Source organism: Pseudomonas sp. R45(2017), assembly GCF_002112305.1.
GTDB lineage: Bacteria > Pseudomonadota > Gammaproteobacteria > Pseudomonadales > Pseudomonadaceae > Aquipseudomonas > Aquipseudomonas paraglycinae.
Genome location: NZ_NEHH01000001.1, coordinates 683638 through 741308, shown reverse-complemented (window position 1 = coordinate 741308; position 57671 = coordinate 683638). Strand labels below are relative to the sequence as shown.

Here is a 57671-nt window from a genome sequence, read left to right as displayed (position 1 = left end):
CCGACGACGCCTTCCAGCTCGCTGACACCGGCAACGCCTTCGAACGTGTTCGAGTGGGAGTTCCCCATCAGTGCCACCCAGTTATGCGGCCCGCGAGCCGCCTGGTCAGCCTCGATCACGGTGTGAGCGTAGTAGTTCATCATTCTCTGGCGTGCCGACGGATCCGCCGTTCTCATTCCTTCAACCCGATAACTGGCCAGGCAGTCGATGGCCTGAACGCGTATCCCGTTGCGATTGGCTTCCTTGACCAGATCGAGAAAGGTGTAGCGTTGCAGCGGATCGGTCACGTGACCACTGTCGAGCTGAATCAGATAGTTCTCCAGATCCCGCGGCATGACCGATGTCCTGGCGTAATTATCCAGCGCGGCCTGATGGAAGTCCGTGAGCAGGTGCTCGGAGTAAAGCGTCTTCACACCCTTGTTGGCCAGGGTTTGCATATTGTCCATCAGCCATTGCTTGCTGCCGATTTCGGCATGGCTTTCGCCAATGACCAGACCGCGAAACTCTGTGAATACCCGCTCGATGAATGCTTGTCCCGACAGTCCTGCTGTCAGCGAATCCATTGATGGGCGTACGGGAAGATGCAGCTCGGCATAGAAACGTATTGCTGCTTCATGCAGTTGTTTTCGCAGCGTCTTGAATGTATCGAGGGGTGAATTGCCGCCCCATGAAGCGACGGAGTCGTTCAGCAGAGAGGCGTCATTGCCCCGCGCCACGTTTTTCAGTTCGGCCCGGGCCTGCACCGCAATCTCATACGGCGAGGTGAAACGGGGTGGATCCTTGATCATCAAATCCGGGGCGGGTGGCGCTTCAATCGCCGGGATGGACGGCTGAATGTCTGGCAGTTGACCGGGCGTAGCGGTGGGATCAATGCGCACGTGTACCTGCGTGAGACCTTCATGTTCTATGGCTTCCAATAGTTCATGCAGGCTGTCGAAGTGGCGCCCGCTGATGGCTGACCATTTCGGCCGGAGGATGGAGAAACCGGCGCTGTCCTGCTGAATCGGTGTACGCACCAGACTGCCATCGCCACTGCGGTGAACAAGGGTGGAGGGCTCCTGCACCATGAACATGCCGCGCCTGGGCAGCGCCTCTTCAAGCGAGCGAGCTGTTGCCGTCGCGGGCGGTGCGCTCAGTTGCAGGCGAAGATCGCTTTTCAATTCGTCGAAGGGACGTCCCAGGATGTCTTTGACTTTTTTGCCCGGGTCAGCTGTAAGCCCCTGAGCCTGACCCACTGCACTTTCATCAACGCGCAATGCCACCGCCCCTTCCAGCTCACTCAGCCCTGCAACGTTGTCGAAGCTGCTGGCGCGGGCCTCATCAACCAGTGCGATCCAGCGATGAGCACCTCGTGCGGCCTGGTCGGCCTGAATCACGGTGTCCGAGTAGTAATTCATCATTTTTCGGCTGCTGGCTTCGGTAGTACCTTCCATCCGTGGAAAGCGCCGGGTCGCCATGCTGTCGATCGCTTGTACGCGGATGTGATTCTTCTGTGCGCCTTTTACCAGCTCGGTGTAGGAATACGGTCCGGCAGGGTCGGTCTTGAACCGCGCATCCAAAGCCTTCAGGTACCGCTCGAGAGCCGGCGGCATCTTGCCGCTCTGGTGAAAAACATCCAGATCCGCTTGATGGAAATCCGTGAGCAAGTGATCCAGGTAAAGGGTCCTGACCTTCTGTTTGTTCAGCACTTTGAGATTGTCGACAAGGGTCTGTCTAGCACCGATGGCAGAACTGTCCTGACCGATTACGAGGCCGGTGCCGTCCTTGAACAGGCGCTTGGTCATTTCGGCAAACGGCGTCGTGGGTTTGAAGAGTGGGACGGCCGGACGCGGGGGAAATTCGGTGGCGGCATAGGCGTTGATGGCATCGTCGTAGAGCCCGCGACGCAGGGTTTTGAAGTCTTGATAGAAACGGTCGCTGCTGTCCTGTGGATCCAGCGGGAAATCATCGACCTGAGCTTCGGCAACGGGTTGCAGCGCCGATCGCGATGCTTGCGGCACATCGTACGTCAGTGGTTGCATCTCCACTTCCGGCAGTGGGTCGGCCGTGTGTCCGAAGGGCCACTTGCCGAAAATTTTCATGCCACCCTTGAGTCCGGGACGGGCCACCGGTTCCCACCTGAGCGCTTCGTTCAAGCGAACCGGGACGTTGCGGTAAAACGAGAAAGGATTGGCCGGATCAATAATGACCCAGCCGCGTAACTGCTCGACATAACGCACCTGATAAAAACCGTCGCTTCCTGCGCGGCGCATGTAAATGTAACGCTTGCCCGACGCGGCCAGGATGATCTCCTGCAGTTTGGAATCACCGGTTTCAACGCCGGTGCCTTCGGTGATTTCAGTCTTGAATGAAGCAAGGAAGTCCTCGGGCTGCGCGGGCAGGACGCGCGTCGGGGCGATTTCCTCCAATGCAGGCAACGGGGGGCGGGCAATCGCCGCTTCGACAAGTTTTTCTTCCGGTGCGAAGACCGTGCTGGCCTCGGCTATTTCCGGGAGACGGCCACTGCCCTTGAGGAAGGTGGCGTTGAAAAGGGTATCGATGGTCGCGAAGATGGCGCCCGTCACTGCAGACTTGCGTTCACCGGGTGTTTTGCCATTGACCGCCTGATCAATCTGCAACCCGACATTGGCGATGCCGGCACCCACGACGGCCAGTGCCACGGGCCAGCCGACAGCGGCCATCGGACCGAACATGCGACCGAAAGCGTTGAGATAGCCGATCCACAGCTTTTTCCGCAGATCGCCATTGGTGTGCATCATGAACGTGGCGTCGCTGATCATCCTGGCGTGAGTGGCGCTGGCGAGGAAGGTGAAGGCGTCGCTCTTGAACGTCTCGCTGGTGTGTTCGATCAGGGAGTGATCGGCGCAGTCCCAGGCGCTGACCAGCAGATCCAGGACATGATTGAGCCCGACATTTTCGACATGCGGCGGGCGGAATATCTCAGTGAGCAGATATGTCCCGGGACTCAACAGGGGGAGCCACCCCGGTTTCGCAGCGTCGCGCCATGAGGTGTCTTCCATGATGTCGTGATCGGCCACTTGAAAATGCGCGAGGAAACGTTGGCGGTCAGCCGGTTTACGGGTTTGCGACAACACCCACCAATGCAGGTCCTCCGCTGTCTCGAAGGCATGCAGGCCCCAGACTTCCCCAGGGGTGTAGAGGATCTTTCGGCCATTGACGTCGGTGATGCACAGAATATCGGTCGCTACATAACCCCCCACCTTCAGCAGGCTCAGATGCATTCCCTTGGCGGGCGCCGCATCCTCCTCCAGCATCTGCAACGTGACGGGCCAGCTCACATTGCCGGCGACAGCCTTGACCACGGTTCGGAAGTTTTCGTCCGACAACCGGCCACCTTCGCGATCCTCCATGGCCTGGGCAATAAAGGTGCACTTGGCCAGGCTGCGAAATGTCCTGGTGTGTTTTTTCCAGAACGAGGCGACCTTTTGATTGAACCGATCGGCGAAATTGATCGCCCAGAAGTCCTTCAGTACCTCGTTTCCATGCAACCGCACTTCATTGGTCTCGTCGAAGTCCTCGGCATCCGGTCCGGTCGTGTAAAAGCCCCCATCGACATCGAGCATGTCCGAGTTGTCCTGATCACCGACGCGGAACCGCTGGATCACCAGTTGCGGCAAGGTCATGGACTCGGTTGGCCGGGCACCATGATGTTCCCAGCCCGTGAAGGCTTTCCAGCTGCTGCTGGAGAACTTGAAGCGGTGCCAGTAAACCTGTTCAGGATCCAGATGATCCACGCCATGTTTGCGCAGGATATCCCTGGCGATATCACTGGCCATTTCGTACATGTCGGGGCAGGCCTGAACCAGTGCGGGTACCAGATTTTTCAGGGCCAGTTTGTCGGCAACATTGGGTAGTGCAGTGTTTTCGGATGTGTCCACGGTCTTTCCTTGAGGTGGTACGGATGGGACCGGATCATTTCAGGCGGGCGTAGGAAGGGTCTGTCGGCTGCTGTGTGTAACGGGTGTCGGAGCAATAGGTATGACGTATGGGAAAAGGATCAGGATCCAGTACGAAAACCCGGCAATTTGCAGCAGTTGAGTCCTGCTTTTCGCTCTGAGGAACTGCGGCCAGTCGCCGCGCTGCCCTTACTGTTTCTCATCTGCGGGTGTATCGTATTCGCCCTTTCGGGCCTGCGGGCCCGCCGCAGATACGTGAGGTAGTTGAGTTCATGTCCTTTACCCGTCGCCAAATCCTCGGTGGCCTGGCCGGTCTTGTTGTCGTTGGCGTAGGAGCGGGGGGCGCGTCGCGTTACTGGCTGGGCAAGATGGCCGATGCCGATGCGGGGCATGACTACGAGCTGATCGCCGCGCCACTGGACGTCGAGCTGGTGCCAGGGCACAAGACCGAAGCCTGGGCGTTTGGCCCATCGGCGCCGGGCACCGAATTACGCGTGCGTCAGGGCGAGTGGTTGCGGGTGCGCTTCATCAACCATCTGCCGGTGGCGACCACCATTCACTGGCACGGCATCCGCCTGCCGCTGGAGATGGACGGCGTGCCGTACGTTTCGCAATTGCCGGTGCTGCCGGGCGAATACTTCGATTACAAATTCCGTGTGCCGGACGCCGGCAGCTACTGGTATCACCCGCACGTCAGCAGCAGTGAGGAACTCGGTCGCGGGCTGGTCGGGCCGTTGATTGTCGAGGAGCGCGAGCCGACCGGGTTCAAGTACGAAAAGACCCTGAGCCTGAAGAACTGGCACATCGACGACGAAGGCAACTTCGTCGAGTTCAGCATTCCGCGCGAAGCGGCCCGTGGCGGTACGGCGGGGCGGCTGTCGACCATCAACGGCGTGCCTACGCCGGTGATCGAGTTGCCGGCCGGGCAGATCACCCGGGTTCGTCTGCTCAACCTCGACAACACCCTGACCTATCGCATCAACATTCCTGGTGTCGAAGCGCAGATCTATGCGCTGGACGGCAACCCGGTCGAGCCGCGCCCGTTGGGCAAGGAATACTGGCTGGGTCCGGGCATGCGCATCTGCCTGGCGATCAAGGCACCACCGGCCGGGGAGGAACTGTCGCTGCGCAACGGCCCGGTTCGCCTGGGCACCCTGCGGTCGGTGGCCAACAATGACGCGCCGACCGACTGGCCGAAAGCACTGCCGGCCAACCCGGTGGCCGAGCCGGACCTGGCCAATGCCGAGAAACTCAACTTCAATTTCGAATGGGTCGGTTCGGTGTCGGTGAATGTTGACAACGGCAAGCCGCCGAGCCTGTGGCAGATCAACGGCAAGGCCTGGGACATCACCGACAAGACCTGCGCCGACCGGCCGATCGCCAGCCTGAAACTGGGCCAGAGCTATATTTTCGAACTGAAGAACATGACCCAGTACCAGCACCCGATCCACCTGCACGGCATGAGCTTCAAGGTGATTGCGTCGAACCGGCACAAGATCGTGCCGTATTTCACCGACACGTATCTGCTGGGCAAGAACGAGCGCGCGCAAGTGGCGCTGGTGGCGGATAACCCGGGGGTGTGGATGTTCCACTGCCACGTGATCGACCACATGGAAACCGGCCTGATGGCCGCCATCGAGGTGAAGTGATGCGCCAGATTCGCCCCGCGGCGATCATCGACCGCAGCCGTGATCGCGATTTCATGCGTGAGGCGCTGGAGTTGGCAGCACAAGGCGCGGCCCTCGGCGAAGTGCCGGTGGGCGCGGTGCTGGTGCAGGATGGCGAGATCATCGGGCGCGGTTTCAACTGTCCGATCAGTACCAGCGACCCGAGTGCGCATGCGGAAATGGTCGCGATTCGCGCCGCTGCACAGGCTGTGAGCAACTATCGTCTGCCGGGCAGCACGCTCTACGTGACGCTGGAACCGTGCAGCATGTGCGCAGGGCTGATCGTGCATTCGCGGGTTGCGCGGGTGGTGTATGGCGCGCTGGAGCCCAAGGCCGGGATTGTGCAGAGTCAGGGACAGTTCTTCACTCAGGGCTTTCTCAACCATCGAGTGTTGTATGAAGGCGGGGTGTTGGCGGAGGAGTGTGGGGCGGTGTTGACCGAGTTCTTCCGAGCTCGCCGAACCAAAAGCCCCTCACTCTAACCCTCCCGAAACGTCGGACCGCCCGGAGGGAGAGGGGACTGACCGGGTGACAGATGACGTTACGCCGTCCTGAGATTTTTGAGTCGAACTCAAGTTTTGAAAAGCTCCAGGATCGGCTCCCTCTCCTAGGGGAGAGGGCTGGGGTGAGGGGGGGGGCTCACCGCGGAGTTTGGGAGAGCGGGTTATTTCTTCGCGACAATTACGGCCCGCATCGGCGCCGGCAACCCTTCAATCGTCTTGCTGTGATCTTCCGGATCAAGGAAATCACTCAACGACTGATACTTCATCCACTCTGTCCCGCGCTGCTCTTCAACAGTGGTGGTGCTCACATCCACACATTTCACGTCAGTAAACCCGGCACGACGCAGCCACAATTCCAGCGCCGGCACCGACGGCAGGAACCACACATTACGCATCTGCGCATAACGATCTTCCGGCACCAGCACCTGATGCTTGTCGCCTTCGACCACCAGCGTCTCCAGCACCAGTTCACCACCTTTCACCAGGCAATCCTTCAGCGCCAGCAAATGTTCGATCGGCGAGCGACGGTGATAGAACACACCCATCGAGAACACGGTATCGAAGCCTTCCAGATTCGGCGGCAGGTCTTCGAAAGGGAACGGCAGGTGCCAGGCATTCGGTTCTGACAGATAACGCTGCACCGCCTGGAACTGGCAGAAGAACAGCCAGTTCGGATCGACACCGATCACGCTGTCGGCGCCGGCACCGAGCATGCGCCACATGTAGTAGCCGTTACCGCAACCGACATCGAGGATGCGTTTGCCCTTCAGATCCAGATGCGGAGCGACCCGCGACCACTTCCAGTCCGAGCGCCATTCGGTGTCGACGTGCACGCCGAACAGATCGAACGGCCCTTTGCGCCACGGCGACAGGCCCATCAGTGCGGTGCGCATTTGTGCGCGGGTTTCGTCGTCGCAATCGGTGTCGAGTTTCAGGCCGTCGAGCAGGTCGACTTCGGTCGGCTGGATCTTCGGCAAGGCGTCCAGCGCACTTTGCCAGCGCTCCAGATCGCCGTGACCTTTCTCCATTTTCTTGTCGAGCTGCACTTGCAGGGTGTTGGCCCATTCGGCCAGCGGCGTGCCGGCCAGACGGCGGGCGAGGGGAGACAGATCAATCATGGCAAGGCAATCAACGAGGCAAAGTTAAGACACTGGAACCACGGCACGACTTTCGAGAACCCGGCAGCCAGCAGGCGCTCACGGTGTTCTTCGAGGCTGTCGGGCTTCATGACATTTTCGATGGCGCTGCGCTTCTGGGCGATTTCCAGTTCGCTGTAGCCGTTGGCGCGCTTGAACGCGACGTGCAGGTCGGTCAGCAGCGCGTGTTCTTCGGCATCGTTGAAACGCAGCTTCTCCGACAGAATCAGCGCGCCGCCTGGCAGCAACGATTGGCGGATGCGTGACAGCAACGCCGTACGCTGATCCGGGGCAATGAATTGCAGGGTGAAGTTCAACGCCACCACCGAGGCCGGTTTGAAGTCGAGGGCGAGGATGTCGCCTTCGATCACTTCGACCGGCAGCAACTCCTGGAACATCGAATCCTGACCGTTGAGGTACTCGCGGCAGCGCTCGACCATGGCAGCCGAGTTATCCACCGCGATCACACGGCAACCGTCGGTGCGTACGTGGCGGCGAAGGGCTTGGGTCACCGCACCGAGCGAAGCTCCGAGGTCGTAGAGCACGCTGTTCGGCTGGGCGAACTGCGCCGCGAGCACGCCGAGGTTCTCGACGATGGTCGGGTAACCCGGCACCGAACGCTTGATCATGTCCGGGAACACCCGCACCACGTCTTCGTTGAAGGCGAAGTCAGGCACCTGGGCCATCGGCTGGGCGAAAATGCGATCGGGTTCTTTGCTCACGGCGGTTCCGGCGGTGTCGATGAAAAGGCCGGCATTTTAGCCAAACTGGCGCGCAGATGCGCGGGTTGTCTGATAAACCGTGTGTGGGGCGTGGGAGGGAGGCCTTGTGTGAATCGGGTTCATTCTGCTGTTTCAGGACATCACACGTCGTCAGACTCAGGCTCTTGCAACCGCAGGGCTTGCGGCCTGAGTCTGACGTTTATATCAGGGAGAGTTTTTTGATTATCGACTGCGCGAATTGGTGGTGCTCCACTCCACGTCGAACAGCCCATTTACTCTGATACCGGGGTTGTTGCCACCTGCGTAATCCTCTTTCGTCTGAATGTCGTACACACCGTAAATGTGCTGGGACGAATGATCGACCGTGAGGTTCAGGGTCATGGATATTGGGGTGTAACGGATATTGGCCCAGCCAGTAAGTACTCCGACTTGAACTCCAGGGCTACCGAGCGAGTATTGTCCGCTCTTGATAGCGGGATTAAATTTAAAGATGATTTGCTCAAGTTGATGCTCGAAGTCGTTCCGTGCCCCATAGATTTCGAGATCCCTCCCCGAGTAACCATTCGCATAGAAAAACTTGTCTGCCTCACCGCTATCAATTTGGTAAGTGAACGAATTGGCTGCCGCATTGGATGAAGCGCTCTGAGTGCCCATATTCAATTCCTCTGATGTGCGACAGAAGGAAGTACAGTCGCTGACGCAGTTTAGGAATGGAAAAGATCGGCTGGTAACTGTCAGAACTTACAGTTTTTAATTCTATTTAGTTATTGATGGCGGATTTTTAGTTCATTCTCTCAATTTTTATTTGGAAAGTGGAGGCGGTAATACCCCATTGCCCTAACCAGTAACTGAGGATGATGACGTATGGCGCACCGTGGAATGGTGAGACGAAACGGTCGATACCGATTACGCTGTCGGAAAACACGAACGCCACCGCGCCGCCCGCCGCCAGTAATGCCGAACGTTGTGGTACGCCGCTGCCGAGTCGGGCGAGAGCGCGCCAGAGCATGGCGCTGATGGCCGTTCCGTAGACGATCACTGGCACGGTCAACGGGCCGAGTCCGCTGCTGATCAATATGCCCATCAACACGGCACCCACGCTGAGGGCCAGGATCAGCGGCAGCAGGGCCAGGCGTCGGCAATCGCTGAGGTAAGCCTTGAGATACGCCAGATGCGCGACCAGAAACGCGCCGAGACCGAAGACGAACAAATCCCCCGGCCACGCCAGCAACACATCGCCGATCAACGAGAAAATCAGACCGAGGCTGATCCAGCGCCGATAGTCGCTCGGTGGCGCATCGTGCAGCCAGCCGAGCAACGCCAATACCGGCAACGGTTTGACCAGCAGGCAAAGCAGCGCCGCGTGGGTGCTGACGCCATAGAGAAAGGTCACGGCGCCCATCAGCGCGAGGATCAGCCAGCCCACGGTCAGTTCACCGAAATGGCGCAATCAAAGGTTTCCACCGGCAACACTTCCGGCGCCCAAGGCTGTTGCGAAGTCAGGCGCAGACGGCCGGTGCCGGGGGCGAACGCCTGGAAGCGCCAGGTCGAGAGACCGGCCGCGCCGACCACGCCGGCATCTTCCGGATTGCTGTAGACCTCGGGGCTGAGGGCGCGCAATACGCCGCCGGCGGAATCCTGGATGGCCCAGCGGTAACCGGTGGTGGGGTTGCTCGGGAGCATGACGATCAGGTTTTGCCCGTTGGTGAGGCGCACCGGGCATTCGCTCTGTTTTTCCACGGTCACGTTGGTTTTCGGTTGCGTGGCGCAGGCGGCCAGCAGGACGAGGGACAGGGGGACAAACAGGCGAAGGGGGGACATGGATTCAGTGGCTCCGGCGTGGGCGACGAACGGCGAGCATAACTGAAGATGAGACAAAGTGTGACAACGCCACCCCTCACCCTAACCCTCTCCCAGAGGGAGAGGGGACCGACCGAGGTGTCTTTTGGGATACATCGACCTGAAAGATCGAGTTGATTACGGATTCAGTGAAGAGCTTTCAGGTCGGCGTATCTCTTAAATATCCCCCACTCGGCTCCCTCTCCCTCCGGGCGGTCCGACGTTTCGGGAGGGCCGGGGTGAGGGGCTGCGATGCCAGCCCCCCTCAATACCTCAAGACGAAATCAAAAAAGCACCTTCGCTACATCCGCAAACTTCTTGGCGAAATGCACGGTAATGCCTTCCTTCAGGTAGTCCGGCAACTCTTCAAAGTTTCCGCGATTCGGCTCCGGCAGAATCAACTCGAAGATCTTCTGCCGCCGCGCCGCAATCACCTTCTCGCGCACTCCGCCAATCGGCAGTACATGCCCGGTCAGCGTCAATTCACCGGTCATCGCCACGCCTTTTTTCGGCGCCTGATTACGGGCGAGGGAGAGCAGGGCGCTGGCCATGGTCACGCCGGCGCTCGGGCCGTCTTTCGGTGTCGCGCCTTCCGGCACGTGCAGGTGGACGAAGGCTTCGTCGAAGAACTTCGGATCGCCACCAAAAGATTTGAGGTGCGAACTGACGTAGCTGTAGGCGATCTCCGCCGACTCCTTCATCACATCGCCCAGTTGCCCGGTCAGTTTGAAACCACGATTGAACGTGTGAATCCGCGTGGCCTCGATCGGCAAGGTCGCGCCGCCCATGCTGGTCCAGGCCAGACCGGTGATCACGCCGGTGCCGGACAGCACTTGCTCGTTGCGGAACACCGGATGACCAAGGGACGCTTCAAGGTCTTTCGGCCCGATCTTGATCACCGCTTTCGGATCGTCGATCAGCTTCATCACCGCTTTGCGCACCAGTTTGCCCATCTGTTTTTCCAGCTGGCGCACGCCGGCTTCACGGGCGTAGCCGTCGATCAAGGCTTTGAGCGCCGTGTCGCTGATGCTCAGGCTGCCCTTGGACACGCCGGCCTTTTCCAGCAGTTTCGGCCACAGGTGGCGTTTGGCGATGGCGACTTTTTCTTCGGTGATGTAGCCCGACAGGCGAATCACTTCCATCCGGTCCAGCAGCGGGCCGGGGATCGAATCCAGGGTGTTGGCGGTGCAGACGAACAGGACTTTCGACAGGTCCATCCGCAGGTCCAGATAGTGGTCGAGGAATTCGACGTTCTGTTCCGGGTCGAGGGTTTCCAGCAGCGCCGAGGCCGGGTCGCCCTGGTAGCTCTGACCCATCTTGTCGATCTCGTCGAGCATGATCACCGGGTTCATCACTTCGACGTCTTTCAACGCCTGCACGAGTTTGCCCGGCTGCGCGCCGATGTAGGTGCGGCGGTGGCCCTTGATCTCGGCTTCGTCGCGCATGCCGCCGAGGCTAAAGCGGTAGAACGGCCGACCAAGGGATTCGGCGATCGATTTGCCGACGCTGGTTTTACCCACGCCCGGCGGGCCGACCAGCAGCACGATGGAGCCGCTGATCTCGCCTTTATAGGCACCGACCGCGAGGAATTCGAGGATCCGGTCCTTGATGTCGTCGAGGCCGGCGTGGTGTTTGTCGAGCACCTTGCGCGCGTGCTTGAGGTCGAGTTTGTCCTCGCCGTACACGCCCCACGGCACCGAGGTTGCCCAGTCGAGGTAGTTGCGGGTGACCGCGTATTCCGGCGATCCGGTTTCGAGGATCGACAGCTTGTTCATCTCTTCTTCGAGGCGCTTCTGCACCTGCGTCGGCAGCACTTTGCCTTCCAGGCGCTGCTCGAACTGTTCGAGGTCGGCGCTGCGGTCGTCCTTGGTCAGGCCGAGTTCCTGCTGGATGACCTTGAGCTGTTCTTTAAGGAAGAACTCGCGCTGGTGCTCGCCGATCTTGCGGTTCACTTCGGCGGAGATTTCTTTTTGCAGGCGCGCGACTTCGACTTCCTTGCGCAGCATCGGCAGGACTTTTTCCATGCGCTTGAGCATCGGCACGCAGTCGAGCACTTCTTGCAGCTCATTGCCAGTCGCCGATGTGAGGGCGGCGGCAAAGTCGGTCAGCGGCGACGGATCGTTGGGGCTGAAGCGGTTGAGGTAGTTCTTCAGCTCTTCGCTGTACAGCGGGTTGAGCGGCAGCAGTTCCTTGATCGCGTTGATCAGCGCCATGCCGTAGGCCTTGACCTCGTCGGTCGGCTCGGTGGGCTGGTGCGGGTATTCGACTTCCACCAGATACGGCGGGCGATGGTGTTTGAGCCAGGTCTTGATGCGCACGCGACTCAGGCCCTGGGCGACGAATTGCAGTTTGCCGTTTTCGCGACTGGCGTGGTGCACCTTGACCAGGGTGCCGTATTGCGGCAACGCCTTGGTGTCGAAGTGGCGCGGGTCTTCCTGGGGTGTGTCCATGAAGAACAGGGCCAGGGAGTGGTGTTCGGATTTGCTGACCAGTTCGAGGGTTTCGGCCCAGGGTTCTTCGTTGACGATGACCGGCAGGACCTGGGCCGGGAAGAACGGGCGGTTGTGGATCGGGATGATGTAGACCTTGTCCGGCAGGTTCTGGCCGGGCAGGGCCAGGCCTTTGCCGGGGACGTGGTGTTCGATGTGTTCGGCGTCGGTTTCGGTGATGTCGTCGGGGTTCTCGGGGAATTCTTGCTGGTCGCTCATGGGGCACCTGCGCAATTGGGTATGGCTGTTAGATGGGGCAGGGTTTGGGTGGTTTCAATGGGGGTGGGTGTTTCTGCTTGTGTGTTCAGGGTTTTGACAGGGTTTTGGGGTTGGGCTTGGCGGCCTTTGGGCCGGCCATGCTGGGGATTTATCGAGTACATATCCGTTTCTTCGGGTGCGCCCGCTGGCGGTTTCGCCCTTACGGCGAGGCACTTTTTTCAAACGCCAAAAAAGTACCCAGAAAGGCTCGTCCCGGCGTTCGGCCCTCGCAGGCTCGGGTTCCTTCGCTCCGGCGTCCCTCCGGGGGCATCGACTTCGTCGATGAGTTCGGCTTCGCCAAACGGCGCTGCGCGCCAATCCCCGGATGAACACCTCCACTCAGCCTTCCGAAGGGACGGGTGGATCAAGATCAAGAGCTTTGTCGAGCTAACGCTCATCCTTGAGAGGTGTGGTTTGTGGGCTTTGCAAACTTGAGGTCGACTCGGACTTTCAGGTCGATGTACATCGATTGATCAACTCGGTCAGTCCCCTCTCCCTCCGGGAGAGGGCTAGGGTGAGGGCAGCGTCATGACTGACTCACCACAAGCCTGACTCCCGCAGAGACCTCATCAGCATTTATGCCGGATATCGACTGACCTCAACGTTATCCAGCACCCGATTCACCGCCAGTTCCGCCAGCATGATCACCTGCTGAATGCCCAGGATCCGGTGCCGCTGCGGCGTATCGACAAAAGCCGCTACATCACTGGCCATGACACTGGCGGTAGCCAGGGACTCACAGGCATGGGCCAACAGGCTTTCATCGTCCATGTCTGGCGAGACCTGGAACATCTGGCTCGGTCGGCGACCGGGGCATTTTTTGGGGATGGGATTGAAATGGTGGTCGAGCGCGCGTTCGGCGGCGTCGTGGAGTTTCTTTGAATCGGCGGATTCGTAGGGCGAGGTGTCGTTTGATTCGGGGGGATTGGGTGTTGGCTTTTTCATTTTTTACTCCTCAGGAATGGGTCCATTCCTCTAATTGCCGCGACGCAAAAAGAGGGGTGGCAGCTGTACGCGGGTTCGCGGACCGACCTGAGGCATTCGGCATACCCGAAGGTATCCCGCGCACAGCCACCATATACAAGCACTTGAGGTGCTGCTGTTAAGCGGCGGCAATTATGCCTCAGAAGTTGGGCCGCGACGCCCGTTCGCTGAATTTGCAGCGACCCCCAAAGCCTATCCACCCCATTTCCGACCCACAACCGACGCGACATGTCAGAAACATCCCCCGCAAACACCCCTTCTGTAGGACATAAACACCTCGTTTAATAAAACCGCAGCCCACAAAAAAAGGCGACACCCCTCACAGGGCATCGCCTTTTTCCTTACCGCCGCTAAAACTTATTCCGGCAGTTTGTACGCAATCACATAATCACCCATCTTGGTGCCCAGCGAGCCGTGACCGCCCACCACGAGCAGGACGTATTGCTTGCCGTCCTTGCCGGTATAGGTCATCGGAGTCGCTTGACCACCCGCGGGCAGACGCGATTTCCACAGTTCTTTACCGGTGTTCACGTCGTAGGCGCGCAGGTACTGGTCGAGGGTGCCGCTGAGGAAGCCGACGCCGCCGGCGGTGACGATCGAGCCGCCCATGCTTGGCACGCCCAGGGTGAAGCCGATCGGGATGGGCGAGCTGTCGCGGCTGGTGCCGTTTTTGCGTTTCCAGACGACTTTGCCGGTGGTCAGGTCGATACCGGCGACGTAGCCCCAGGCCGGGGCCTGGCACGGTACGCCCAGTGGCGACATGAACGGGTGCATGATCACCGCGTATGGCGCGCCGGTGTTCGGTTGCACGCCAGCGGTTTCGCTCTCGCGTTTGCTGCCGGCCGCGACTTTTTCGCGTGGCACCATTTTCGAGACGAAGGCCATGTAGTTCGGGCTGGTGAACAGCATCTGGCGAACCGGGTCGACCGAGACGCCGCCCCAGTTGAACACGCCGACGTTACCCGGATAGATCAGGCTGCCCTGTTCCGACGGAGGCGTGTATTGGCCTTCGTAGCGCAGTTCCTTGAACTGGATGCGGCACAGCATCTGGTCGAACGGGCTGGCGCCCCACATGGCTTTTTCGGTCAGTTCCGGGGCCAGCAGGTTCAGGTCCGAACGGGCCTGGGTCGGGGCTGTGTGGTCGCCTTTCACGGCGCCTTGCGGAACCGGGATCTCGCGGATCGGGATGATCGGCGTGCCGTCGCGACGGTCGAGGACGTACAGGCTGCCCTGCTTGGTCGGGGCGATCAGCGCAGGTTTGATGCCATCGGCGGTTTTCATGTCCAGCAGGGTTGGCTGGCTGCCGACGTCCATGTCCCACAGGTCATGGTGGGTGAACTGGTAGTTCCAGCGGACTTTACCGGTGGCCAGGTCCAGAGCCACGACGCCGGCGCTGAATTTCTCGGCGCCCGGGGTGCGGTCGGCGCCCCATTGGTCCGGGGTCTGGTTGCCCAGTGGCAGGTAAACCATGCCGAGTTTTTCATCGACGCTGGCCAGCGACCACATGTTGGCCGAGTTGCGGCTGTAGGTCTGGCCCGGGGCCAACGGTTCGGTGGCGTCAGGGTTGTTGCTGTCCCAGTTCCATACCAGATGACCGTCGCGCACGTCGTAGGCGCGGATCACGCCGGACGGTTCGTTGGTCGACTCGTTGTCGGTGACGTGACCGCCCATGATTACCAGATCACGGGTGATAGCGGCAGGCGAAGTCGAGTAGTAACCACCGGCGGTGAACGGGCCGATACCCTGGGTCAGGTCAACCACACCGTTGGTGCCGAAGCCTTCGCAGATCTTGCCGGTGTCGGCGTTCAGTGCGATCAGGCGAGCGTCGGCGGTCGGCAGGTACAGGCGACGCGGGCAGGCCTGGGCGACGGCTTTGCCAGCCTCGGAGATGACGGCGGACGCAGCGTTTTCAGACTTGGCGTAGGCGGCTTCGTCGTAGTACGACACGCCACGGCAGGTCATGTGGGCGAAGCCCTTGAAGCCGACCGGGCTTTTGATCTGTGGGTCGAAGCGCCACAGTTCCTTGCCGGTGTCCGGGTCCAGTGCCAGCACTTTGCTGTGGGCGGTGCAGGCGTAGAGCATGCCGTTGGCTTTCAGCGGGGTGTTTTCGTTGGTCAGCTCCACCGGGTCATCGGCAGTCGGCAGGTCGCCGGTCTGGATGCGCCAGGCTTCCTGCAGCTTGCCGACGTTGGCCGGGGTGATCTGCTTGAGTGGCGAGTAGCGGTCACCGAACTCGGTACGGCCGTAGGCCTGCCAGTCGCCGTCCGGCATTTGCGGGGCGGTGCTGGTGGTGTCGGCGGTGTCGCGACCCAGTTCGCCAAAGATTTCGCCCGGATGGGTGAACAGGCTGGCCAGGGCGGTGACGCCGGCCAGAATCACGGCCACGGTCAGGCCGCCGGTGCCCATCGGCGCCGGGCCTGCGAGCAGCAGCGGGCGACGGAACCACGGCAGCAGCATCACGAAACCGAGGACAAACCACAGTGCCAGGCGCGGCACCAGTTGCCACCAGTCCAGGCCGACTTCCCACAGCGCCCAGACGGTGCTGGCGAACAGCACGATGGCGTACAGGCCCAATGCTGCGCGACGGCGCATCAGCATCAGAATGCCGGTCAGCGTGATGCCGATACCGGCCAGCAGGTAATACAGCGAGCCGCCGAGCGTACTCAGCTTGATTCCCCCGGCCAGCATGGCCAGGCCCATCAGCAGAAGCAGAATGCCGAGCAGGTTCGGCAGAAGACGGCTTCGACTCGAAGCACCTTCAGTGCTCATAGTGTGGTTCTCCGTGACGTTTCAAGTAGTCCCGCGCTGTAGTCACTGTAGATGACGATCGGGCGCGGGCATGGTTCAGATAAAAACTTGTCTAGCTATCGAATTTCATCTGCAGGCCTGAGCGGCCTGCATTGGGTCAGAACGACGACTGGATCTTGATCCCGCCGATCAGCGCGTCATCGACCTTGTCCACACCGCCCGGATGGCGGATGTATTGCAGGTTCGGGCGCACGGTCAGCCAGTTGGTGACGTGCACGCCGTAATAGAGTTCGGCGCTGTATTCGGTGTCCTGCGGCGGCAGGAAGGACGGATCGTCATAGTCGTAGACGGCGCGGGCCTGGTTGGTCGCCTCGGCGTTCTTGCGGTAGGCCGGGTTGACGTGGACGCGGGCCAGGGCGAAACCGATGTCGTCCTTGGCGCGGGCGTCGAACAGGCCTTTGTAGACCACGCCGGCCTGGACGTAGTTGTCGATGGCGTTGGTCTTCTTGTCGTGCATCGTGCCGTTGGCGAACACGCTCAGACCACGGGAATTGTCGCTGGCGACGCTGGTGATCTGCTGCTGCACGCCGAGCCACACGCCGTGTTTGCTCGAAGCGCTGCGATAGGCTTCGCCGCTCAGGGCAGCCGGCTGGCCGTTGCTGTCTTTATAGGCGTCAGTGGCTTTGGCGTTGCTGTAGTAGTAACCGGCGCGGTATTCGCCCGGCAGGCCGTTGAGCTTGGGCTTCCACACCAGTTCGATCGGCAGGATCGCGCCCTGGGTGCCGCTGCCGCTGAGCTTGAAGCCGTTGCCGCGATCAAGGTTCGACGGGTTCTGCTCGTAGGCGCCGACTTGCGCGTACAGCTCCGGCGTCAGGTGATATTTGACGCGCAGCGCCCATTGGCTGACCGGCCAGTTGTACCAGATGCCGCCGACCCAGTTGCCGACCTGCGAGCCGCAGAACGCCAGGTTCTGGAAGTCGCACGGGAAGGTGTTGAAGTCTTCGCCTTCGCCGAAGCGGCCGACCTTGATATCGAGCTTCTGGTCGAAGAATTTCTGCTGGTACCACATCTGCGTCAGGCGGGTGGTCTGGCCACGGCCCCAGACTTCCTGGGCCGAGGTGAAGCCACCGACGCGCGGGTCGTTGATGCGGTCGTTGCTGATGTTGTTGCCGCTGCGCTTGGTCACGGTCAGCTGGAATTCAGCGTCGTTCCAGCCCAGCAGTTTTTGCAGGTCCAGATGAGTGCCGAGGCCCCATTGGTCGCTGTAGCGCGCGGTGCGATCGTGGTCGTAGCCGCCGTGCAGGTTGCTGCCCATTTCGCCGGTGTAGTCGAGCTTGAAGTCGATACCTTTTGCCGCGAGTTCGTTGCGGGTGCCGTTCCAGTCACCGAGCATCCACGGTGATTCACTGTCGAAGGCCGGGGCGGCCTGGGTGCAGGTGGCGAGGCCAAGGGCGGTGCAGCCGCCGATCAGGCGCAGGGTGGAGATAGCGCTGTCTCGGGAGAACGGAAAATCGGGCATGAATAGGGTCTTTCTTGATCTTTTTGGGGGATAAGCTGGCCGCTACGATTTGACGCAGGCAGTGAAGCGATTCAGCAGAAGGGCGGCAGGATAATGTCCTGTTACAAAAACACAAAGTGCTTTTGCAGACATGAACCCTTTCGGATTCGGTAACAGTGCGGCAATACGGCGCATTGCGGGCGTTGGCGCAGGCTGCGATCTTCTCCGGTTGGCCTACATTTAACCCAAGGCCTTCCACCCGCCCATGCCCTCGGCTAAGGTGCGCGGCTTCTGCATTTTCACTTCGCCCAAAGGCCCGGCATGAACGACCACAATCCCGATCCGCTGCACGGCGTGACCCTCGAACAGATCCTCAATGCACTGGTGACCCACTACGAATGGTCGGGCTTGGCCGAGCGCATCGACATCCGTTGCTTCAAGAGCGATCCGACCATCAAGTCGAGCCTGACCTTTTTGCGCAAGACGCCATGGGCGCGGGAGAAGGTCGAACGTCTGTACGTGAAACTGATGCGCACCAAGCGACCGCTCTGAGATGGACGCCGTATGGCGGCGACGCCTGATTACTTCGGCCGCGGTGCTGGGCTGGGCCGGGCTGGGGATTCAGCTGTACCTGATTTTCTTCGCCCGGCTGAGCGTCGGCGCCAGTCTGCTGGGCGGGCTGGTGAGTTTCTTCAGTTACTTCACCGTGCTCACCAATACCCTGGTGGCGGTGGTGCTGACCTGCGCGGTGACCGATCATGAATCCGCTGCACGACGCTGGTTTCTGCAGCCCTGGGTCAGTAGCGGGATTGCCGTGAGCATTGCGGTGGTGGGCCTGGCCTACAGCATTCTGCTGCGACATCTGTGGCACCCGCAGGGCTGGCAGTTTATCGCTGACGAATTGCTCCACGACGTGATGCCGCTGCTGTTTCTGGCTTATTGGTGGCTGTGTGTGCCGAAGGGCACCTTGCGTCTGAAGCACCTGCCGCTGTGGCTGATCTATCCGCTGGTGTACTTCGCCTATGCGCTGCTGCGCGGGCATTTGCTGGGGGCTTACGCCTATCCGTTCATTGACGTGGCGCTGCTGGGTTATCCACAGGTGTTCATCAATGCCGGGGGGATTCTGCTGGGGTTTGTGCTGATTGCGTTGCTGGTGATCGGGATTGATCGCTGGCAGGGGCGGCGCCTTTAGCAGCGCCGCCGCTCGTATTCACTCTTCTTCGGAGCCTTCGGCGCGCCAGTAACCGACCGCTTTGACGAACTTCTCGTCGAGTCCGTGCTCATCGAGCAGCACCCGACGGATCTGCCGCGAAACCTTGGTCTCGGTCGCCACCCACGCATACAGATTGCCCTTGGGCACCTGCAATTGTTTGACGGTCGTCAGCAGGTTGTCCTTGCCGCCCTCGCGCAGTACCCAGATCACATTGACCTGCGCCGCGCTTTCCAGGGTTTGCTGCTCCTTGCCGTTTTCCACTTCGATCACTACCAGCGCCTTGCGATTGGCCGCCAGGCCTTCGAGGCGGCGGGCGATGGCGGGCAGGGCGGTTTCGTCGCCGATCAGCAGGTAGCTGTCGAAAATGTCCGGCACGATCATCGAGCCACGCGGGCCGCCGATGTGCAGGAACTGCCCCGGTTTGGCCTGCTCGGCCCAGGTCGAGGCAGGGCCGTCGCCGTGCAGGACGAAATCGATGTCCAGCTCTAGCTTGTCGAGGTCATAACGACGCGGGGTGTAGTCGCGCATCTCGGGCATCGGTACGTCGCTCTTGCCGGCACCCAGCACCAAAGTTTCCAGCGCGGCGGCCTGTTCGGCGTTCTGCGGGAACAGCAGTTTGACGTGATCGTCGGTACCGAGGCTGATGAAGCCTGCAAGCTCCGGCCCGCCGAGGGTGATGCGGCGCATGCGCGGAGTCAGGTCGACCACTCGCAGCACTTCCAGGCGGCGACGTTTGATTTCATGCATGACGCGGTGAATGGTTTGGGTATCGACTGCGGTCATTCGGCTTTCTCCGGGGCAGATTGAACGGCGGGGCCGTCGACGATGGCTTTGGCGGTGTCATTGAGCAGGTCGCGTACGCGCAGGATTTCTTCCGGGCTCCAGCGTCCGTGGTGCATTTGCAGGGCATGACGCAGGTTGTGCACCGCTTCATGAATTTCCGGCGGCCGGTCGTGGCCGCGCAGCGAGCGCTTGCTGACGTCGATGCGCATGCGCACGCCGTCCAGCGCCACCGCTTGTTCGCTGAGGGATTGGCGGCCCGCATCGGTCACCGCGTAGCGCTTTTTGCCGCCCTCGGCATCGCCGGTGATCATTTCGCTTTCTTCGAGAAATGTCAGGGTCGGGTAGATCACGCCGGGGCTGGGGCTGTAGGCGCCGTCGAACATGGTTTCGATCTGGCGGATCAGGTCGTAGCCGTGGCACGGCTGTTCGGCGATCAGCGCCAGCAACAGCAATTTCAGATCGCCCGGGGCGAATACCCGCGGGCCGCGACCGCCGCGCTCGCGGCCGTGGCGTTTTTCGAAGCCGTCACGGCTGTCGCCGTGGTCGCGGTGGGGGGAATGATGGTCTCTCATTTCAGTCTTCTCTCGTCGTGTTTAGATACAACTTAAGATATATCTTTACGGCTGGGCAAGAGCTTTTTGCCGCAGAGCTGACGAGTGGTCAGCGGTGAGCAAGACGCGCTGACGGAGGAACCGCCCTACCTGGTTGATCGAGACAGGAATAACCGGAAAGTTAAAGCTATCACTCTATTAATACTTGAGCGTATATTCTAAAAAGATTAGAAAGTGCTGGCTGGTATTGTCGAAACTGCTGTAACGGTTTTTGTAAATAACTGTAGGTAGGGAATGCCTTACAGTCACTTTTGTATATTCTGATTTTTTGATGTTTTTTCTTTCATGTTGCGAGGTTGTTTAACTACAAGTTCGTGGGAAGTTGCCTGCTTACATTCTTGAGACAAGGGTTGATCATGCCCCGGCATTGAACTTCCATGTTTTCGGTACTTATCGACCGGTATGACATGAACTTCAATGTTTCGATTCCCTTAAAAAGAAAACAGGTACTGACCGATGTTCAAGAAAATCGCAATCACCGCTTCTCTCGCTGCCCTGGCCCTGAGCTCGTCCGCGGTCTTTGCCGCCGGTGAAGCCCGTCACTCCATCAGCCTGATCGCCCACGTACCGACCAACGGTTTCTACGTGGTGCCGACCGACTCCGATCTGGTCAACAAGGATCAGGACATGAGCTTCCAGCCAAGCACCGGCAAGATGCGTGAAGTCAATGGTTTCTTCGACGTGCGCAATAACAACGGCTCGGTTCATGCCAGCCTGGAAAGCCAGCCAAAACTGATCGCCGGCAACACCGCCATCGACCTGCAAGTGCTGTTCAACAACAAGGAACTGACCCTGACTCCGCAAATGGTTGTGGGCGAGTCGGAATCCGACGTCAACTTCCGCGCCCCCCTGAAGATCAGTGCCAAGGGCAACAACTTCCAGCCGGGTGATTACACCGGTGTTGTCGCCATGACCTTCGACGCCGTGCCGCCGATCGGTGGTGGCAAGTAATCGGTTGATCCGCACTCAACGCAGCTTGCCAGAGTCGCGTTCCCCGGCGGGATAAACAGCCTTGTCTGTCCCGCCGGACTTCAACTTTTGTAAATCAGAGTACGAGTTCATGTTCCCGATGACACCCATCGCGGCTGCGCTTGCGCTGTTGTTTTGTGCCAGCGCAGCGGCCGCTTCCGAACCCGCCGGCACGACTCCGCGCAGTCTGTTGGCGCAGGCCAAAGGTTTGCCGGCGGATTTCGAAGAGCACTTTTTCGATGTGCCGCTGGCGGTGCGGGTCGAGCTCGATCAGCAACCGCTGGGGGAGGCCATGGTGGTGTTGTCCCGTGATGATCGCGTGACCTTGCTGGAATTCACCGACACCAGCGAAAACCGCTACACCCCCGCCGAACGCGAAAAGTGGGCGGCCTATCTCAAGCCCGGCGTGCCGCTGGGCGCGTGTACCGGCTCCTGCCCTGATCAGGTGCTGGCGGTGCATTACAACCTGGAAAATTCGTTGCTCTCGATTCTCACCGAGAACGCCGAGCGTGACCTGGAAACCAAGCGTTTTCACGATCAACCCGAAGGCGGCAGCAGCGGCCTGATGGTGCGTAACCAGCTCAACCTCAATGGCGGCCAGGATCAGGATCTGGGCGGGCGTTTTGGCCTTGAAGCCAGCGGCAGCCTGGGCAACTGGAGCCAGACCGTCAACATGCAAATGGCTCGCCTCGGCGGCCCGGACGACAAGCTCTATCACGCCGTCCACGAGCTCTACACCCAGCGCGAACTGCAAGGCAATTTCTTTCGCCTGGGCTACTTCACCCCCAATTCCGAAGGGCTGACCCGCCAACCGCGCACGTTTGGCACCAGCCCTGATACCGCCGTCGGCGTGATGTACGGCAGCTCCGACAGCCTGGCTATCAACAACGCCGCGCCCAGCGTCTACCCGATCTACGTCACCGCCAATCGCCAGGGCTCGGTGGAGATCTGGCGCGATGGCCTGCTGATCAACACCCAATCGATACCCGCCGGTTTGCAGACCCTCGACACCCGGCCGCTGCCCGGCGGTATTTACGAGGTGGAAGTGCGGCTGATCGAAGACGGCCAGATCACGTCCAGCACCCAGGAGTTGGTGTACAAGCCCAGCAACTGGCGCAACCTCGACGAGCGCTGGCGCTACAACCTGTTTGCCGGCGAAGAAAAGAAACTGCTGAGCAACTGGGATCAACAATCCAGCGGCAGTCCTACCGCCGGTGCCTCGCTCAACTATCTGTTGCACCCGCGAGTCATCCTTGGCCTGTCGGCACGGCAGATCCGCGAAAAGCTGCAATACGGCACGTCCATCGACTGGACCCTGGCCAATCACATCAGCCTGTATGCCAACGTCTACAAGACCGAGGATCACGGCACCGGTCTGGATTTGCAGAGCCTGTACAACTACGGTTCCGGCAGCCTGGTGATCAGCCACAACCGCAGCTGGCTCGACACCACCGACCAGTACGAAACCCTGCCGGACGGCACCCGGGTGCGCCAGCGCAATGTGTTCATCGGCGAAACCAGCAACTCGTCGCTGGCGCTCAACCACCGGCTCAACAGTCGCAATTCGCTGAATGCACGGGTCTCCCACAGCGAAGGCAACGTCGAAGGCGTCGGCGTGGATCTGGGTTGGACCCGGCGCAGCGAGCTGTTCGGCAATGACGCCAACTGGCGTCTGTCGTTGTTCGACCGGCCGGGCAGTTTCAGTAGCGGCGACGCGCGTAACCGCGGGGTCGATTTGAGCCTCAACATGGCACTGGGCGCCCCCGGCGAGCAGATCACCGGCAGCATCGGTTCGCGCACCGACCGCGATGGCGGCCGCGACAATAACGCCTCCATCGGCTGGCGCAAGGACCTCAAAGGCCACGTGCTGCAGAACGTCTCGGTCACCGCGCTGACCGACACCTACGGCATCGGAGCTTCGGGCCTGGCCAACTTTCGAACCGATACGGTCAACGGCGACGGCTTCATCCAGCGCTCGTCCTACAACGGCAATTTCACCGGCGGTCTTAACCTCGACAGCACACTGGTGGTCGGTGGTCAGCAGATGCTCATGACCAGCGAGTACGAAATGCGCGGGGCGGGGATGATCGTCGATGTCGAGTCGGATATCGAAGGTATTGCCTTGCGCGCCGACGACTTCAGCGGTGGCAGCGCCGCGCTGAAACCGGGGCGCAACTTCATCCCGATCACTGCCTATCAGAACAGCTCGGTGAGCTTCGACTTCGAGGGCAATAACGTGCCCGCCGCTACCATCGAACCGGCGCGCACCCGTTACCACCTGAACAAGGGCGGCGTGGACTACCGCAAGATCCGCGTGATGAAAACCCTGACCGTGCTCGGACGGCTGGTCAACGAACAGGGCCAGCCGCTCAAGGGGCATCACGTGATCAACCACGCCAGTCGTGGGGTCACCGAAGTCGACGGCTTCTTCTCGATGGAAATGAACGCCGGTTCGCCAACCCTCGAGGTGCGCCAGGATAACCGCCTGCTGTGCCAGTTCCGCCTCGACGCCGATCAGCATCGCAGCGAAAACAACGTGTTGATGATCGGGGACCTGCGCTGCACGCCGGACACCCTGGCCGATGCAACCATTACCGATCAAAAGGCGGGCTGAGCGTGAAAAAGCTGACCAGATATTTGAGCTTGTTCGCCGCGCTGAGCCTGCCGCCGGCCGAAGCGGCAAATCAGGAAATCCGCGCGCTGTTTCAGCCGGATCCGACACAGCCAAGCAAGAACGTCTTCATCAACAAAACGCCGAACAGCGGTTATTGCGCAGATTACCCGGACGAGTGCGCCCATCAGGGCATGTTCAGTCTCCGGGTACCGATCCGCTTCTCGACGTTCACGCCTATGTTTTCGACCAATGGCGTGTGGGTGAAGGTGCCCGCGGATTGGCGAGTCGTAAATGTCATCAATCAGCAGACTCAGCAGACTCATCCGGTGGAGGTTCGGATCAGCGGGATCGGTTCGCGATATCGCTTGAGCAAGCCTGTCACCGAACTCACGGGCGAGCCAAACGAAGCGGAGGCGCATCGTAAATTGTGGGTGGGCAGTTCGTGGGTTTATGCCGCGCCTCCATGCGAATACAGCGGAGTCGGCTTTCCGGGCGCCACCACTTACCAGTTTTTCTGGAAGACCCCCGTGCTGGGCAGCTGTAACAAGGTGGCACTCTTCGACATCGGGCATATGGAATTCGAGTATCTGGATATCGCCTACGAATTGCGTACTCCCAATCCGCTGAGCATGGCGACCGGTGTGTACACCGGTTCACTGCCCTACAGCGTCGGCCCCGGCAGCGCGGATTTCAACATGGGTCCTTTCTTTCGGGCGGATGACGCCAACCTGACTCTGGATTTTGTGCTTGATGTGCAGCACGAACTGAAAGTCAGCCTGCCACCGGGCGGCGACAAGGTCACCATGGAGCCGCCCGGCGGCTGGCGCAGCTGGATCGAAACGGGGCGTATGCCCACCGATATCTATCGCGATCAACTGTTTCACATATCGGCCTCGTCGCGCTTCAAGGTGATGATGATCTGCAACTCACTGGGTGGGTCTGAATGCGGCATTGGCAACAATGAAGTGGGCTTCTCCAAGTTTGAGGTCAGGCTCACGCTACCCGCAGGCATCGTCGGTCCGGGTAACAGTGACGGCTGGTCCGGAACGTTGATGCACAACACTTGGCTCGGTCCGTTCGAGCCCACCCGCTACGTCGATCGCAAACCCGGCAACCTGCGCTTTCAGATTCCGCGGCGTTGGATCGAATCCCTGCTCAAACCCGGCATGAACGGCACGCTTTGGGGCAACGTCACCGTCATTTTCGACTCGGAAGTATGAAACTCCGGGGCAGGTCATTTTTCATTTTCATGAGGTTGAGCTCCATGACTCGAATGTTTTTGCTGTTGCTGTCCGGGATGTTCTGCATGACGGCCCATGGCGGGCCACAGATCAATGTCGGCACGGTGTACGACTATCTCGACGGCGACAAAAGTACCTATCTCAAACGGGTCTTCAACAGCGGTGACAGCACCGCGTTCGTCAAGATCAACGTGCTGGAAATCGTTTATGACGCCGATGGCAAGCCGCAGGAAATTCCCGTCGCCAATGCGGATGACGGCGCTTCGCGCAATGGCGTGATGGCCAGCCCGGCGCGTTTGATCGTACCGGCGCAGGGCGTTCAGGGCACGCGCTTGCTGTACATGGGAGAGCGGGATCGCGAGCGCTATTTCCGGGTGCGCTTCGTGCCGGTGGTGCCGGAAAAGGAAGATGAGTTCGTGGTGTCCCAGGATGAACGCGAAGACTACAAAAAGTCGCTGTCGGCCGGGGTCAACGTCATGACGGGCTTCGGCATCGTGTTCTTCGTGCGGCCCAAAGATGCGCGTTTCGCCACGGTGATCAACGACAGCCCGGAGCGTTACGAGATCCGCAACGACGGCAACACGGTGATGGTCATCGACGAGTTCAAGAACTGTTCGCTGAGCGATGAAAGCGATTGCGGCGCGACTACCAAACATCACGTCATGGCTGGCAAGAGCTTCGCTTTCGACAAGGAAGCCGGTCGCGAATACCGCTTCAAACTGGTTGAAGGCGATAACAAGAAAGACCTCAGGGTGGCACGCCGCTAAGGCCTGCACCAATGACGCGCCAGGTATCGATCATGAACAAGCAATGCGCCATTGCCGCGCTGATGGCTTTAACCGCACTGACAAGTGTCCCGGGCTGGGCGGCTCGGGAGGAGTTGAACTTCGAGGTGTTTCTGACCATTCCCAGTCGCACCTTTTACGTCATTCCGGCAGAGTCCGACTGGATTCACCGCCCGCAGCGGTTGCTCTGGGACTACAACACATCGACCTTGCGTGGCTTGCGCAAGTCGTTCGACGTGCGCCACGACAGCAGTGCCATCGAAGCGCGTCTGGAACGTACGGGCTCGATGTCCAACGGCCGGACGGGCGAGGAGATTCTGTTGCATGTGAAATTCAACGGTGTGGTGTTGAGTCAGGACACCCGCCCGCGTGAAGTGCTGTCACAGGCCGAGGCGGCAGCGGGCAAGCGGGTTTTGCTGGAAATCGACCCGATCAAACCGCTCGGCGGATTCAAACCGGGGGAGTACGACGGCACGGTGATGTTGTTGTTCAACGCCCGGGCACCGGGAAGTTGATCGCGCACCGTCATCCACGCAGAGGTTCCTGAGATGATCAAGCAAGTCGCTATCGCGCTGTGCCTGGGCCTGCCGGCGTCGGTTCATCCGGCAGTGTTCGCCGCCCAGGAAAAACATACTTTCGAGGTGTCGGTAGACATCCCGACCCTGGGTTTCTACGTGATTCCCAGCGAAGCCGACTGGATTCATCGCGAGCAGACCCTGCCATGGGATATCCACAGCTCGACGTTGCTCGGGTTGCGCAAGAGCTTCGATGTGAAAACCGACGGCAGTGCCATTGAAGCGCGGCTCGAGAGCTTCCCTTACCTGACCGCCGGTGGCGATTCACGCGACAACATCGTGTTGCATGTCAGTTTCAACGGCAAGGAACTCACTCAGGACCCGACGCCCCGGCAGGTGGTGTCGGCCGAGGAAGCAATGGCGGGCAGTCGCGTGCAACTGGAAATCGTCCCCCGCGAGCAACCGGGCGGCTACAAGCCGGGTGAATACAACGGCACCGTCAATATCGTGTTCAACGTGGCGGCGCCGACAGGATGAACAGCGCACGCCGGACAAGGACAACCGACCTGACAGGCAAGGAAACAGCCAATGGTTTCAGCTGTACGCAAGTGCTCAAGGATCAGTGCGTTTTGCTTTTGCGGAAGTATTTTTTCCGCGCCAGCGCTGGCAATTACTCAGGAGATTCGCGCCACCTACGTTCCCGATCCCGCCAACCCGCAGAGCAACACATTCATCAACCAGACGCCGCAGAGCGGCTACTGCGGCCAATACCCCAATGATTGCCGACGCTACAACCTGATGGGGGTCTCGCTGCCGCTGCGCTTCACCTCGGTGCAGGCCATTCGGCCGGAAAGCGCCGAGCGCGATGGCGCGATGTTCAGGATGCCGGCGCAGTGGCGTGGCCTGACGGTGCGCAATATCGTCACCGGTGAAGCCGAGACGGTAGAGGTGCGGATCGGCGGATTTGGCTCGCGTTATGTCCTTAGCGATACGGCAAGTAACCTGACCGGTGTCTCGGGCGAATATGAGTCACATAACGCGCTTTGGGTCGGGAGGGGGTGGGGCTGGGCGCCCAGACCTTGTGAAGACGGGGCAATGGCCTCATACGGACCGGAGTTTTACCGGTTTTTCTGGTTCACGCCGTCCGACGTCGTGTGCAGCAAACCGTCCGCGTTCGAAATCCCGTGGATGACTTACGATTATCTCGACGTGGCCTATGAACTTCGCACACCGAACCCGCTGGGCATGTCGGCGGGAATTTTCGCCGGTGAGCTCACCTATGGTGTGGGTCCAGGTCAGGACATCGATGCCGGCAACAACCTGTTGCCTGATACCTCCAGCCTGACTTTCCGGATTCTTCTCGACGTGCAACATGTGCTGAAGGTCGATATCCCGCCCGGCGGCAACAGAATTGCGCTGGTACCCCAGGGCGGCTGGCAAGCCTGGCTGCAGCAGGGCAGTAAACCGACCCGGTTGTTTCGCGACCAGACCTTCAATATTTCGGCGTCCTCACGCTTCAAGATGTACTTCGAATGCGAGTACGCCGCCGTCGCCTCCTGCGCATTGCGCGACACGGTCAGCGGAGCGACCGACGCGCAGGTTTTCCTGAGCGTCAGCCTGCCCGACAGCATTGCCGACATGGCGGACCACCCGGTCAAACGCCGTCCATTGAGCAACAGTCCCGATGCCATGGCGTTCCAGCCGACCCGTTTCATGCAACGCGCGCCGGCCACGTTGCACTTCGAGATTCCGGGTGCCCATGTCGAACAGATGCTCCAGCCCGGGAAAGGCAAACGCTACGTCGGCAACGTCACGGTGATCTGGGATTCGGAGGTCTAGAACGTTGCAATGCCCTGAAGGTTTACCTTCAGGGCACCGTACTCAGATCCCGGCCCGGCTCATGGCTTCGCGGGTGAGCTGTCGGCTCAACTGTTTTTCCTGGTAGCCGATGTCACGCAGCAATCGCTCATAGGTGGCATCGCTCATGGCTTGCCCGGTGAGCACTTCCTTGTGTGGCACCGACAGTCTGTCGGCCAGATCCGTGAGGTTCTTTTTGAGAACTGCACGTTGTGCCGACGGCAGGTCAGCCGCTTGCACCCACTGTGTCTGGGCTGTTCGCAAGTCATCCAGCCAGTCGAATTTTTCCAGGTGCATGCGCTTGTTGGATTCGATTTCGCCCGGCCAGTTGTCGCGCAGATAGCGTTCCCAGAACGGCTGTTCAATCATCTGGTTGACCAGTCCGTCGCCTGCCTCGCGTTCGAGCACGGTATCGCGAGCGGTGGTGATCGTCTGGTTATCGACGCCGGCGGTGGGGCGAAACATCATGTCTTCAGACTGCCAGGGCAAGTCGAGACTTTTCGCCAGTCCGGTTTCATAGGCCAGGTGCACTTCGACCTCATCGGGATTGCCTCCGCGAGTGCGAATGTCGGCGCGGGCGATTTCGCCTACCTGATCAAGTCGCGATGCGCTTTTGGCCAGCGTCACCAGTTTGCGTTCAAGCTCTGCCCGGTTGGTCGAGTATGAGTAGGCTTCAGAGGCCAGTGTCTTGACCCCCATGTTGTTGAACAGCTGTGCGCCGGCGTCAGCGCAGCCTTCGGGATCGGTCGACATCAGGAACAGCTCTTCGCGCAATGGCGTGTCGATGTCCATGGCGCCGATCATCCGCCACACGCGGTCGGTCAGTTGATCATTGGCTTTGCCACCCGCTGTGTAGTCGGCCGAGTGGGTAAGATCTTCGATGATCGTGAAGAAACCGTCGGAATTCGGCTCCTCGGCGAGCTCGTGCCAGGCTTCGGGCCGATAGGTGCCAACGCCGGCCGTTTCATTGCGCAACGAGGTATCGACGAAAACGGGCCAGCGTTCCAGCAGATCTTCCGCCGCCCGGGAATAAGTCATGCGCGAAGGGATGCCGACAGATGTCCTGTATTGCTCGTACCTGACACGCACCGCGTCAGAGAGTCTGTCGGCATAGACGCGGCTGCGGGCAATCAACCGTGCGCTGTCGGAGCCCAGCGGTACATTCGGGATGCGCTTGAGCGAGTTGGCGCCCAGATCAAGAAAAAAGCCGCGTGGCCGGGGCTTGTCGAACAAGCCCGATGGCCAGCCTTCGAGGCCGGTGTCGATCAGGCTCAGCACCTTGAGTCGGGGCATGCGCTCGACATTCGGCGCAATGCCCAGTGGATTGTGATCGAGCCTGAGGGTTTCCATGCGCGTCATGTTGCGCAGTTGTTCGGCGGTGCTCGGGGTCAGTTGAATCTGGTTGTCGTTAAGGCGCAGGGTCTCCAGTTGCTGCATATGGCCGATGGTGTCCGGCAGAGAACTCAGCCCACAGTTTCTGGCACTTAATTGGCGGATATGCCGCAAGTCCTTCAGCAGACCATTCGGTCTGGTGGAGAACGTCGAGCCGTCCAGATTCACGGTCGTGATCTGTTCGAACCAGGATTTGAGTTCTTCCGGCAGTTGTCGCCACCAACGCTCGATATCCTTGGGCAGCCATTCGCTGGACAGGTCCAGCCGATAACCTTCCTGCATGCTGAGACTGCGCTCGCCGAATACTTCGGACTTGCGTTCGAAACACTCCAGCAGACGATCGGCGAGAAACTGTCCGCCGTTGCGTTGATAGTCCCAGTAAGTGCGCGGGATAGTGCTGTCCGGACTTTCAGGATCCCACTCGGTCAGATAGCGCTGACGCCAGGTTTCCAGTGTCTGCCTGAGCCGTTGAAGCTGCTGTTCCAGCAGTTTGATCTGTGAGTGGGGATCACCGTTCGCTTGCAGGGAACGGGTGAAGGCGAGTGCTTCGGCCTGATCGAAATGCGGATAGAGGTTTGCGACTTTCTCCTCTACGCTCAGTGCCGTTTTCGAGTGCCCCGGCCCGCGCAGCAGCAGCTCGGTTTGCAGAGGAACCCGAGGGCGGATGGGCGGCCGTGCGAGCAATGTCCTTCGTTCGGCAGGACGTTCGCTCATGACTTGCACCCACTGTTTGAGCGATTGCCCCTGGCCGAGGCGGTAGCCCAACGCGGCCCGCTTGTCGGCGGGCACGGCCAGCAGAATGGCTTCATACAGATCTGCAGGCGGATGCAGACTGTTGTCCCGGTCATCGCGCACTTCATAGCGGCCACGCTGATCCCTGATCAGTACACGCACGGTACTGGCCTTTTCGTTGCCGACACTGCAGCGAAGCGCGCCGTCATGAAAAAGCTCACGTACTTCAATGCGCAGATCAGCGAAGGCATCGGTGCGTTGCCTCAGGGCGCCAAGAATCAATCGCTCGGTATCGGGCAATCGTAATGCCGGCTCATACAATCCTTCAGTGGCACGCGCCGCGCTGACTTCAAAAGCACTTTCCCGGGCCTGGTCTTTCAGGCGCAGCGGGATACGTCGTTCTTCGCGGATGATGGTCTGCTCGGCCGGTGTCGCGTCCTTCAGCAGCGCCTCGGCAACCCGGGAGGGCAGCTGTGGAAACTGTTGTTGCAGCAAGTGAACCTGGGCATCGCCAAGGTGATCATTGACTTGATATTGATAGTTGAAAATTTCCGGGGTGCGCGTCTCCACTGCATCCGCCAGTTGGTTGCGCAGTGTCTGAGCCCGTTGCGCTCTGGGGTAGCTGCCGCCGAGCAACGACTGCATCTCGGCGTCGTCGAGAAAATCCGTCAGCCGCTCCGGCAGCCTGCCAGCCAACAGGTCAGGCATGCCAATGCTCAGCGTCTGTCCGGCTGTCGCTTGCGGGTTGCCGTACAGGTGAAAATTTCCGTTCAAGTCAGCGCTTTCAAAAAACTTCAGCGCTTTGTCGGCAGGCCAGCCTGGCATGTCCGGGACCATTCGGCTGAACCAATAGGCGGTCGGGGCCAGTGGTTGTCCGGAGCGAATCAACTGGCCGACGTTGCGGGTTTCGTCCCACGTCCGAAAACGAGTCAGGGTATCGGCCAGCAGTGCCGGTGGCGGCGCGTTGTCCATATACATCCGGCGCAGTGATTCTGGCGAGGTGCCGCTGATGCTGCGCAGGTGTTCCAGTTCGGTGTCGCTGTAGCCGTCCACGCTGTGACCCAACCGGCGCATCAGAATCGAACCGTCCCAGTCCTGTGGTTTTTCCCCCTCGTGTACCCACGCGCCCTGTTCGTTGTGGCGCAATTGTGGCGCGTACGCCTGCGGGCGAGTGGGATGCTGGACGCGATGGCGGCCGTTGCTGCGATCGAATTTCACTGCGTAATGCCGACCGTCGAGAGGCAGCAAGGTTTTGCCCGCAAATCGATACAGCCCGGAGGCAGAAGGTTTCGCTGCCGGCGGTGGAACAGTGTCTGTTTGCGCGTATGGCGTGAGGTCGGTGTGCCACAAGCGGATTTTTTCGTCGTGTCCCGTCACCGGTTTCATGCCTTCGACCAGTGGCGAGAGTTTCAGAATTTTTTTGGCGGCCAGGCCCCCGACGACAAATGCCGCCAGTTGCACCACATCGATGACGATACCTACGACATGCTCCGCCGCTTCGACCCAGTTTCTGTAACCAAGATCCACTGCGCTTTCGATGACTTCATTGGTCAACTGGAACGCCGTGTAGACCAGCATCGCAACGCCCAGATACGGCACGAACGGCATCAAGACGAACAACGACACGTTGAGAATGTCGCCGGCAATCTTCAGGACATTCTCCCACCAGGCCCAGCGTGCCTTGTCGTCGGCGTCGGCGGTCGCCACTGCAATCACGCGTGCGTCGTTGAGAATCTTGTTGAGTCGCTGCTCGAAGAGGTACTTCCACAGCGGCGAGCGGATCGGCGGTGCGCTGAATTGCAGTTGCGGTTTCTCCACCGGTGTTTCCCGCCATGATGGACGCGAATCGCCCGCTTCTTGCGGATACCATTTTACGTAGCTCAGACGTTGTTCGAGCCCGGCAAAAAAATGCCCACGCTGTTCATGATCGACAAACTGGCTGAAAAACTGCCGGTAGCTGAGCCCGGAGGAGGGTGATGTCGCATTGGCCCGAAGTTGCCGGGTCAGCTCTTGCATGAAGTCCAGGGTCGAGGCGTATTCCTTGAGCGGGTGATCCGGGTCGTGGGGAACATAGGCAATCATTTTCGGTGAGTGAGGCGCCTGTTCCGGATCCGGCCGAATGATCAGGATGCCGGTGAAAGTCAGATCCATCATGCCCAGGTCGCAAACCAGCATCGGCTGGCCGTCCAGTGTGAGAGTCTGACGGCCAAGCAACACTTCGCGGATCAGCGCATGGGCACTGTGACCGATGTCCTTTTTGAGCCGCGCCATCTGCGCAGCGGCCTTTAGCGTCGCTTTTTGGCTTTGCTCGACCCGTGTGCGCAGGTACGTTTCTGCTACCGGTTCCTTGTCCAGCAGGACTGTTTCGAGATGGCGCCTGTAGCGCGCACCAAGGTCCAGTTCCCGGCACAACGTCTGAAACTGACTCACGCTGATTGTCCGGTTGATCGGCGAGGAGTCGAACAAGTCGCGTGCGACGTCGGTTTTGGTAATGAAAGTCGAATAGTTTTGATAGTGCTCGTCGTGTGCGAAGTTATGCAATGCCGCATCAAGCATCGAAACCGTTCTGGCTTTGGAGGCTTTGTTGAAGTTATGGACGTACCAGGGCGTCTGAGCCGAAGCGTATAGCCTCAGATAGGTATTCTTGACGTCGACATCGATCTGGAACTGTTCGAGCAGCCTGGCCTTGAGCAAGGGCTCGGCGAAAGCGTAGATATCCTGAAGACGCCCGAGCAGGCGGTCGATTCGGTTCTGTGCACCCCACGCCCGACGGTTATCAGCCGACATGCGTTCCAGCTCGCCGGCCGACGCATCGGTCATCCAGGATTCAAGCTGGAGGGGCGTATTGCCTAGCGCATGGGCACGGTGTAACTGCATATCGCTGAAGACCGGATCGATACGCGATTTAATTAAGTCGTAATGTTGCCCTTTATATGTGGATGTTGCAGTCATTGTGCAGGCCTTGAATAAGTAAAGAATTCTCAGCCTAACGTCCAATGAGCGGATTAATTAGTTTAAAAGCCTGTTGCCGAAGTGTCGGGTTAATGTCTGATTTATTGAATATTGGAATGCATAAAACACATAACTATTACCCTTCACAGGTTCAGTTAGTGGTCGATGCCACAGTCGCTGTTTGCGGCGCCAGACACTGCGAATCACTGCCCGGTTGCAGATATGGCATCAGAATCGGTGCCATCCCCTTGAGAACCTGCACCGGCAGGGCAGAAGTGAACTTGAAGTTCTCCGCCGAGCGCCCCGGCACGAACGCGGTGAGCGTGCCGAAATGGTGGTCACCGATGTAAAACACGAAGGTGGCCGTACGGTTGATCGATTTCGAGCTGAGAATCCGCCCGCCGGAGCCGATCGCTTCGATCCGGTTGTCACCGGTGCCAGTCTTGCCACCCATGACCAACGGTGTTCCATCGTTCAATTTGAAACTGCCGGAAACACGTTTGGCGGTCCCCGAGTCCACCACTTGCGACAACGCTTCGCGCATCGCCGTGGCGACTTCGGACGGCATCACCCGTTTGCCGACGTGAGGGTCATTGACCAGTTTCGTTTCGTAAGGCGTGCCGGCGGCAAAGTGCAGGCTGTCGATGCGCAGGGTCGGCATACGCACGCCGTCGTTGAGAATGGTGCCGATCAGCTCGGCCAGCGCAGCGGGGCGGTCGCCGGAGCTGCCGATGGCGGTGGCCAGCGACGGCACCAGGTGATCGAACGGATAGCCGACTTTCTGCCAGCGCTGATGGATCTCGAGGAACGCTTCGATCTCCAGCATCGTGCGGATCCGGCTGTCACGGGCGCCCTTGTGCTTGCTCTTGAACAGCCAGCTGTAGACTTCCTGACGCTCGAACTGGCTGGCCTTGACGATGTCCTTGAAGGTCGCGTCGGGATGGTTGAGCAGGTAGCCGATCATCCACAGGTCCAATGGGTGAACCTTGGCGATGAAACCCTGATCCGGCAGGTCGTAGGTACCGGGACCGTAGGCCAGGTAGAGCCGTTCCAGGCGTTCGTCGGTGAGTTTTTCGGTGATCTTCACGCCCTTGAGGTGCGAGCGCACAAAGGTGTTGAAGTCTTCCTGGCTGGCGTTGGGCAGCAGGTAACGGTGCACGGCGGCCATGCGGATCGGCGTCGGGCGCATGCTGTCGAGGAAGGTGTCGAGCCGGGCCTGGGTGTCCTTGTTGCGGTACTTCTTCCAGAACTTGAGCAGGAACGAAGTACCTTCGCGGTCGGCGAACGAGGCGAGGTATTCCTGACGGCGCGGGTCGCGATCGTCCTTGAGCAGCTCGGCGCTGTTGTTGGGACCGGAGTAGGTGGTGTAGCGCACCAGATCGCGCATCAGGCGAATGAACGGCAGGTTGATCGATTCACGCAGGGCATCGCGCAGGGTCGGCAGGCGGCCGTTGTCTTCCTTGCGAAAGTTATGGAACACGTGCAGGCCGCCACCGGTGAAAAACGCTTCACCTGGGCTGGCCGAGTATTTGCGGTCGAGGGCGGCGCCGAGCATTTTCGACAGGTCGTGATCCTTGTTCTGAATCAGGTAATCGATCACCCACTGGCTCAGGCGATCCTGATCCGGCACCTCGACTTTCTTCAGTTCCGGCACGGTCATGGCGCCGTATTTGTCATGCAGCTCCGCGATGATTTGCAGGTAGGTGGTCAGCACTCGCATCTTGGCCGTGGAGCCCAGTTCCAGCTTGCTGCCTTCGTTGATGTCGAACGGCTGGTCGGTGCTGTCGGTCTGCACCCGCACACGTGAACCGTCCGGGGTCAGTTCGAACAGGGTGAAGCTGTAGCGCACCTGGGTGGTGCTGGTGGGCGTCAGCAGGCGTTCGCCCATCAGGCCGACTTCGGTGGCGTAGGCCGGGTCGGCGAGTTTTTTCAGGTAGGCGGTGGCCTGGGTTTGCAGCTCGCCCTGCAGGGTGCTGGTGGCCGACAGGTCGAGACGGTCGAGGTCGTACAGCGGACGGTTGAGCATCGACGCCAACCGGCTGCGGGCGACGCTGATGCCCTTGTTGGTTTCGATCGGCTGGATCGTCGGCTGGGTCTGCCAATCGCGATAGCTGATGGTGCTGGCCAGCGCGGCATCGGCCAGGGCAGCGTCGATCACGCCGTTCTGCTTGAGCAGGCGCAAGTGGCTGTTGGTCAGTTCGACCAGTTCTTCACGGCCCTTGGTCAGGTAATGCGAAGGACGGCGCTGGGCGATCATCAGCGAGAGCATTTCGCGCAGGGCCAGACCTTTGTCCGCCATGGACTGCGGATCGGTCGCTGAGCTGGATAGTTTGCGGTTGGCCTCGTTGAAATCGGCGCCGTACCAGACCCGCAGGCCCTCGGCCATGCCGTGCACTTCGCCATGCCCCGGCACCGCCGACAGCGGCACGCTGTTGAGGTAGTCACGAATGATGTTCTGCCGCGCCGGCAAGGTGTCCGGGCCGCCCTGATAGGCGCGCACGCTGGCGGAAATCATCTGGCGGATCTTCTCCGCGCCGGACACCGTCAGGCCATCGGGTGAATGGCGGTATTTCTCAAGCTGGGTGGCCAGGGTACTGCCGCCGGCCGACTGCCCTGGCAAGTGCAGCAACTTGGCAACCTGCGACCACGCGGCCATGCCGAAGCGCGGCCAGTCCACCGCCGGGTTGGCCAGCGGTTGCCTGGGGTCGAGCAGGAAGCGGTTTTCGATGAACAGCAGGCTGTTGACCACCACCGGCGGGATCGAGTCGAAGCTTGCGTACAGCTGCTGCGGATAGTTGTACTGATACAGCGGCGCGGCGCGGCAATCGGTGATCGACAGCCCGGCCTGGATCTTTTCGGAGTAGGGCACGAACAGGCCCTTGTCGGTGTAGTTGAGCAGGGCCGGGGAGAAGCGCGTCTGCTCGGTGATGACGTAGTTGCGCTTGATCAGCCGCGGCAGGAATTCGTCCAGCGAGCTGTAGCCCAGACGCAGGTCGAATGGCCCGTTGCCCGGATAGCGGATCGCTTCGCTGGGCCCCGGTTGCAATTCGTACTTGAGTTTGGCGGCGTACTGGCTGACCTCCCGGGACTGAAAACGCGAGGTGCGCATTTCCTTCATCGCAGCCAGGCCCACGACAATCGCAATGATCACCAACAGGAGCCAGAAAGCCTTCCACCCATGCCGGTTACGACGGGGTTTTTCAGGTACAGGCGCTTCATCCACACGTTCAGTCGGAACCACTTTTTCACTCGAATCGGTTTGCCACAAAGCGCCCATAGTCGATTGATCCATTCACGCAGATTGATCGGACTTGACTGAAGCTTAGTCGGTGGTTGGCGTCGGTGAAAAAATTGTGAAGAACGGTGGCCGGCTTCATCTGAACAAATCTTCAAACCCGGTTGCGGCATGACGTTGCACCATTGCTGTGCAATACTCGGCGCCCATTTGCGCGGTGAATAATCCTCGAAATGCAGGATGGTTTGTCTCGTAAACCTGTGAATTGACGAGGTTTACGTCTGAATCAGATGCCTTATAGAGTGAAAAAACCTGTCGCAAGCTTTTTATACTGCACGCCCCGCTGATCCCGCAGGTTGCTTCTGCGGGACGGTTCTGCCCACGAAGCAGGGCCGGTATTTACCCAGGCGCAGGCTTATCGGCCGACGCTTGAACACTCGGTGGTCACATCCAATAACAAGACGAGGAAGTCCCCCATGCCAGTCGGCAATCACCCGCCCCATGGCGAAACCGCTCAAGGCGGTCCGCTCAAACGCGAACTCGGTGAACGGCATATTCGCCTGATGGCGCTCGGCGCCTGCATCGGTGTCGGTCTGTTTCTCGGTTCGGCCAAGGCCATCGAAATGGCCGGCCCGGCGATCATGCTGTCTTACATCATCGGCGGTCTGGCGATCCTGGTGATCATGCGCGCCCTCGGCGAAATGGCCGTACACAACCCGGTCGCCGGCTCCTTCAGCCGTTATGCACAGGATTACCTCGGCCCGCTGGCGGGCTTTCTGACCGGCTGGAACTACTGGTTCCTGTGGCTGGTGACCTGCGTCGCCGAAATCACCGCCGTGGCGGTCTACATGGGCATCTGGTTCCCCGATGTCCCGCGCTGGATCTGGGCGCTGGCGGCGCTGGTCAGCATGGGCTCGATCAACCTGATCGCGGTGAAGGCCTTCGGTGAATTCGAGTTCTGGTTCGCCCTGATCAAGATCGTCACCATCATTGCCATGGTGCTTGGCGGCATCGGCATCATTGCTTTCGGTTTCGGCAACGACGGCGTGGCGCTGGGGATTTCCAACCTGTGGGCCCACGGCGGCTTCATGCCCAACGGCGTGACGGGCGTGTTGATGTCGCTGCAGATGGTGATGTTCGCCTACCTCGGCGTGGAAATGATCGGCCTGACCGCCGGTGAAGCGAAGAACCCGCAGAAGACCATCCCGAATGCGATCGGCTCGGTGTTCTGGCGGATCCTGCTGTTCTACGTCGGCGCGCTGTTCGTGATCCTGTCGATCTACCCGTGGAATGAAATCGGCACCCAGGGCAGTCCGTTCGTGATGACCTTTGAACGTCTGGGCATCAAGACCGCCGCCGGCATCATCAACTTCGTGGTGATTACCGCAGCGCTGTCGTCGTGCAATGGCGGCATCTTCAGCACCGGACGCATGCTCTACAGCCTGGCGCAGAACGGCCAGGCGCCGGCCGGTTTCGCTCGCACCTCGAGCAACGGCGTACCGCGTCGGGCGTTGCTGCTGTCGATCTTCGCGCTGCTGCTGGGCGTGCTGCTCAACTATCTGGTTCCGGAAAAAGTCTTCGTCTGGGTAACTTCGATTGCCACCTTCGGCGCGATCTGGACCTGGGTGATGATCCTGCTGGCCCAGCTCAAATTCCGCAAAGGCCTGAGCGCCAGCGAACGGGCCGGCCTGAAGTACAAGATGTGGCTGTTCCCGATCAGCTCGTATCTGGCGCTGGCGTTCCTGGTGCTGGTAGTCGGTCTGATGGCGTACTTCCCGGACACTCGCGTGGCACTTTATGTAGGTCCGGCGTTCCTGGTGCTGCTGACCGTTTTGTTCTACGTGTTCAAGCTGCAACCGAACGATGCGTCCCAGGGCGCGGTGCGTTCGGCTTCGTAATTCGTTGTTGCTGAAACTCGAAAGCCCCGGTCGAAAGTCCGGGGCTTTTTCGTCGGTGCGAGGTTGATACCGCTGGTCTGAAAGCGCCGCAAAAAACGACTTCTGATCCAGAGTCATGTTCGAAGGTTTAGCTACGTTGTTTCCAGCGCAGCCGTGAACAGAGGCGCAGGTATGAGGATGAGCGATTTTCTCGTACGAGAACTCGGCCGCCGTCAGGTCGTGCTGTTCTTCCTGCTCGCCACGCTGCTGTACATCCTGCCGCTGATTCTTGCCGACTTCCCCTACATCGACGATAACTGGCGCACGCTGGCCGCCGGCAACGCTTGGGCCGGGCAGGGGCGGTTGTTCATGGACTGGTTGTATCAGGCGCTGACCTTCACCGACGCTGCGCCGAATATTTTTCCTCTGCCGCTGTTGCTTGCCGCCGTAGCGATGTCGTTCGCTTTGACCCGGCTGACCTTCCACTATTTTCCCGAACCGACGCTGGCCTGTTGTCTGGTGGCGTTGCCGCTCTGGTACAACCCGTTTCTGTTGCAGAACCTGTCCTATCAATACGACGGGGCCGGCATGGCCCTGAGTCTGGTCGCGGTGATTTACGCGATCACGTTTTGCGGCGCTTCGCGCATTCAGCGATGGCTGGTGCCGTCGGCGTTGCTGGCGCTGGCGATCGGGTTGTATCAGATCAGCCTCAATGTGTTTCTCGGGCTGTGTTGCCTTGAATTGCTCAGGAATGTTCACGGGCGAATGCCGTGGTCAGCGCTCTGGTGCCAGTCAGGCTGGAGGCTGGCGCAGCTGCTGCTGGCGGTGTCGATCTACAGCGTCACGGCCTATCCGTTCACGGACCACGGGCGCACGCAGTTGCTGAATGCGAGCGCTGATCCGTTGCTGCAGATCGGCATCAATATCGGTCGGGTGATAGAGAAAGTTGCGCTGCTGTTTCACGGCGGCTACACGGCGATTTTTATTGTGCTGGTGCTGTGCGCCGTGTTCGGCGCCGTGCAGTTGGGGCGGCAGATTCGCGAGCGCAACATGTCCCGCGCCAAGGGTTTGCTCTTGAGCTTCAGCTGTCTGCTGGCGTTGCCGTTGATTGTGCTACTGGTGCCGGGCATGACGCTGCTGTTTCGCGACTTCAACGAAGGCGCGCGCACCCTGATGGGATTCGGTGTGCTGCTGATGTTGCTGTTCTATCTGGTCTGGCTGGGGTTGATGCCGCTGCATCAACGGTTGCCTTTGGTGTTGGCGATTCCGCTTCTGGCCACGCTGTCGCTGTCCTTCGCTTATGGCCGGGTGCTGACGATGGAGAAAACCTTCGCCAGCAGTGCGCTCTACAGCCTGAGCCACGACATTTCATCTCATCGCGAGCTGCGCGAAGCCAAACGGATATATATCTCGGTGACGTACTCCGATCGCTGGCTGGCGGGAACGGTGGGTACGTTCAAACAGTTGCCGGTGCTGCACTATCTGCTGAACATCGATTACTTCATGCTCGCCGAAAACCTGCCCTCGGCCGGCATTACCAACGTGGTCGCCGAGCGCGAACGGCGCAACGCGACCCACGTCGGTCTGATGGGCTATCCACCTTTGGTGGACAGCCTCTATTACCGCCTCTACCTGATTGGCGACTACGGCTTCATCGTGATGAAGGAACCGCCCCACGGTCGCTTACTGCAATGGTGACCGTTCAGAGTCTAGGCCGCCGCGATTTCCTGCGGTTCGAAACTGTCCGCCCGCGCCATCTGCCACATCCGCGAATAGAACTCGCCGTTCACTTCCCCGGTGAGCAATTCCCCTGGTTTCAGGAACACGTGCAACTGCGAGAACAGTTTGATTTCGGTCGCCGACATGCGCCGCACCAGATGCTTGGCCGACAGTTGCGACGGATGATCGAGTCCGGCGGCGGCGAGCATTTCCGCCAGGGCCTTGAGCGTATTGCGGTGGAAGTTGTAGACCCGCTGGGCTTTGTCCGGCACCACCAGCGCGCGCTGGCGCAGGGTGTCCTGGGTGGCGACGCCGGTCGGGCATTTGTTGGTGTGGCAGCTTTGCGACTGAATGCAGCCGATGGCGAACATGAAGCCGCGCGCCGAGTTGGCCCAGTCGGCGCCGATGGCCAGCACGCTGGCGATGTCGAAGGCGCTGACGATCTTGCCGCTGGCGCCGAGCTTGATCTTGTCCCGCAGGTTCAGGCCGACCAGGGTGTTGTGCACGAACAGCAGGCCTTCGCGCATCGGCACGCCGATGTGGTCGGTGAACTCCACCGGCGCGGCGCCGGTGCCGCCTTCCTTGCCATCGACCACGATGAAGTCCGGCAGGATGCCGGTTTCCAGCATGGCCTTGGCGATGCCCATGAACTCCCACGGATGGCCGAGGCAGAACTTGAAGCCCACCGGTTTGCCGCCGGACAGTTCCCGCAGTTGCTGGATGAAATGCATCATCTCGATCGGCGTGGAGAACGCGCTGTGGCGCGACGGCGAGATGCAGTCTTCGCCCATCAGGATGCCGCGGGTGTCGGCGATTTCCTGGGTGACCTTGTGCTTGGGCAGAATCCCGCCGTGGCCGGGTTTGGCGCCCTGGCTCATCTTGATTTCGATCATCCGCACTTGCGGGGTCTGCGCCTGGGCGGCGAAGCGTTCCGGATCGAAGCGGCCGTCACTGGTGCGGCAGCCGAAGTAGCCGCTGCCCAGTTCCCAGGTCAGGTCGCCGCCGTGTTCGCGGTGATAGGGGCTGATGCTGCCTTCACCGGTGTCGTGGGCGAAATTGCCGAGTTTGGCGCCCTGGTTCAGCGCGCGGATCGCGTTGGCGCTGAGCGAGCCAAAGCTCATGGCCGAGATGTTGAACACCGACGCCGAGTACGGCTGGGTGCACTGCGGGCCGCCGACGGTGACGCGGAAACTGCTCGGGTCGCTCAACGGCGCCGGACGCATCGAGTGGCCAATGAATTCGAAGCCGGACTGGTAGACGTCGATCAGGGTACCGAACGGTTTGTCGGCGGTTTCATTCTTGGCTCGCGAATACACCAGCGAACGCTGGGCGCGGGAGAAGGGCAGGGCGTCGCTGTCGGATTCCAGCAGGTACTGGCGGATTTCCGGGCGGATGCCTTCGACCAGATAACGGATGTTGCCGAGGATCGGATAATTGCGGCGCACCGCGTGCGGGCTCTGCATCAGGTCGAACAGGCCTATCAGGCTCAATACGCCGGTAACGGCGGTGATCGGCCACAGCCAGTCGTGTTCGAGAAAGGGCAGGCTGGCGAGGGTGAAAATCACGCAGACGGCAAAGAAGGCGTAGCGGCTCAGGAGTGACAGGCTCATACGGTTTCCTTGGTTCGGACGGTTTTTTGCGGCAGTCAGGCGTTCTGCGCCTGCAGAAAGATCGAAAACAGCTCCGACTGGGATTTGATCCCCAGCTTGCTGTACATGTGTTTCTTATGGACTTTCACGGTTTCAACAGAGATTTCCAGCTTACGGGCGATTTCTTTACTGGAGCAACCGCTGAGCATCAGGCGCCCGACGTCCAGTTCCCGGGCGGTCAATTGCGCGCCCTTGAGTTGCTGCACCGACGCTTCGAGCTGCACCCGCCAGTCCGGTTGCGCAGGCGCCGGGGCCAATGCCACGGTTTCGTTGATTTCATAGGGCAGGCGCTGGCGCAACAGGCCGAGCACCCACGGCTGGATCAGCGACAGCAGGGCAATCTGCTCGCCGGTGAAGCGTTGCTGGCTGCCCAGCGACAGGCACAACGTGCGGTCGCCTTCGAGTTGGCAATTGAACTGGATTTCGTCGGCCACCACATTCAGACGAAAGTATCGCTGGTAATACTCGGTCAGTTCGAAGTGCTCCGGCGCGACCTCCGACAGGCGATACAAACCGGTGCGCGACTGCTCACGGCAGGCGATGTAGAACGGGTCGAGCAGATAAAGACCGCGCAGATAATCCTGAAACAGCTGGTCGGGACTGCCGTCGGCGCCGGGGCATTCGGCGAACACCTGCGGGTGGCGGTCGGCGCTGAACAGCAGCGCCACCCAGCTATCGAACGGCACGTACTGGTCAAGCAGGCGCACCAGTTGCGCCCAGAAGTTCGGCTTGTCGAGGGCGTCGATCAACTGCCCGACGGCGCGGTGCCAGGTGATGTCGTCAAACGAAAGAGTCATGCCTCTACCCCTATCGGGTTACCCCGGCCGCGTAATTCCCTGGCCGGTCGAATGCGAAGCATACTGGCCCACAGACAGCCGCCGGGCAATCTTTCGGCGCCCGGCGCTCATAACAAGGACTCCCCATGAAAGTCGAACTCGCCCAGCTGGCGGGCCGTGACAAAGACACGGCGTACAACCTCGAACGCGCCCTCGCCGCGATGGCGGCCTGCGCCGTCGACACGCAATTGATCGTGTTCCCCGAGACCCACCTGATGGGCTTCCCGACCGCCGACACCGTGGCGCAGATCGCCGAACCGCTGGACGGCCCGACCGTCAGCGCCGTGCAGGTCGCCGCCCGTGAACGCAACCTCGCCGTGGTGATCGGCATGGCCGAGAACGACAACGGCCGCTTCTACAACACCACGCTGCTGATTACCCCCGAAGGCATCGCCCTGAAATACCGCAAGACCCACCTCTGGGCCTCGGATCGCGGTGTGTTCGAGGCCGGTGACCGTTACGCCACCTGCCTGTGGAACGGCGTGCGGGTCGGTCTGCTGATCTGCTACGACATCGAGTTCCCGGAGTCGGCCCGGGCCCTGGCGCAACTGGGCGCCGAATTGCTGATCGTGACCAACGGCAACATGGACCCATACGGTCCGACCCACCGTACCGCGATCATGGCCCGGGCTCAGGAAAACCAGGCGTTTGCGCTGATGGTCAATCGGGTGGAAGCCGGGGATGACGGGTTGATGTTTGCCGGCGGCAGTGCGCTGGTGGACCCGCTGGGCACGGTGCTGTTCGAGGCCGGGCGTGAGGACGGGCGGTTCAGTGTCGAGCTGGATTTCGGCCAGCTGGAGCTGGCGCGCAAGGATTATCGGTATCTGGATGATCAGCGGTTGAGGTTGCCGGGGGAGGTGGTGGAGCGGGATGGTGGTGTTCGGGAGCTTTTGATTCCTGCCCGATGAACCGCTGCCCTCACCCTAACCCTCTCCCGGAGGGAGAGGGGACTGACCGAGGTGCTCGCTCAAGTTACGTCGACCTGAAATTCCGAGTGAACTCAGGTCTTGAAAAGCATGGAGATCGGCTCCCTTTCCCCCTCGCCCCCTTGGGGGCGGTCCGACGTTTCGGGAGGGCTGGGGTGAGGGGGTAAGGATCTCCAGTCGAACAAAAAAACAAGCAACACCCGAAACATTCGCCGAACTCGGCCTCTGCCATAAATCCAATAAAATCCGGAGTAAGTCGCCCATGGCTCGTTTGCAACGCACCCTTTCGCTAGGGGCGGTGGTGCTGTTCGGCATCGCCTACATGACGCCGATCATTGTCCTCGGCACGTTCGGCATCCTCGCCCAGTCCACCGCCGGCATGGTGCCCGCCGCGTATCTGGCGGCGCTGGTGGCGATGTTTTTCACCGCCATGAGTTATGGCCGAATGGCCGCCGCGTTCCCGGTGGCCGGCTCGGCCTACAGCTACGTGCGCAGGGCCATCAGCCCGAAACTCGGCTTCATCGCCGGTTGGGCGGTGCTGCTCGATTATCTGTTTCTGCCGATGGCGATCTGGCTGATCGGCGCCGCGTACCTGGCTTCGGCGTTCCCGTCGATCCCGCAGTGGGTCTGGGTACTGGCATTCATCGGCATCACCAGCGCGATCAACATCATCGGCTTGAAACTGGCCAACGGCATCAACGCCTTGCTGATGCTGGTGCAGTTTCTGGTGCTGATCGCCTTCGTCGCACTGTGCGTGCATTACGTTGGCGGCGATGCCAGCACGCCGTTGTGGTCGATCAAACCGTTCTTCAACGGCGACATGCAGATGCCGCTGATCATGAGCGGCGCGGCCATTGCCTGCTACTCGTTTCTCGGCTTCGATGCGGTCAGCACCTTGACCGAAGAAACCCGCGATCCGCGCCGCACCATCCCTCGGGCAATCATGTTGATCACCCTGATCGGCGGGCTGATTTTTGTCGGTGTCTCGTACTTCGTACAGATCGCCCACCCCTCGTTCCAGTTCGACAGCGTCGACTCGGCGGCCTACGAGATTGCGCGCAACATCGGCGGCGACCTGTTCGTGTCGATCTTCCTGATCGGCCTGATCGTCGGTCAGTTCGCCTCGGGCCTGTCGGCGCAGGCCAGCGGTTCGCGCTTGTTGTTCGCGATGGGCCGTGATGGTGTGCTGCCCAAGTCGTTCTTCGGCACCTTGCACGAGCGCTTCGGCACCCCGGTCAACAGCATCCTGCTGTGTGCGGTGGTGGCCTTGCTGGCGCTGAAACTCGACGTGACCACCTCGACCTCGTTCATCAACTTCGGCGCGTTCCTGGCGTTCAGCCTGGTCAATCTGTCGGTGATTTTTCACTATTGGATCGGCGGCGAGAAAAAAGGCCTGCGCGAATTGATCCTGTTCCTGATCTTTCCGTTCATCGGCCTGGCGGCGGACTTGTGGCTGATGGTCAGCCTTGATCACCTGGCGGTGTATCTGGGCCTGAGCTGGCTGGCGATTGGCGTGGTGTACCTGGCGGTGCTTACGGGTGGTTTCCGCCGGCAGCCGCCGGAGATGGATTTCCAGGAAGCGACCTGAGGTTCCGGCCGAGTCTTTGCTCATGAACGGCGGGCGTGTGATGCTTGCCGTTTTTTGAGTCAAAGGCTTTCCGTTCATGTCGACCACAAATAATTCCATCATTCGCATTGCTGCCGCATTGCTGCTCAACCCCGACGGCCAGACCCTGCTGGTGCGCAAGCGCGGCACTACGGCGTTCATGCAACCGGGCGGCAAGATCGAACCTCATGAACTGCCGGTGCATGCATTGGCCCGTGAGCTGGAAGAAGAACTGGGACTGGTGATCGATCCGGCGCAGGCGAGCTTTCTCGGCCAGTTCTCGGCGCCCGCCGCCAACGAGCCGGGATTCGTCGTGCAGGCCGAGATCTTTCAGTTGACCATCGATGCTCAAGTGTTGCCGGCTGCCGAGATCGAAGAGGTGATCTGGATCGACCCGGCCACCGACGGCAATGTAATTCTCGCCCCATTGACACGTGACCTGATCCTGCCGTTTTATCGAGCCTCGCTGACCGCGATCGCCTGATCATTCGTGTAAAGGACTTCGTCATGATCCCGCTTCAAGACCTGCTGATTTTTGCCGCCGCTGCACTGCTGATGGTACTGACGCCGGGGCCGAACATGATCTACCTGATCTCGCGGTCGATCTGTCAGGGACGCCGTGCCGGGGTGACCTCGCTGCTCGGCGTGGTGGCGGGTTTCTTTGTGCATCTGTTCGCGGCGGCCGCCGGTTTGACCGCGGTGTTTCTCGCGGTGCCGATGGCCTATGAAGTGTTGAAGTGGGCCGGCGCGCTGTACATGTTGTGGCTGGCCTGGCAGGCGGTGAAACCCGGCGCCCGCTCGCCATTCGAGGCGCAACAATTGCCGGCGGATTCGTCGCGCAAACTGATCACCATGGGCTTTCTGACCAGCGCCCTGAACCCGAAAATCGCGGTGTTCTACCTCTCGGTATTCCCGCAGTTCATCACCCCCGAGCACGGCTCGGTGTTCACCCAGAGCATCATCCTCGGCCTGACCCAGATCAGCGTCAGTTTCAGCGTCAACCTGCTGATCGCGCTGTTCGCGGCGGGCATCGCGTCGTGGTTCGTCAACAACCCGACCTGGCTGGCGGCGCAGCGTTATTTCATGGGCTTCGTGCTGGGCGGCCTGGCCGTGCGGCTGATGCTTGAACAGCGCAAGGCCGCCTGAACATGTGGATCGAACGGCTGGACGCCAGTCATGCGCTGGCCTATCGCGAATTGATGCTGGAAGCCTATGACCGGCATCCGCAGGCGTTCACCTCCAGCGTGCGCGAGCGCGCAGTGATGCCGCTGAGCTGGTGGGAATCACGCCTGACCAGCAAGCTCGACGCGGTGTTCGGCGCGTTCGAAGACGGCCGGCTGGCGGGCATCGTCGGCCTGGCGTTCGAGCCTCGGGAAAAGGCCCGGCACAAGGCAACGGTCTTCGGCATGTATGTGTCGGCCGACTTTCGTCAGCGCGGGCTGGGGCTGAAATTGATGGAGGCGGTGCTGGGTGAGGCGCAGCAGCACCCGGCGCTGAAAGTCATTCAATTGACCGTCACCGCCGGCAATGACGCGGCGTTCCAGCTGTACCAGCGCTGCGGCTTCATCCAGTTCGGCCTCGAGCCGATGGCGGTGCGGGTCGGCGAGGACTACTTCGACAAGATCCACATGTGGTGCCCGCCTTCTGTGCCGACCGCCAGCCTCAACGAACCGCGCTGACCCCATCCAGGGTCGAGAACGAGGTGTCCTTGGCCGTCAGCAGGAAATCGCGCATGTACGGCGCGTCCAGCATGTCGGCGCGGATCGCCGCGTACAGCGTCGCGAACAGACCTTTCTCACCCAGCCGCTTGCCCTTCACGTAACCGCGCGAGCTGTATTCATGCAGCGCCCAGTGCGGCATGCCGCACACGCCACGACCGCTGGCCACCAGTTGCATCATCATCACCGTCAGCTCTGAGGTACGCACCTGCGCCGGTTCGATGTCGGCCGGTTCGAGGAAGCGGGTGAAGATGTCCAGCCGATCCCGTTCCACCGGGTAGGTGATCAGGGTTTCGGTCAGCAGGTCTTCGGGAACGATGTACGGTTTGCTCGCCAGCGCATGCTGATTGGCGACCGCGAGCATGGCTTCGTAGGTGAACAGCGGCACGTAGGTGATGCCGGCGATTTCCAGCGGGTCGGACGTCACCACCAGATCCAGATCACCCCGGGCCAGAGCCGGCAGCGGGGCAAACGAGAAACCCGAAGCGAGGTCGAGTTCGACTTCCGGCCACGCATCGCGGAACTGGTCGATGGTCGGCATCAGCCACTGGAAGCAGCTGTGGCATTCGATCGCCATGTGCAGACGCCCGGCGGTGCCCCCGGCCAGACGCCCGATATCACGCTCGGCGGCGCGCAGCAGCGGCAGGGTCGCGTCGGCCAGTTGCAGAAGGCGCAGGCCGGCGCTGGTGAAGCGCACCGGTTTGGTCTTGCGCACGAACAATGGCATGCCCATGCGCTCTTCCAGTTCCTTGAACTGGTGGGACAGCGCCGACTGGGTCAGGTGCAGGCGGTCGGCTGCATCGACCAGGCTGTCGGCTTCGCGCAGGGCATGCAGGGTTTTCAGGTGACGGATCTCAAGCACCGCAGGCTCCATGAGAAAAATTTGTGATCAACACGAAAAGGTTGAGTTTGTCTCATGTTGCCCTGGCTGTCGACAATGGCGCCATCTTTTACGCAATGGAGAACACTCGACATGGCCGTGGCACACACCCTGGGTTTCCCGCGCATCGGCGCCGACCGTGAACTGAAAAAAGCCCTCGAAGCCTGTTGGAAAGGCGATCTCGATCAGGCCGCTTTGAATCAGGTCGGCCGCGAGCTGCGTGCCAGACACTGGCAACTGCAGAAGGATGCCGGCATCGACCTGCTGCCGGTCGGCGACTTCGCCTGGTACGACCAGGTGCTGACCCACTCGCTGACCTTCGGTGTGATCCCCGAGCGCTTCGACGGTGTGCGTGACGAGCGCGGCCTGCCGACCCTCGACACCCTGTTCGCCATGGCCCGTGGCGCCACGTCGTCCTGCTGTGGCGGCGAGCACGGCAAGACTCAGTACGCACAAGAGCTGACCAAGTGGTTCGATACCAACTACCACTACCTGGTCCCGGAATTCAGCGCAGGCCAGCAATTCAAGCTGAGCTGGGAGCAGTTGTTCGATGAAGTCGAAGAAGCCAAAGCCCTCGGTCACAACGTCAAACCGGTGATCATCGGCCCGCTGACTTACCTGTGGCTGGGCAAGGCGAAAGGCAACGACTTCGACAAGCTTGATCTGCTTGAGCGCCTGTTGCCGGTGTACAACGAAATCCTCGGTCGCCTCGCCGCACAGGGCGTGGAGTGGGTGCAGATCGATGAGCCGATCCTCACCCTCGACCTGCCGCAAGCCTGGAAAAGCGCCTTCGAACGCGCCTATCACATCCTTCAGTACTCGCCGCTGAAGAAACTGGTGGCGACCTATTTCAGCGGTCTGCAAGACAACCTCGGTCTGGCCGTCGGCCTGCCGGTGCAAGGTCTGCATATCGACGCCGTGCGTGCACCGGATCAACTGGGTCAGGTGCTCGATCGCCTGCCGACCTACAAGATTCTTTCGGTGGGTCTGGTCAACGGTCGCAACGTCTGGCGCTGCGAACTGGAGCAGGCGCTGGCACAACTGCAACCGGCGCAGGAGCGTTTTGGCGACAACCTGTGGGTCAGCAGTTCCTGCTCGTTGCTGCACAGCCCGGTGGATGTCGAGCGTGAAGACAAGCTCGATCCGGAACTGAAAAGCTGGCTGGCATTCGCCGTGCAGAAGTGCAGCGAAATCTCGGTTTTGCGTGATGCGCTGAACGACCCGCAAGCGCCGAAAGTGCAAAGCGCACTGGCCGAAAGCCGCGCGATTCAAGAAAGTCGCGCCCGTTCACCGCGTATTCACAAGGCCGCCGTGCAGGCGCGGATCGAGGCGATCAATGCCAGCGACAGCCAGCGTCATTCGCCGTTCGCCAAGCGCATCGCCGCACAGCAGGCGCGTCTGAAATTGCCGACGTTCCCGACCACCACCATCGGTTCGTTCCCGCAGACCGGCTCGATTCGTCTGGCCCGTCAGGCGTTCAAGCAGGGCAAGCTGTCGGCCAACGATTACCACGACGCCATGCGCAGCGAAATCCGCCACGCGGTACAGGTGCAGGAACGTCTGGGGCTGGATGTACTGGTGCACGGTGAAGCCGAGCGCAACGACATGGTCGAGTACTTCGCCGAGCAGCTCGACGGCTACCTGTTCACCCGCTTCGGCTGGGTCCAGAGCTACGGTTCCCGTTGCGTCAAACCGGCGGTGATCTACGGCGACCTCAGCCGTCCGAACGCCATGACCGTTGACTGGATCACCTACGCCCAGAGCCTGACGGACAAGGTGATGAAAGGCATGCTGACCGGTCCCGTGACCATGCTGATGTGGTCGTTCCCCCGTGAAGATGTGTCGCGCAAAGTCCAGGCGCAACAACTGGCGCTGGCCCTGCGGGACGAAGTGGTGGATCTGGAAAACGCCGGAATCAAGATCGTGCAGATCGACGAGGCGGCCTTCCGCGAAGGCTTGCCATTGCGCCGTGAACAATGGCAGGAATACCTCGACTGGGCGGTGGAAGCGTTCCGTCTGACAGCGTCGGGCGTGAAGGATGAAACCCAGATCCACACCCACATGTGCTACAGCGAATTCAATGACGTGATCAAGGCGATCGCCGACATGGACGCCGACGTCATCACCATCGAAACCTCGCGCTCGGACATGGAATTGCTCGAAGCCTTCGAAGCGTTCGACTACCCGAACGACATCGGCCCGGGCGTCTACGACATCCACTCGCCGCGGGTGCCGGACACTGCCGAGATGGTGAAACTGATGAGCAAGGCCGTGAAGCGCATCCCGGCGCAGCGCCTGTGGGTCAACCCGGACTGCGGCCTGAAGACCCGCGCATGGCCCGAGACCGAAGCGGCGCTGGTGAACATGGTGGCAGCGGCGCGGCAGTTGCGCAGTCAGTTGGCGTAACGGCAGCACCGGATGAAGAGTGTCGACCGCTCGGCACTCTTCATCAAACTGTCATCGAACTGTGGCAGCGCGCTTGAACAAACTTCATCAGACTCGCGCTCTACTGGGGTTCTGCGTTTCGGTGTTTTTCATGTTCAAGGGATTTTTTGCAATCGCGGCGTTGTTGGCCGCGGTTTTTTTCGTTCCGGCCTCCAATGCGGCGTCGCGTTGCGACGTCAATGTACCGACCGAACGGGTCGATCTGGAGCAGGTGAGCCTGGCCTACGAGAGCGTCGGTCGTGCGTCGGATCCGGCGCTGTTGCTGGTGATGGGCCTGGGTGGGCAGTTGATCCACTGGCCGGATGAAGTGGTGGTTGCGCTGTGTCAGCAAGGCTTTCGGGTGATCCGTTATGACAACCGCGATGTCGGTCTGTCGACCTGGCGCCAGACGCCGGTGGAAGCCAACCTGACTTTTGAGGTACTGCGCTACAAGCTCGGCCTGCCGGTGGCGGCGCCTTACAGCCTGACCGACATGGCCGATGATGCGCTGGGCCTGATGGATGCGTTGCACGTCGAGCAATTCCACGTGCTCGGCGCGAGCATGGGCGGGATGATCGCCCAGCACATGGCGGCCATGGCGCCGCAACGGGTCGAGAGCCTGACGCTGATCATGACCAGCTCCGGCGCCGAAGGGTTGCCGGCGCCGAGCGCGGCGTTGGTGCAGTTGCTGGCACGACGTGGCGCGCCCAATCGCCAGATCGCGCTTGAGCAACAGGCCGATCTGCTGGCGGCGCTGGGCAGTCCTTCAGTCAGCGATGATCGCGAGGCGTTGCTGCATCAAGCGGCGCTGTCCTATGACCGAGCGTTCAATCCCGAAGGCGTGAAGCGCCAGATCATGGCGATCCTCGCCGAACCGAGCCGGGTGGCGTTGCTCAATCAACTACGCGTCCCGACGCTGGTAGTGCATGGCACGGCGGATCCTTTGTTGCCAGTGATGCACGGCGTACATCTGGCGGCACACATTCGTGGTAGTCAGCTGCGGCTGATTCCGGGGCTGGCGCACCGTTTTCAGGAAGCGTTCAAGGAGCCGTTGCTGGCGGCGGTGTTGCCGTATCTGCGCGAGCACCGCGAAGACACGTCGCACTGGGCGCAGATCGAGCCGGTGGCGGAAGGGAATTTGTTGTAGGGAGAGTAGGGCGAAGCCTCGGGGGTGTCAGTCGCCAAGGCTTCTCCGATCCGCGCGTTTGTCGTCTTGCCAATCATCCTGCGATCTTATAAAGCCAGGCTCGTCGTTCTCCGTAAGCTGAGATGCCTAAGTCAGAACCCATACTGGAAAGCCACATCGCCCAAGCGTTCGGACTCCAGGAACCATCGGGGTTGTAAAGAACATTTTCTTTTGACCAATACAGTTCGTTTGGCAAGCCCATTCTTTGGGTCGCGGTACCCGCCGGGCCGCGGTACGTTCTCCTGACGACTTCCAGCTCCCCTAGCGTCAATCCGTAGTTTGCCAGGTTGGGTTGGTCCGGTGGGGTCCAAGTGGTGTAACCGAATTCGAGTCGTTGAACATTGTAAAAAGTGATGGCGTAAAACGCAGTGCCACCTGCACTGTCATAAACCCAGATTATTGCTGTCCCGTTGCCCGTCGCATGCACTCTTCCGGTGTTTATATCTATCCAGGCGACCGACGGATTTGAAGAGTAGTACCGGAATGGTGGGGTGCCTCCTGTGGCGGATCGATGGTAAATGCCTTGCGCCAGTGGTGATTGTGGATTGACTCCCCGGAAGTTGTAACAGCCTTGTGCATTCTGTGAGTGATTCTGGCCCAGGCTCAAAGGCGCGACAACTTTGAACGTCCACGTGTTCGAGAGTGGGTTGGTCCCGGACAGCGCTTTGGCCATTATTTGATAAGTATTTGGTGCAGCGACTACAAAGGTGAAGTCCCATTTGCCGGTCGATCTTGCTGTCGTATTACCGAGCGGTGTGCTTCCGTTCAGAATCTGCAGGTTTTCGTCTTCCGACGAGCTGCCGCTCACGGTCACACTGACTGCCGTCGTGGTACCCCCATTGAGTACAGGCTGGTTTGTCTGAGTGTTGATTGTTGCGGTAATTGTAGGCGTCTGCGTTTGTAAGGCACCGATCTGAAGCAGCAACAGCTCGGACTGCACTGAGGGCGTTCCCGGATTTTCGATTTCGTAGGCAACGATCAATCGCTTGCTTGCGAACCGTTTGGTGTAGTCGGCTGGCACTGTGAAGACAACCTCCTGGGTTGCATCGACAATGAATTGTCTGAACATATACATGTTCACCACCCCGTCTGATCCGGTTATCTGCCAGAACATTGTCATCTTTGCATCGTTGGCCAAAGGCCAGTATTTGGGGATCACGACATGCGCCAGCGTGGTGTCCGCAGGTAGTTCGTCTCCTTTCTGTTCGGTAATGGTCGGGGCAGCGGCGGGGTTTTCGGATTTGCTTGCGCTGACGGTAACGGTAGCGGACTTGGAGCTCTGAGTGATCGTGCCGCGTTTTTTCGTGTAGCTGAGCGTAAACAGACCTTTGATGACGTTTCGAATGAGCTCGTTTGGCAACGGTATTTGCAAAAGCCGGCTGTTGGCCTCCATCGTCCTTTCGATCACATGTTCGACCCGGTCACCCCGGGAAGTAAACAGGACAATGGTGAGTAGTAAGTTATCGCCAATGCTGAATTGGTCCGTCAAAAGAACTGTTGCCGCAGCGCCGGCTAGGCTGCTGTAGTCGAGATTGTTTGCAGCATCCGTTTCATCTACCTGGGGGGGCGGGAGAAGCACAGCGGTAGGCTTCAGGGACAGCATGACTGCGCTTGACCATCCACTGGCGTTGTGCACCCGGTCTTCGAGTTCATAACTGAGCGCCACCTTGTCGGTGTTGGGCAGCCTGGCCAGAAATTCGGGAAGCAAGTCAAAAAATACCTCCCCCAAAGCGGTGACCGTTACGCTCAGGACAAGCGGGCCAACCATCAGATAAACCGTGTCGCCGATTGCCTGATACCGGTACTGCGGCACAGTGACGGTCATGCCATTGTCCAGCACGGGTTTGTCAATTACCGTCTCCGAGGGAATTGGCAGTGCCAGTCCCTGGTTGTTGGGCAGGTCGGGCCGTGTATCTGCTTCACCGGGACCGAAGGGTTTGAACAGCAGAGGCAGGGGCGGAGAGGTATTTGTATTTCCGCTCGGACGTGTGACTTTGAACACCAACGGCAACGCATCAGGCATGGGGATGGGGGAGGAAAACAACTGATTCAGAAGATCAGACGGCAGGTAAAACGGTACCGGTTTGTCGACGTTAGATCCTACCGAAATGGGGTCGCCGACAGGTCTGGGAGGTGTCCCGATGAGTAACTGTATGAAGTCCAGACTGTCCATGTCCGAGTACGGGAAAAAGTAACCCAATAGTCCCCGTCGATCGCTATTCACCATGTTTCGATTCACGCCGTAGACGTTATTTGCCAGCGCTTTCGCCCCCGGAATGAACGGCGGGACATCCGCCATTATGCGCAAGGGGTCGTGATCCGTTGAAAAGACAAGTTGCTGAGTCGAAGCGTTAGTGTTGCTCGATAGGCTGACCATGTTTTTGCCTCAAGTAAGGTAGCGCTGCAGTCCCCTGCGTATAGGGAGATTGAGCAGCTACCGATGAGGTCCGTCTACTGTCAGATCTAACAGGTCATCGTGATTTTCAGACGAGCGGTGCACCGATACCTACGTCTGATTCAGGCGTGAAGCCGCACCCACACCGACACCAGCACCGTCGCCGCCATCAGCCACGCCACCGCCGCGACCGCCAGCGAAGCCTCTAGGCGCATGCGGTCGACCATCACGTACAAGGTCGCCAGATAGACGAAGTACGGAATGATCGACCACATGCCGAAAACGATGGTGGTCTTCAGGTCGTCGATCGAACGGCCCTTGCCGACAATGTAGTGGGCGATCAGGGCGAAGGTCGGGAACAGCGGCACCAGCCCTGCGATGTAGTAGTTTTTGGTCTTGGCCAGCATGGCGAGGATCACCACCACGGCCGCGCCGAGCATTGCCTTGAAAATCAGATCCACGTCGTTCTCGCTTAATGGCTCAGGCCGTATTTTTTCACTTTGTCGAACAACGTGGTCTTGGCCATGCCCAGTTCCAGGCTGGCCTGGGTCAGGTTGCCGCCGCTGCGTTGCAGGGCGTCGCTGAGCAGGTTGCGCTCGAACGCTTCCACCGCTTCGGCGAAGGCCAGTCCCTGACCTGCGCTACCCGCGCCGGTTTTCTTGAACGCTGGCAGGCCGAGGGCAAAACGCTCGGCGACGTTACGCAGTTCGCGCACGTTGCCCGGCCAGTCGTGGCTCATCAGGCTCGACAGGGTCTGGTTGTCCAGCTCCGGCAGCGCGCGGTCGAAACGCAGGGCCGATTGCTGGGTGAAGTGTTCGAACAGTTGCAGGATGTCTTCGCGGCGCTCGCGTAGCGGCGGCAGTTCCAGCGTTACCACGTTGAGGCGGTAGTACAGGTCACTGCGAAATTCCCCGGCCTTGCTCGATTCGTCGAGGTCGGACTTGGTGGCTGCGATCACCCGGCAATCCACCGCCACGCTCTGGTTCGAGCCGAGGCGTTCGAGAGTGCGCTCCTGCAACACCCGCAGCAGTTTGATCTGCAACGGCAGCGGCATGCTTTCCACTTCATCGAGGAACAGCGTGCCGCCGTCGGCGTGTTCGATCTTGCCGATCCGCCGCTTGCCGGCGCCGGTGAAGGCGTTGGCCTCGTGACCGAAGATTTCGCTTTCGAACAGGTTTTCCGGCAGCCCGCCGCAGTTCAGCGCAACGAACTGTTTGCTGTGACGGCGGCTGAAATCATGCAGGCAACGGGCGACCAGTTCCTTGCCGGTACCGGTTTCGCCTTCGATCAGCACATTAGCCGAGGTGTCGGCGACGTTGGCGATCAGTTCGCGCAGGTTCTGCATGGCTGGCGAACGGCCGATGATCCGACCTTCAAGGGAATCGCGTTCGGCCAGTTGCCGGCGCAGGGACGAGACTTCGCGATTCAGGCTGCGTTGTTCGAGGGCTCGGCGGGCCACGTCCACCAGTCGTTCTGGGGAGAACGGTTTCTCCATGAAGTCGTAGGCGCCTTTCTGCATCGCGCCGACGGCCATGGAGATGTCGCCGTGTCCGGTGATCAGCACCACCGGCAGGCTGCGGTCGCGTTGCTTGAGCCGGGTCAGCAGTTCCAGGCCGTCGATGCCCGGCAGGCGAATGTCGCTGATGACGATCCCGGCGAAGTTGTCACCGACCTGCTCCAGCGCTTCTTCGGCACTGCCCACGCCGATGCAGGGAATGTCTTCCAGCGTCAGCGCCTGCTGGCAGCCGAGCAGGACATGGGGGTCGTCTTCGACGATCAATACACTGAGGTCGTTGTTCATATTGGCTCGGCAGGAGTAGGGCTTACCAACGGTAAACTGAGGACGAAAGTGGTACCACCGCTGGCCGGGTGTTCGACACCCAGATGCCCGCCGGTGGCGGCCGCCAGACTGGCCGACAGGGTCAGGCCGAGGCCCAGGCCCTGTTCGCCGGGCTTGGTGGTGAAGAACGGTTCGAACAGATGCTTGCGGGCTTCGGCGTCGATGCCGTGACCGTTGTCGCGCACCCGCAGGCGATATTTGCCGTTGAATTCTTCGCCTTCCAGCCACAGCTCCGGCAGCGGTTGCGCCTGCATGGCGTCGAGGGCGTTGCCGATCAGGTTGACCAGAATCTGTTCCAGGCGCGTCTGGTCGATCTGCACCTGCACGTCGTCGAACTGGCGATGCAGTTGCAGGGAGGCACTTTCGACGCGGGCGCCGAGCACTTGCAGCGCGGCATCCACCGCTTTGCCAAGGCTGGCGCGACCCTTGTCGTCACCGCGCCGGGCGAAGGAGCGCAGGCTGGCGGTGATCCGGCCCATGCGGTCGATCAGGTCGTTGATGGTCTTGAGGTTGGTGCTGGCGACATCGAGCTGGCCGCGTTCAAGGAAGCGGATGGTGTTGCCCGACAGTGTGCGCATCGCCGCCAGCGGCTGGTTCAGTTCGTGGGCGATGCTGGTGGACATCTGGCCGATCGCCGCGAGTTTGCCGGCCTGCACCAGTTCGTCCTGGGCACGGCGCAAAGTCTCCTCGGCCTGACGCCGTTCGCGGATCTGGCTCTTGAGCCGGTCGTTGCTGGCGCGCAGGTCGGCGGTGCGTTCGGTAATCCGACGTTCCAGCTGATTGTTGGCTTCCTGCAGGGCTTCACGGGCGGCGAGGCGGGTGGCGATGACCTTGCGCCGTTCGTTCCAGGCGATCAGCAGGAATGCCACGAGCGCAAAGGCGACTGCCACCAGAATCCCCTGATTGATCGCCTCGCGCCGCAGATCCTGCAACGGCGTGAGCAGAGTGAAATTCCACGGGGTATCGCTCAGCGGTCGGGTTTGCGCCAGATAGCTGATGTTTTCCTCATCGCCATCCTGTTGGCTCGGCACTTCGCTGTTGGCCGGGAAGGTGAGTTTCTCCACACCTTCGGACAGGGTTTCGCGGGCCAGCGGTTGCAGTTCGTTCAGCGGAAACCAGTAGTACTGCAGGCTGCGGGCGAGTTTTTCCTTGGTCTCGTCGCTCAGCGGAATGACCGATTTCAGGCGCCGGGCCGGATCGCTGGAGAGAATGATGATGCCGTTTTCATCGCTGACGAAGGCTTCGAGGCGCGCCCGTTGCCAGCGTTCTTCCAAGGCTTCCAGGCGCACCTTGACCACCGCGACGCCGATGATCTTGCCGTGTTCTTCGAGGCCGTGGGCCAGGTAATAACCGGGTTCGCCGTTGGTGCTGCCGATCCCGTAGAAGCGTCCGGGCTGGCCGCGAATGGCGTTCTGGAAGTAGGCGCGGAACGACAGGTCTTCACCGAGATAACTGTCGACGTCGCGCCAGTTGCTGGTGGCCATGACGCGGCCGGTGGTGTCCATGACGTAGATGGCCCGACTGCGGCTGCGCCGGTTCAGGCCTTCAAGGTAATCGTTGACCGTTTGCCGGTGTTCCGGGGTAGGGTCGTCCAGCAACTGCGAAACGCTCGATTCGAGTTCCAGCAGGCTGGGCAGGTAGGTGTATTTGCTGATCTCGCTTTCGACCGCGCGGGCGTGCAGTTCCAGCTGGCGCTGGCCGTTTTCGCCGAGGCTGCGGATGCCGAAATGTTCACTGGTCCAGAAGCCGATGTAACCCAGTCCGACCATCAGGGCGATGACCAGCGGCGGCAGGAACAGGTGGCGGATCAGACGGGGTTTCACGGCAAGTGATGGCGGCGTGGCGCGATAGAGAGTGGGGTCGCATTTCATCACAGATGCCTTGGGTCAACCACCTGCATTCCCCGACAGAGGATGTCGGGGAATGCAGCCGTTTTTAGTGCTGCAGGATTTTCT

Annotated in this window: 42 protein-coding genes (2 of these 42 only partly in view); 20 read left to right on the top strand and 22 right to left on the bottom strand. The window is 60.3% G+C overall.

Annotated features, from left to right (window positions below; translation table 11 throughout):
- Window positions 1–3899: the 5' portion of a membrane-targeted effector domain-containing toxin gene (locus CAF74_RS03390; RefSeq protein WP_085745306.1), read on the bottom strand. 406 nt of this gene lie to the left of the window's left edge; 3899 of the gene's 4305 nt are visible here — the first part of the coding sequence; it begins with the start codon at window positions 3897–3899; the stop codon falls past the left edge of the window.
- Between the two features lie 290 nt (window positions 3900–4189).
- On the opposite strand from CAF74_RS03390, the gene CAF74_RS03385 reads away from it, so the two are divergent.
- Together CAF74_RS03385 and tadA are read left to right on the top strand one after the other, a co-directional pair.
- Complete coding sequence (locus tag CAF74_RS03385; protein ID WP_085745305.1) at window positions 4190–5566, top strand: multicopper oxidase family protein; 1377 nt, start codon at window positions 4190–4192, stop codon at window positions 5564–5566.
- The gene (tadA, locus tag CAF74_RS03380) at window positions 5566–6066 is read left to right on the top strand and encodes a tRNA adenosine(34) deaminase TadA (RefSeq protein WP_085745304.1); all 501 of its coding nucleotides are present in this window, start codon (window positions 5566–5568) and stop codon (window positions 6064–6066) included. The genes CAF74_RS03385 and tadA overlap by 1 nt, the downstream gene beginning before the upstream one ends.
- A gap of 182 nt (window positions 6067–6248) precedes the next feature.
- Here tadA and cmoB read toward each other — a convergent pair whose 3' ends face one another.
- The 9 genes from cmoB to CAF74_RS03335 form a co-directional block, all read right to left on the bottom strand.
- On the bottom strand, window positions 6249–7205 hold the full coding sequence (cmoB, locus tag CAF74_RS03375) for a tRNA 5-methoxyuridine(34)/uridine 5-oxyacetic acid(34) synthase CmoB (RefSeq protein WP_007956659.1): 957 nt from the start codon (window positions 7203–7205) through the stop codon (window positions 6249–6251).
- Window positions 7202–7909, bottom strand: coding sequence for a carboxy-S-adenosyl-L-methionine synthase CmoA (cmoA, locus tag CAF74_RS03370; RefSeq protein WP_218888027.1), 708 nt, complete (start codon window positions 7907–7909; stop codon window positions 7202–7204). The genes cmoB and cmoA overlap by 4 nt, the downstream gene beginning before the upstream one ends.
- 258 nt (window positions 7910–8167) lie before the next feature.
- Window positions 8168–8599, bottom strand: a complete 432-nt coding sequence (locus CAF74_RS03365; RefSeq protein WP_085745303.1) for a hypothetical protein — start codon at window positions 8597–8599, stop codon at window positions 8168–8170.
- Between the two features lie 127 nt (window positions 8600–8726).
- Complete coding sequence (locus tag CAF74_RS03360; protein WP_176240468.1) at window positions 8727–9371, bottom strand: lysoplasmalogenase; 645 nt, start codon at window positions 9369–9371, stop codon at window positions 8727–8729.
- 2 nt (window positions 9372–9373) lie between these two features.
- A complete protein-coding gene (locus CAF74_RS03355) occupies window positions 9374–9766 on the bottom strand; it encodes a protease inhibitor I42 family protein (protein WP_085745302.1) in 393 nt (130 codons plus the stop codon).
- 302 nt (window positions 9767–10068) lie between these two features.
- A complete protein-coding gene (gene lon, locus CAF74_RS03350; RefSeq protein ID WP_085745301.1) occupies window positions 10069–12492 on the bottom strand; it encodes an endopeptidase La in 2424 nt (807 codons plus the stop codon).
- 615 nt (window positions 12493–13107) lie between these two features.
- Window positions 13108–13476 (bottom strand): DUF6124 family protein, encoded by a 369-nt coding sequence (locus CAF74_RS03345; protein WP_085745300.1) that lies wholly within the window; start codon window positions 13474–13476, stop codon window positions 13108–13110.
- 396 nt (window positions 13477–13872) lie between these two features.
- A complete protein-coding gene (locus CAF74_RS03340; RefSeq protein ID WP_085745299.1) occupies window positions 13873–16284 on the bottom strand; it encodes a glucose/quinate/shikimate family membrane-bound PQQ-dependent dehydrogenase in 2412 nt (803 codons plus the stop codon).
- Window positions 16285–16420: 136 nt separating this feature from the next.
- Entirely contained in the window at window positions 16421–17782 is a 1362-nt protein-coding gene (locus CAF74_RS03335) for a carbohydrate porin (protein WP_085745298.1), read from the bottom strand.
- Between the two features lie 300 nt (window positions 17783–18082).
- Between CAF74_RS03335 and CAF74_RS03330 the strand changes: the two genes are divergently transcribed.
- Window positions 18083–18313, top strand: a complete 231-nt coding sequence (locus CAF74_RS03330) for a VF530 family DNA-binding protein (RefSeq protein ID WP_007956650.1) — start codon at window positions 18083–18085, stop codon at window positions 18311–18313.
- Window position 18314: 1 nt separating this feature from the next.
- On the top strand, window positions 18315–18953 hold the full coding sequence (locus CAF74_RS03325) for a Pr6Pr family membrane protein (RefSeq protein WP_085745297.1): 639 nt from the start codon (window positions 18315–18317) through the stop codon (window positions 18951–18953).
- A gap of 18 nt (window positions 18954–18971) precedes the next feature.
- On the opposite strand, the gene CAF74_RS03320 is transcribed toward CAF74_RS03325, so the two are convergent.
- Together CAF74_RS03320 and CAF74_RS03315 are read right to left on the bottom strand one after the other, a co-directional pair.
- Window positions 18972–19757: a siderophore-interacting protein gene (locus CAF74_RS03320; protein WP_064383885.1), complete on the bottom strand. Its 786-nt coding sequence runs from the start codon at window positions 19755–19757 to the stop codon at window positions 18972–18974.
- Complete coding sequence (locus tag CAF74_RS03315; RefSeq protein ID WP_011335784.1) at window positions 19754–20329, bottom strand: PadR family transcriptional regulator; 576 nt, start codon at window positions 20327–20329, stop codon at window positions 19754–19756. The genes CAF74_RS03320 and CAF74_RS03315 overlap by 4 nt, the downstream gene beginning before the upstream one ends.
- Before the next feature lie 495 nt (window positions 20330–20824).
- Between CAF74_RS03315 and CAF74_RS03310 the strand changes: the two genes are divergently transcribed.
- From CAF74_RS03310 to CAF74_RS03280, 7 genes are all read left to right on the top strand, one after another.
- Window positions 20825–21319, top strand: coding sequence for a CS1 type fimbrial major subunit (locus CAF74_RS03310; RefSeq protein WP_085745296.1), 495 nt, complete (start codon window positions 20825–20827; stop codon window positions 21317–21319).
- Window positions 21320–21428: 109 nt separating this feature from the next.
- Window positions 21429–23951, top strand: coding sequence for a CS1-pili formation C-terminal domain-containing protein (locus CAF74_RS03305; protein ID WP_085745295.1), 2523 nt, complete (start codon window positions 21429–21431; stop codon window positions 23949–23951).
- 2 nt (window positions 23952–23953) lie between these two features.
- A complete protein-coding gene (locus tag CAF74_RS03300; protein ID WP_371857317.1) occupies window positions 23954–25171 on the top strand; it encodes a hypothetical protein in 1218 nt (405 codons plus the stop codon).
- Between the two features lie 44 nt (window positions 25172–25215).
- Window positions 25216–25959: a pilus assembly protein gene (locus CAF74_RS03295; RefSeq protein ID WP_085745294.1), complete on the top strand. Its 744-nt coding sequence runs from the start codon at window positions 25216–25218 to the stop codon at window positions 25957–25959.
- Window positions 25960–25991: 32 nt separating this feature from the next.
- Window positions 25992–26492 carry a CS1 type fimbrial major subunit gene (locus CAF74_RS03290; RefSeq protein ID WP_085745427.1) on the top strand — a complete coding sequence of 167 codons (501 nt, stop codon included), beginning with the start codon at window positions 25992–25994 and terminating at the stop codon, window positions 26490–26492.
- A 33-nt stretch (window positions 26493–26525) separates the two neighbouring features.
- Window positions 26526–27029, top strand: a complete 504-nt coding sequence (locus tag CAF74_RS03285) for a CS1 type fimbrial major subunit (RefSeq protein WP_085745293.1) — start codon at window positions 26526–26528, stop codon at window positions 27027–27029.
- 51 nt (window positions 27030–27080) lie between these two features.
- Entirely contained in the window at window positions 27081–28331 is a 1251-nt protein-coding gene (locus tag CAF74_RS03280) for a hypothetical protein (RefSeq protein ID WP_085745292.1), read from the top strand.
- A 42-nt stretch (window positions 28332–28373) separates the two neighbouring features.
- On the opposite strand, the gene CAF74_RS03275 is transcribed toward CAF74_RS03280, so the two are convergent.
- Together CAF74_RS03275 and CAF74_RS03270 are read right to left on the bottom strand one after the other, a co-directional pair.
- Entirely contained in the window at window positions 28374–33293 is a 4920-nt protein-coding gene (locus CAF74_RS03275; protein ID WP_371857316.1) for an NEL-type E3 ubiquitin ligase domain-containing protein, read from the bottom strand.
- Between the two features lie 283 nt (window positions 33294–33576).
- Window positions 33577–36702 (bottom strand): transglycosylase domain-containing protein, encoded by a 3126-nt coding sequence (locus CAF74_RS03270; protein WP_085745290.1) that lies wholly within the window; start codon window positions 36700–36702, stop codon window positions 33577–33579.
- A gap of 434 nt (window positions 36703–37136) precedes the next feature.
- On the opposite strand from CAF74_RS03270, the gene CAF74_RS03265 reads away from it, so the two are divergent.
- Window positions 37137–38558: an amino acid permease gene (locus tag CAF74_RS03265; protein WP_085745289.1), complete on the top strand. Its 1422-nt coding sequence runs from the start codon at window positions 37137–37139 to the stop codon at window positions 38556–38558.
- Window positions 38559–38729: 171 nt separating this feature from the next.
- Window positions 38730–40235, top strand: coding sequence for a glucosyltransferase domain-containing protein (locus tag CAF74_RS03260; protein WP_085745288.1), 1506 nt, complete (start codon window positions 38730–38732; stop codon window positions 40233–40235).
- An 11-nt stretch (window positions 40236–40246) separates the two neighbouring features.
- On the opposite strand, the gene CAF74_RS03255 is transcribed toward CAF74_RS03260, so the two are convergent.
- A complete protein-coding gene (locus tag CAF74_RS03255; RefSeq protein WP_064383868.1) occupies window positions 40247–41866 on the bottom strand; it encodes an FMN-binding glutamate synthase family protein in 1620 nt (539 codons plus the stop codon).
- 35 nt (window positions 41867–41901) lie between these two features.
- Window positions 41902–42702, bottom strand: coding sequence for a LuxR C-terminal-related transcriptional regulator (locus CAF74_RS03250; RefSeq protein ID WP_011335770.1), 801 nt, complete (start codon window positions 42700–42702; stop codon window positions 41902–41904).
- Between the two features lie 125 nt (window positions 42703–42827).
- On the opposite strand from CAF74_RS03250, the gene CAF74_RS03245 reads away from it, so the two are divergent.
- The 5 genes from CAF74_RS03245 (at window position 42828) to CAF74_RS03225 (ending at window position 46952) form a co-directional block, all read left to right on the top strand.
- A complete protein-coding gene (locus tag CAF74_RS03245; protein ID WP_085745287.1) occupies window positions 42828–43649 on the top strand; it encodes a carbon-nitrogen hydrolase family protein in 822 nt (273 codons plus the stop codon).
- 280 nt (window positions 43650–43929) lie between these two features.
- Window positions 43930–45255 carry an APC family permease gene (locus tag CAF74_RS03240; RefSeq protein ID WP_085745286.1) on the top strand — a complete coding sequence of 442 codons (1326 nt, stop codon included), beginning with the start codon at window positions 43930–43932 and terminating at the stop codon, window positions 45253–45255.
- A 76-nt stretch (window positions 45256–45331) separates the two neighbouring features.
- Window positions 45332–45757: an NUDIX domain-containing protein gene (locus tag CAF74_RS03235; RefSeq protein WP_085745285.1), complete on the top strand. Its 426-nt coding sequence runs from the start codon at window positions 45332–45334 to the stop codon at window positions 45755–45757.
- Between the two features lie 23 nt (window positions 45758–45780).
- The gene (locus tag CAF74_RS03230) at window positions 45781–46419 is read left to right on the top strand and encodes a LysE family translocator (protein WP_085745284.1); all 639 of its coding nucleotides are present in this window, start codon (window positions 45781–45783) and stop codon (window positions 46417–46419) included.
- A gap of 2 nt (window positions 46420–46421) precedes the next feature.
- Window positions 46422–46952, top strand: coding sequence for a GNAT family N-acetyltransferase (locus CAF74_RS03225; RefSeq protein WP_085745283.1), 531 nt, complete (start codon window positions 46422–46424; stop codon window positions 46950–46952).
- On the opposite strand, the gene metR is transcribed toward CAF74_RS03225, so the two are convergent.
- Entirely contained in the window at window positions 46936–47853 is a 918-nt protein-coding gene (metR, locus tag CAF74_RS03220) for a transcriptional regulator MetR (RefSeq protein ID WP_007953158.1), read from the bottom strand. The genes CAF74_RS03225 and metR overlap by 17 nt on opposite strands.
- Before the next feature lie 111 nt (window positions 47854–47964).
- Between metR and metE the strand changes: the two genes are divergently transcribed.
- Together metE and CAF74_RS03210 are read left to right on the top strand one after the other, a co-directional pair.
- Entirely contained in the window at window positions 47965–50277 is a 2313-nt protein-coding gene (gene metE / locus CAF74_RS03215; protein WP_085745282.1) for a 5-methyltetrahydropteroyltriglutamate--homocysteine S-methyltransferase, read from the top strand.
- A gap of 130 nt (window positions 50278–50407) precedes the next feature.
- On the top strand, window positions 50408–51442 hold the full coding sequence (locus tag CAF74_RS03210; protein ID WP_085745281.1) for an alpha/beta fold hydrolase: 1035 nt from the start codon (window positions 50408–50410) through the stop codon (window positions 51440–51442).
- 73 nt (window positions 51443–51515) lie between these two features.
- Here CAF74_RS03210 and CAF74_RS03205 read toward each other — a convergent pair whose 3' ends face one another.
- From CAF74_RS03205 to CAF74_RS03185, 5 genes are all read right to left on the bottom strand, one after another.
- Entirely contained in the window at window positions 51516–53858 is a 2343-nt protein-coding gene (locus tag CAF74_RS03205) for a hypothetical protein (protein WP_085745280.1), read from the bottom strand.
- 140 nt (window positions 53859–53998) lie between these two features.
- Complete coding sequence (locus CAF74_RS03200; RefSeq protein ID WP_162831789.1) at window positions 53999–54328, bottom strand: GlpM family protein; 330 nt, start codon at window positions 54326–54328, stop codon at window positions 53999–54001.
- A gap of 20 nt (window positions 54329–54348) precedes the next feature.
- Window positions 54349–55677: a sigma-54 dependent transcriptional regulator gene (locus CAF74_RS03195; RefSeq protein WP_039765821.1), complete on the bottom strand. Its 1329-nt coding sequence runs from the start codon at window positions 55675–55677 to the stop codon at window positions 54349–54351.
- Window positions 55674–57587, bottom strand: coding sequence for a sensor histidine kinase (locus CAF74_RS03190; RefSeq protein WP_085745279.1), 1914 nt, complete (start codon window positions 57585–57587; stop codon window positions 55674–55676). Before CAF74_RS03190 ends, CAF74_RS03195 begins: the two co-directional genes overlap by 4 nt.
- Before the next feature lie 64 nt (window positions 57588–57651).
- A protein-coding gene (locus tag CAF74_RS03185; RefSeq protein ID WP_007953170.1) for an amino acid ABC transporter ATP-binding protein crosses the window boundary here: on the bottom strand, window positions 57652–57671 show its 3' end. The gene runs 715 nt beyond the window's last position; the window shows 20 of its 735 coding nt (coding positions 716–735); the start codon falls outside the window, past its right edge; its stop codon occupies window positions 57652–57654.

Coding starts and splice junctions, on each gene's coding strand:
- CAF74_RS03385 (WP_085745305.1), top strand. CDS start 4,190: ATGTCCTTTACCCGTCGCCAAATCCTCGGTGGCCTGGCCGGTCTTGTT.
- tadA (WP_085745304.1), top strand. CDS start 5,566: ATGCGCCAGATTCGCCCCGCGGCGATCATCGACCGCAGCCGTGATCGC.
- cmoB (WP_007956659.1), bottom strand. CDS start 7,205: ATGATTGATCTGTCTCCCCTCGCCCGCCGTCTGGCCGGCACGCCGCTG.
- cmoA (WP_218888027.1), bottom strand. CDS start 7,909: ATGGCCCAGGTGCCTGACTTCGCCTTCAACGAAGACGTGGTGCGGGTG.
- CAF74_RS03365 (WP_085745303.1), bottom strand. CDS start 8,599: ATGGGCACTCAGAGCGCTTCATCCAATGCGGCAGCCAATTCGTTCACT.
- CAF74_RS03355 (WP_085745302.1), bottom strand. CDS start 9,766: ATGTCCCCCCTTCGCCTGTTTGTCCCCCTGTCCCTCGTCCTGCTGGCC.
- lon (WP_085745301.1), bottom strand. CDS start 12,492: ATGAGCGACCAGCAAGAATTCCCCGAGAACCCCGACGACATCACCGAA.
- CAF74_RS03345 (WP_085745300.1), bottom strand. CDS start 13,476: ATGAAAAAGCCAACACCCAATCCCCCCGAATCAAACGACACCTCGCCC.
- CAF74_RS03340 (WP_085745299.1), bottom strand. CDS start 16,284: ATGAGCACTGAAGGTGCTTCGAGTCGAAGCCGTCTTCTGCCGAACCTG.
- CAF74_RS03335 (WP_085745298.1), bottom strand. CDS start 17,782: ATGCCCGATTTTCCGTTCTCCCGAGACAGCGCTATCTCCACCCTGCGC.
- CAF74_RS03330 (WP_007956650.1), top strand. CDS start 18,083: ATGAACGACCACAATCCCGATCCGCTGCACGGCGTGACCCTCGAACAG.
- CAF74_RS03325 (WP_085745297.1), top strand. CDS start 18,315: ATGGACGCCGTATGGCGGCGACGCCTGATTACTTCGGCCGCGGTGCTG.
- CAF74_RS03320 (WP_064383885.1), bottom strand. CDS start 19,757: ATGACCGCAGTCGATACCCAAACCATTCACCGCGTCATGCATGAAATC.
- CAF74_RS03315 (WP_011335784.1), bottom strand. CDS start 20,329: ATGAGAGACCATCATTCCCCCCACCGCGACCACGGCGACAGCCGTGAC.
- CAF74_RS03310 (WP_085745296.1), top strand. CDS start 20,825: ATGTTCAAGAAAATCGCAATCACCGCTTCTCTCGCTGCCCTGGCCCTG.
- CAF74_RS03305 (WP_085745295.1), top strand. CDS start 21,429: ATGTTCCCGATGACACCCATCGCGGCTGCGCTTGCGCTGTTGTTTTGT.
- CAF74_RS03295 (WP_085745294.1), top strand. CDS start 25,216: ATGACTCGAATGTTTTTGCTGTTGCTGTCCGGGATGTTCTGCATGACG.
- CAF74_RS03290 (WP_085745427.1), top strand. CDS start 25,992: ATGAACAAGCAATGCGCCATTGCCGCGCTGATGGCTTTAACCGCACTG.
- CAF74_RS03285 (WP_085745293.1), top strand. CDS start 26,526: ATGATCAAGCAAGTCGCTATCGCGCTGTGCCTGGGCCTGCCGGCGTCG.
- CAF74_RS03280 (WP_085745292.1), top strand. CDS start 27,081: ATGGTTTCAGCTGTACGCAAGTGCTCAAGGATCAGTGCGTTTTGCTTT.
- CAF74_RS03275 (WP_371857316.1), bottom strand. CDS start 33,293: ATGACCGATGCGTCGGCCGGCGAGCTGGAACGCATGTCGGCTGATAAC.
- CAF74_RS03270 (WP_085745290.1), bottom strand. CDS start 36,702: ATGGGCGCTTTGTGGCAAACCGATTCGAGTGAAAAAGTGGTTCCGACT.
- CAF74_RS03265 (WP_085745289.1), top strand. CDS start 37,137: ATGCCAGTCGGCAATCACCCGCCCCATGGCGAAACCGCTCAAGGCGGT.
- CAF74_RS03260 (WP_085745288.1), top strand. CDS start 38,730: ATGAGGATGAGCGATTTTCTCGTACGAGAACTCGGCCGCCGTCAGGTC.
- CAF74_RS03255 (WP_064383868.1), bottom strand. CDS start 41,866: ATGAGCCTGTCACTCCTGAGCCGCTACGCCTTCTTTGCCGTCTGCGTG.
- CAF74_RS03250 (WP_011335770.1), bottom strand. CDS start 42,702: ATGACTCTTTCGTTTGACGACATCACCTGGCACCGCGCCGTCGGGCAG.
- CAF74_RS03245 (WP_085745287.1), top strand. CDS start 42,828: ATGAAAGTCGAACTCGCCCAGCTGGCGGGCCGTGACAAAGACACGGCG.
- CAF74_RS03240 (WP_085745286.1), top strand. CDS start 43,930: ATGGCTCGTTTGCAACGCACCCTTTCGCTAGGGGCGGTGGTGCTGTTC.
- CAF74_RS03235 (WP_085745285.1), top strand. CDS start 45,332: ATGTCGACCACAAATAATTCCATCATTCGCATTGCTGCCGCATTGCTG.
- CAF74_RS03230 (WP_085745284.1), top strand. CDS start 45,781: ATGATCCCGCTTCAAGACCTGCTGATTTTTGCCGCCGCTGCACTGCTG.
- CAF74_RS03225 (WP_085745283.1), top strand. CDS start 46,422: ATGTGGATCGAACGGCTGGACGCCAGTCATGCGCTGGCCTATCGCGAA.
- metE (WP_085745282.1), top strand. CDS start 47,965: ATGGCCGTGGCACACACCCTGGGTTTCCCGCGCATCGGCGCCGACCGT.
- CAF74_RS03210 (WP_085745281.1), top strand. CDS start 50,408: ATGTTCAAGGGATTTTTTGCAATCGCGGCGTTGTTGGCCGCGGTTTTT.
- CAF74_RS03205 (WP_085745280.1), bottom strand. CDS start 53,858: ATGGTCAGCCTATCGAGCAACACTAACGCTTCGACTCAGCAACTTGTC.
- CAF74_RS03195 (WP_039765821.1), bottom strand. CDS start 55,677: ATGAACAACGACCTCAGTGTATTGATCGTCGAAGACGACCCCCATGTC.
- CAF74_RS03190 (WP_085745279.1), bottom strand. CDS start 57,587: ATGAAATGCGACCCCACTCTCTATCGCGCCACGCCGCCATCACTTGCC.